Source organism: Pseudomonas sp. TE6283 (assembly GCF_054060555.1).
Map to the genome: position 1 here is coordinate 112867 of NZ_JBSSDH010000010.1, position 54343 is coordinate 167209.

55 protein-coding genes and 1 pseudogene (2 of these 56 running past the window's edge) are annotated in these 54343 nt (G+C 64.7%); 26 read left to right on the forward strand and 30 right to left on the reverse strand.

The genetic code is table 11. The features are described from left to right. On the reverse strand, positions 1–96 hold the 5' portion of the coding sequence (aspA, locus tag ACVWZ5_RS15395; protein ID WP_028689979.1) for an aspartate ammonia-lyase. The gene continues 1329 nt to the left of window position 1, outside the view; 96 of the gene's 1425 nt are visible here — the first part of the coding sequence; it begins with the start codon at positions 94–96; its stop codon lies beyond the left edge, outside the window. A gap of 181 nt (positions 97–277) precedes the next feature. Between aspA and ACVWZ5_RS15400 the strand changes: the two genes are divergently transcribed. The 5 genes from ACVWZ5_RS15400 (at position 278) to ACVWZ5_RS15420 (ending at position 3889) form a co-directional block, all read left to right on the forward strand. After that, positions 278–1207 carry a LysR substrate-binding domain-containing protein gene (locus tag ACVWZ5_RS15400; RefSeq protein WP_062575626.1) on the forward strand — a complete coding sequence of 310 codons (930 nt, stop codon included), beginning with the start codon at positions 278–280 and terminating at the stop codon, positions 1205–1207. A 171-nt stretch (positions 1208–1378) separates the two neighbouring features. Further along, the gene (purE, locus tag ACVWZ5_RS15405) at positions 1379–1870 is read left to right on the forward strand and encodes a 5-(carboxyamino)imidazole ribonucleotide mutase (RefSeq protein WP_050707559.1); all 492 of its coding nucleotides are present in this window, start codon (positions 1379–1381) and stop codon (positions 1868–1870) included. Positions 1871–1880: 10 nt separating this feature from the next. Then, positions 1881–2963, forward strand: coding sequence for a 5-(carboxyamino)imidazole ribonucleotide synthase (locus ACVWZ5_RS15410; RefSeq protein WP_062575625.1), 1083 nt, complete (start codon positions 1881–1883; stop codon positions 2961–2963). A 96-nt stretch (positions 2964–3059) separates the two neighbouring features. Next, entirely contained in the window at positions 3060–3305 is a 246-nt protein-coding gene (locus tag ACVWZ5_RS15415) for a GlsB/YeaQ/YmgE family stress response membrane protein (RefSeq protein WP_011536441.1), read from the forward strand. 50 nt (positions 3306–3355) lie between these two features. Then, a complete protein-coding gene (locus ACVWZ5_RS15420) occupies positions 3356–3889 on the forward strand; it encodes a DUF3299 domain-containing protein (protein WP_457340718.1) in 534 nt (177 codons plus the stop codon). 84 nt (positions 3890–3973) lie between these two features. On the opposite strand, the gene ACVWZ5_RS15425 is transcribed toward ACVWZ5_RS15420, so the two are convergent. After that, on the reverse strand, positions 3974–4873 hold the full coding sequence (locus ACVWZ5_RS15425; protein WP_457340719.1) for a D-hexose-6-phosphate mutarotase: 900 nt from the start codon (positions 4871–4873) through the stop codon (positions 3974–3976). Between the two features lie 73 nt (positions 4874–4946). After that, on the reverse strand, positions 4947–5345 hold the full coding sequence (locus ACVWZ5_RS15430) for an acyl-CoA thioesterase (protein ID WP_003253317.1): 399 nt from the start codon (positions 5343–5345) through the stop codon (positions 4947–4949). A 362-nt stretch (positions 5346–5707) separates the two neighbouring features. On the opposite strand from ACVWZ5_RS15430, the gene ACVWZ5_RS15435 reads away from it, so the two are divergent. The 8 genes from ACVWZ5_RS15435 to ACVWZ5_RS15470 all read left to right on the forward strand — a co-directional run bounded on the left by ACVWZ5_RS15435 (position 5708) and on the right by ACVWZ5_RS15470 (position 16162). After that, complete coding sequence (locus tag ACVWZ5_RS15435; RefSeq protein ID WP_062360101.1) at positions 5708–6997, forward strand: MFS transporter; 1290 nt, start codon at positions 5708–5710, stop codon at positions 6995–6997. Positions 6998–7165: 168 nt separating this feature from the next. Then, a complete protein-coding gene (locus tag ACVWZ5_RS15440) occupies positions 7166–8164 on the forward strand; it encodes a phosphate ABC transporter substrate-binding protein PstS (protein ID WP_062575623.1) in 999 nt (332 codons plus the stop codon). Between the two features lie 142 nt (positions 8165–8306). Continuing rightward, positions 8307–10595: an ABC transporter permease subunit gene (locus ACVWZ5_RS15445; protein WP_457340720.1), complete on the forward strand. Its 2289-nt coding sequence runs from the start codon at positions 8307–8309 to the stop codon at positions 10593–10595. 17 nt (positions 10596–10612) lie between these two features. Next, entirely contained in the window at positions 10613–12283 is a 1671-nt protein-coding gene (gene pstA / locus ACVWZ5_RS15450) for a phosphate ABC transporter permease PstA (RefSeq protein WP_062575621.1), read from the forward strand. 72 nt (positions 12284–12355) lie between these two features. Further along, entirely contained in the window at positions 12356–13189 is an 834-nt protein-coding gene (gene pstB / locus ACVWZ5_RS15455; protein WP_028689970.1) for a phosphate ABC transporter ATP-binding protein PstB, read from the forward strand. A gap of 97 nt (positions 13190–13286) precedes the next feature. After that, positions 13287–14057, forward strand: coding sequence for a phosphate signaling complex protein PhoU (gene phoU, locus ACVWZ5_RS15460; RefSeq protein ID WP_023630537.1), 771 nt, complete (start codon positions 13287–13289; stop codon positions 14055–14057). A gap of 163 nt (positions 14058–14220) precedes the next feature. Beyond that, on the forward strand, positions 14221–15126 hold the full coding sequence (locus ACVWZ5_RS15465) for a response regulator (protein ID WP_062575620.1): 906 nt from the start codon (positions 14221–14223) through the stop codon (positions 15124–15126). A gap of 136 nt (positions 15127–15262) precedes the next feature. Continuing rightward, the gene (locus tag ACVWZ5_RS15470; protein WP_084942344.1) at positions 15263–16162 is read left to right on the forward strand and encodes a peptidoglycan DD-metalloendopeptidase family protein; all 900 of its coding nucleotides are present in this window, start codon (positions 15263–15265) and stop codon (positions 16160–16162) included. A 32-nt stretch (positions 16163–16194) separates the two neighbouring features. On the opposite strand, the gene ACVWZ5_RS15475 is transcribed toward ACVWZ5_RS15470, so the two are convergent. From ACVWZ5_RS15475 to phoB, 3 genes are all read right to left on the reverse strand, one after another. Continuing rightward, complete coding sequence (locus ACVWZ5_RS15475; protein ID WP_062575619.1) at positions 16195–17535, reverse strand: hemolysin family protein; 1341 nt, start codon at positions 17533–17535, stop codon at positions 16195–16197. A 128-nt stretch (positions 17536–17663) separates the two neighbouring features. Beyond that, complete coding sequence (phoR, locus tag ACVWZ5_RS15480; protein ID WP_230962692.1) at positions 17664–18935, reverse strand: phosphate regulon sensor histidine kinase PhoR; 1272 nt, start codon at positions 18933–18935, stop codon at positions 17664–17666. A gap of 72 nt (positions 18936–19007) precedes the next feature. Beyond that, a complete protein-coding gene (gene phoB / locus ACVWZ5_RS15485; protein ID WP_003253341.1) occupies positions 19008–19697 on the reverse strand; it encodes a phosphate regulon transcriptional regulator PhoB in 690 nt (229 codons plus the stop codon). 174 nt (positions 19698–19871) lie between these two features. Between phoB and ACVWZ5_RS15490 the strand changes: the two genes are divergently transcribed. Beyond that, positions 19872–20243 (forward strand): COG4315 family predicted lipoprotein, encoded by a 372-nt coding sequence (locus ACVWZ5_RS15490; protein ID WP_062575617.1) that lies wholly within the window; start codon positions 19872–19874, stop codon positions 20241–20243. A gap of 95 nt (positions 20244–20338) precedes the next feature. Here ACVWZ5_RS15490 and ubiA read toward each other — a convergent pair whose 3' ends face one another. After that, positions 20339–21229 (reverse strand): 4-hydroxybenzoate octaprenyltransferase, encoded by an 891-nt coding sequence (ubiA, locus tag ACVWZ5_RS15495; RefSeq protein WP_062575616.1) that lies wholly within the window; start codon positions 21227–21229, stop codon positions 20339–20341. After that, the gene (locus ACVWZ5_RS15500) at positions 21229–21786 is read right to left on the reverse strand and encodes a chorismate--pyruvate lyase family protein (RefSeq protein ID WP_062575795.1); all 558 of its coding nucleotides are present in this window, start codon (positions 21784–21786) and stop codon (positions 21229–21231) included. The genes ubiA and ACVWZ5_RS15500 overlap by 1 nt, the downstream gene beginning before the upstream one ends. A gap of 187 nt (positions 21787–21973) precedes the next feature. On the opposite strand from ACVWZ5_RS15500, the gene ACVWZ5_RS15505 reads away from it, so the two are divergent. The 4 genes from ACVWZ5_RS15505 to ACVWZ5_RS15520 all read left to right on the forward strand — a co-directional run bounded on the left by ACVWZ5_RS15505 (position 21974) and on the right by ACVWZ5_RS15520 (position 24350). Then, the gene (locus tag ACVWZ5_RS15505; protein WP_028689962.1) at positions 21974–22141 is read left to right on the forward strand and encodes a rubredoxin; all 168 of its coding nucleotides are present in this window, start codon (positions 21974–21976) and stop codon (positions 22139–22141) included. A 33-nt stretch (positions 22142–22174) separates the two neighbouring features. Further along, positions 22175–23323, forward strand: coding sequence for an NAD(P)/FAD-dependent oxidoreductase (locus ACVWZ5_RS15510; RefSeq protein WP_186600548.1), 1149 nt, complete (start codon positions 22175–22177; stop codon positions 23321–23323). A gap of 188 nt (positions 23324–23511) precedes the next feature. Beyond that, a complete protein-coding gene (locus ACVWZ5_RS15515; RefSeq protein ID WP_084942343.1) occupies positions 23512–23841 on the forward strand; it encodes an HU family DNA-binding protein in 330 nt (109 codons plus the stop codon). A gap of 134 nt (positions 23842–23975) precedes the next feature. After that, on the forward strand, positions 23976–24350 hold the full coding sequence (locus ACVWZ5_RS15520) for a hypothetical protein (RefSeq protein ID WP_050707542.1): 375 nt from the start codon (positions 23976–23978) through the stop codon (positions 24348–24350). 163 nt (positions 24351–24513) lie between these two features. Here the strand turns inward: ACVWZ5_RS15520 and ACVWZ5_RS15525 are convergent, their stop codons facing one another. The 6 genes from ACVWZ5_RS15525 to exbB form a co-directional block, all read right to left on the reverse strand. Then, a complete protein-coding gene (locus ACVWZ5_RS15525; RefSeq protein WP_457340721.1) occupies positions 24514–25923 on the reverse strand; it encodes an HDOD domain-containing protein in 1410 nt (469 codons plus the stop codon). Between the two features lie 77 nt (positions 25924–26000). Then, positions 26001–28079: an ATP-dependent DNA helicase RecG gene (gene recG, locus ACVWZ5_RS15530; protein ID WP_084942341.1), complete on the reverse strand. Its 2079-nt coding sequence runs from the start codon at positions 28077–28079 to the stop codon at positions 26001–26003. A gap of 4 nt (positions 28080–28083) precedes the next feature. Then, positions 28084–29010 (reverse strand): hydrogen peroxide-inducible genes activator, encoded by a 927-nt coding sequence (locus ACVWZ5_RS15535; RefSeq protein WP_062575612.1) that lies wholly within the window; start codon positions 29008–29010, stop codon positions 28084–28086. A gap of 94 nt (positions 29011–29104) precedes the next feature. Continuing rightward, positions 29105–29839, reverse strand: coding sequence for an energy transducer TonB (locus tag ACVWZ5_RS15540; RefSeq protein ID WP_028689955.1), 735 nt, complete (start codon positions 29837–29839; stop codon positions 29105–29107). After that, the gene (gene exbD, locus ACVWZ5_RS15545; protein WP_023632733.1) at positions 29836–30264 is read right to left on the reverse strand and encodes a TonB system transport protein ExbD; all 429 of its coding nucleotides are present in this window, start codon (positions 30262–30264) and stop codon (positions 29836–29838) included. Before exbD ends, ACVWZ5_RS15540 begins: the two co-directional genes overlap by 4 nt. A 3-nt stretch (positions 30265–30267) precedes the next feature. Continuing rightward, positions 30268–31248 carry a tonB-system energizer ExbB gene (gene exbB, locus ACVWZ5_RS15550; RefSeq protein ID WP_062575610.1) on the reverse strand — a complete coding sequence of 327 codons (981 nt, stop codon included), beginning with the start codon at positions 31246–31248 and terminating at the stop codon, positions 30268–30270. Between the two features lie 192 nt (positions 31249–31440). On the opposite strand from exbB, the gene ACVWZ5_RS15555 reads away from it, so the two are divergent. After that, the gene (locus ACVWZ5_RS15555) at positions 31441–32298 is read left to right on the forward strand and encodes an SDR family oxidoreductase (RefSeq protein ID WP_062575609.1); all 858 of its coding nucleotides are present in this window, start codon (positions 31441–31443) and stop codon (positions 32296–32298) included. Positions 32299–32371: 73 nt separating this feature from the next. Here the strand turns inward: ACVWZ5_RS15555 and ACVWZ5_RS15560 are convergent, their stop codons facing one another. The 5 genes from ACVWZ5_RS15560 to ACVWZ5_RS15580 form a co-directional block, all read right to left on the reverse strand. After that, positions 32372–33097 (reverse strand): hypothetical protein, encoded by a 726-nt coding sequence (locus ACVWZ5_RS15560; RefSeq protein ID WP_084942339.1) that lies wholly within the window; start codon positions 33095–33097, stop codon positions 32372–32374. A 59-nt stretch (positions 33098–33156) separates the two neighbouring features. After that, positions 33157–33537, reverse strand: a complete 381-nt coding sequence (locus ACVWZ5_RS15565; protein ID WP_028689951.1) for a RidA family protein — start codon at positions 33535–33537, stop codon at positions 33157–33159. A 23-nt stretch (positions 33538–33560) separates the two neighbouring features. Beyond that, on the reverse strand, positions 33561–35669 hold the full coding sequence (gene spoT / locus ACVWZ5_RS15570; RefSeq protein ID WP_028689950.1) for a bifunctional GTP diphosphokinase/guanosine-3',5'-bis pyrophosphate 3'-pyrophosphohydrolase: 2109 nt from the start codon (positions 35667–35669) through the stop codon (positions 33561–33563). Between the two features lie 59 nt (positions 35670–35728). After that, positions 35729–35992, reverse strand: coding sequence for a DNA-directed RNA polymerase subunit omega (gene rpoZ / locus ACVWZ5_RS15575; RefSeq protein WP_008091595.1), 264 nt, complete (start codon positions 35990–35992; stop codon positions 35729–35731). A gap of 278 nt (positions 35993–36270) precedes the next feature. Next, positions 36271–37146: a LysR family transcriptional regulator gene (locus ACVWZ5_RS15580; protein WP_028689949.1), complete on the reverse strand. Its 876-nt coding sequence runs from the start codon at positions 37144–37146 to the stop codon at positions 36271–36273. A gap of 208 nt (positions 37147–37354) precedes the next feature. Between ACVWZ5_RS15580 and ACVWZ5_RS15585 the strand changes: the two genes are divergently transcribed. The 3 genes from ACVWZ5_RS15585 (at position 37355) to ACVWZ5_RS15595 (ending at position 41169) form a co-directional block, all read left to right on the forward strand. Continuing rightward, the gene (locus ACVWZ5_RS15585; RefSeq protein ID WP_062360114.1) at positions 37355–38737 is read left to right on the forward strand and encodes a glutamine synthetase family protein; all 1383 of its coding nucleotides are present in this window, start codon (positions 37355–37357) and stop codon (positions 38735–38737) included. A 4-nt stretch (positions 38738–38741) separates the two neighbouring features. Then, a complete protein-coding gene (locus tag ACVWZ5_RS15590; RefSeq protein ID WP_062575606.1) occupies positions 38742–39515 on the forward strand; it encodes a gamma-glutamyl-gamma-aminobutyrate hydrolase family protein in 774 nt (257 codons plus the stop codon). A 112-nt stretch (positions 39516–39627) separates the two neighbouring features. Then, positions 39628–41169: an APC family permease gene (locus ACVWZ5_RS15595; protein WP_062575605.1), complete on the forward strand. Its 1542-nt coding sequence runs from the start codon at positions 39628–39630 to the stop codon at positions 41167–41169. A 148-nt stretch (positions 41170–41317) separates the two neighbouring features. Here the strand turns inward: ACVWZ5_RS15595 and gmk are convergent, their stop codons facing one another. Continuing rightward, complete coding sequence (gene gmk / locus ACVWZ5_RS15600) at positions 41318–41938, reverse strand: guanylate kinase (RefSeq protein ID WP_280071015.1); 621 nt, start codon at positions 41936–41938, stop codon at positions 41318–41320. 13 nt (positions 41939–41951) lie between these two features. Beyond that, on the reverse strand, positions 41952–42815 hold the full coding sequence (locus ACVWZ5_RS15605) for a YicC/YloC family endoribonuclease (protein ID WP_028689944.1): 864 nt from the start codon (positions 42813–42815) through the stop codon (positions 41952–41954). A gap of 224 nt (positions 42816–43039) precedes the next feature. Here ACVWZ5_RS15605 and rph point away from each other — a divergent pair, with 224 nt between their 5' ends. Both rph and ACVWZ5_RS15615 read left to right on the forward strand, forming a co-directional pair. Then, positions 43040–43762 carry a ribonuclease PH gene (gene rph / locus ACVWZ5_RS15610; protein ID WP_009681991.1) on the forward strand — a complete coding sequence of 241 codons (723 nt, stop codon included), beginning with the start codon at positions 43040–43042 and terminating at the stop codon, positions 43760–43762. 24 nt (positions 43763–43786) lie between these two features. After that, complete coding sequence (locus ACVWZ5_RS15615) at positions 43787–44155, forward strand: DUF4870 domain-containing protein (RefSeq protein ID WP_062575602.1); 369 nt, start codon at positions 43787–43789, stop codon at positions 44153–44155. 48 nt (positions 44156–44203) lie between these two features. Here ACVWZ5_RS15615 and ACVWZ5_RS15620 read toward each other — a convergent pair whose 3' ends face one another. Continuing rightward, positions 44204–44983 (reverse strand): exodeoxyribonuclease III, encoded by a 780-nt coding sequence (locus ACVWZ5_RS15620; protein ID WP_028689942.1) that lies wholly within the window; start codon positions 44981–44983, stop codon positions 44204–44206. 80 nt (positions 44984–45063) lie between these two features. Between ACVWZ5_RS15620 and pyrE the strand changes: the two genes are divergently transcribed. Continuing rightward, positions 45064–45705, forward strand: coding sequence for an orotate phosphoribosyltransferase (gene pyrE, locus ACVWZ5_RS15625; RefSeq protein WP_011536401.1), 642 nt, complete (start codon positions 45064–45066; stop codon positions 45703–45705). A gap of 149 nt (positions 45706–45854) precedes the next feature. Here the strand turns inward: pyrE and ACVWZ5_RS15630 are convergent, their stop codons facing one another. From ACVWZ5_RS15630 to coaBC, 7 genes and pseudogenes are all read right to left on the reverse strand, one after another. Continuing rightward, positions 45855–46514 carry a DUF799 domain-containing protein gene (locus ACVWZ5_RS15630; protein WP_028689941.1) on the reverse strand — a complete coding sequence of 220 codons (660 nt, stop codon included), beginning with the start codon at positions 46512–46514 and terminating at the stop codon, positions 45855–45857. Continuing rightward, the gene (locus ACVWZ5_RS15635; RefSeq protein ID WP_028689940.1) at positions 46511–46879 is read right to left on the reverse strand and encodes a DUF4810 domain-containing protein; all 369 of its coding nucleotides are present in this window, start codon (positions 46877–46879) and stop codon (positions 46511–46513) included. The genes ACVWZ5_RS15630 and ACVWZ5_RS15635 overlap by 4 nt, the downstream gene beginning before the upstream one ends. A 30-nt stretch (positions 46880–46909) precedes the next feature. Continuing rightward, positions 46910–47590 carry a CsgG/HfaB family protein gene (locus ACVWZ5_RS15640; protein WP_028689939.1) on the reverse strand — a complete coding sequence of 227 codons (681 nt, stop codon included), beginning with the start codon at positions 47588–47590 and terminating at the stop codon, positions 46910–46912. 201 nt (positions 47591–47791) lie between these two features. Then, the gene (argB, locus tag ACVWZ5_RS15645; protein ID WP_028689938.1) at positions 47792–48697 is read right to left on the reverse strand and encodes an acetylglutamate kinase; all 906 of its coding nucleotides are present in this window, start codon (positions 48695–48697) and stop codon (positions 47792–47794) included. Between the two features lie 30 nt (positions 48698–48727). Further along, a pseudogene (locus ACVWZ5_RS15650) lies at positions 48728–50101 on the reverse strand (phosphomannomutase/phosphoglucomutase); the annotation flags it as partial. A gap of 134 nt (positions 50102–50235) precedes the next feature. Then, entirely contained in the window at positions 50236–50691 is a 456-nt protein-coding gene (gene dut, locus ACVWZ5_RS15655; RefSeq protein WP_062575600.1) for a dUTP diphosphatase, read from the reverse strand. Positions 50692–50696: 5 nt separating this feature from the next. Further along, positions 50697–51908, reverse strand: coding sequence for a bifunctional phosphopantothenoylcysteine decarboxylase/phosphopantothenate--cysteine ligase CoaBC (gene coaBC, locus ACVWZ5_RS15660; protein WP_062575599.1), 1212 nt, complete (start codon positions 51906–51908; stop codon positions 50697–50699). A 127-nt stretch (positions 51909–52035) separates the two neighbouring features. Here coaBC and radC point away from each other — a divergent pair, with 127 nt between their 5' ends. Then, a complete protein-coding gene (gene radC / locus ACVWZ5_RS15665; protein ID WP_062575598.1) occupies positions 52036–52716 on the forward strand; it encodes a RadC family protein in 681 nt (226 codons plus the stop codon). Between the two features lie 41 nt (positions 52717–52757). On the opposite strand, the gene ACVWZ5_RS15670 is transcribed toward radC, so the two are convergent. Further along, positions 52758–54343, reverse strand: the 3' portion of a protein-coding gene (locus ACVWZ5_RS15670) for an ABC transporter substrate-binding protein (RefSeq protein ID WP_457340722.1). Its footprint extends 4 nt past the window's final position; the window shows 1586 of its 1590 coding nt (coding positions 5–1590); its start codon lies beyond the right edge, outside the window; its stop codon occupies positions 52758–52760.

Sequence of the window (54343 nt, forward strand, 5' to 3'; positions counted from 1 at the left end):
AGCGCGCAGAGTCTGGATGCCGTAGTAGGCATCGGCAGGGACTTCAAGGGTACCAAGCAGATCTTTTTCGACGCGGAACGATGCAGCGGAGGACATGATGGATATCATCTCGATTTTGACCCGGCACCTGCCGGAATGGCGCCAATGCTAGGGCTGCCCGGATTTTGCGGCCAATGCTGTTGCACGCTAACCTATGCACAAACGGCATACGGTTTGATGTGACGCCGATTGACAATCGAGCGTGTTCCATTTTGGTGCACGCGTTGCGGAGTAGTCGATGAACCTCGAAAGCAAATGGCTGGAGGACTTCAGTGCCCTGGCCTCAACCCGCAGTTTTTCCCAGGCGGCCGAGCGCCGGTTCGTCACCCAGCCGGCCTTCAGCCGGCGCATACGCAGCTTGGAGGCGGCGCTGGGGCTGACCTTGGTGAATCGTTCCCGCACACCTATCGAACTGACCGAGGCCGGCCAGCTGTTTCTCGTCACCGCGCGTACCGTTGTCGACCAGTTGAGCGAAGTTCTCCGCCATTTGCACCACCTTGAGGGCGGGCAGGGCGAGGTGATTCAGGTGTCGGCTGCGCACTCCCTGGCGTCGGGCTTTTTCCCGCGCTGGGTGGCGCAGCTGCGCAACGATGGCTTGAACATCGCCACGCGCCTGGTGGCCACCAACGTTGGCGATGCCGTTCATGCATTGCGCGAGGGCGGTTGCGACCTGATGCTGGCTTTCTATGACCCGGACGCCGCCTTGCAGATGGACGCCGAGATCTTCCCGTCGTTGCACATGGGCACCACCGAAATGCTTCCGGTGTGCGCCGTGAGCCCGGACGGCAAGCCGCTGTTCGACCTGGAGGGTGAGGGCAGCGTGCCGCTGCTGGCCTATAGCGCCGGTGCCTTCCTCGGCCGTTCGGTCAACCTGCTGCTGCGCCAGCGCAACCTGCGCTATACCACTGTCTATGAAACAGCGATGGCCGACAGTCTAAAGAGCATGGCCCTCGAAGGCATGGGCATCGCCTGGGTGCCGAGGCTGTCGATGCGCGGCGAGTTGGAGCGTGGCGAACTGGTGATCTGTGGCGGCAGCCAGTGGCATGTGCCGCTGGAAATCCGCCTGTACCGCTGCGCGCTGGTGCGCAAGGCCAACGTGCGGTTGCTGTGGCGCAAGCTGGAGGGTGGATCGGTTGACTCGAAAGTCAGCCAAACCCCCGAAAAATAAGGGCGACAGTTGGTCGCCGGGGGTGCCGTGATCGCCTCGCGTTACGCTATACTGCGCGGCCCCTCGACCGGATAGATCCGGTCATGATCAGCAAACAAGCCACGCCGGTCGTCCCGCGTGGCTTGTTGTTTTTTGACGCGCCCGCGGGCGCACAAGCGAAGAGGCTCGACGATGAGTGCACTGGTTGGCGTGATCATGGGCTCCAAGTCCGATTGGTCCACCCTTAGCCACACCGCCGATATGCTGGAAAAACTCGGCATTCCCTACGAGGTGAAGGTGGTTTCCGCCCACCGTACCCCGGACCTGCTGTTCCAGTACGCCGAGGAGGCCGAGGGCCGCGGCATCGAGGTGATCATCGCCGGTGCTGGCGGCGCCGCCCACCTGCCGGGCATGTGCGCCGCCAAGACCCACCTGCCGGTATTGGGCGTGCCGGTGCAGTCGTCGATGCTGTCGGGTGTCGATTCGCTGCTGTCGATCGTGCAGATGCCTGCTGGTGTTCCCGTGGCCACCCTGGCCATCGGCAAGGCCGGCGCGATCAATGCCGCGCTGCTGTCGGCAAGCATCCTGGGCGCCAAGTACCCGCAGTTCCACGCGGCGCTCAAGCAGTTCCGCACGGAGCAGACCGACACCGTTCTGGACAATCCAGACCCGCGCCAGGCTTGAGGTTGACGCTATGAAGATCGGTGTAATCGGTGGCGGCCAGCTGGGCCGCATGCTGGCCCTGGCGGGCACCCCGCTGGGCATGAACTTCGCCTTCCTCGACCCGGCCCCGGACGCCTGCGCCGCCCCGCTGGGCGAGCACCTTCGCGCCGACTACGGCGACCAAGACCACCTGCGTCAGCTGGCCGACGAAGTCGACCTGGTGACCTTCGAATTCGAGAGCGTGCCGGCCGAAACCGTCGCCTTCCTCTCGCAGTTCGTACCGGTCTACCCGAGTGCCGAGGCCCTGCGCATCGCCCGAGATCGTCTGTTCGAAAAGAGCATGTTCCGCGACCTGGGGATTCCGACCCCGGCTTTCGCCGACATCCTCTCGCAAGCGGACCTGGATGCCGCCGTCGCCAGCATCGGTCTGCCGGCCGTGCTCAAGACCCGTACCCTGGGGTATGACGGCAAGGGCCAGAAGGTCCTGCGCAAGCCCGAGGACGTGGTGGGCACCTTCGCCGAGCTGGGCAGCGTGCCCTGCCTGCTGGAAGGTTTCGTACCGTTCACCGGCGAAGTGTCGCTGGTGGCCGTGCGTGCCCGCGATGGCGAAACCCGCTTCTACCCGTTGGTGCACAACACCCACGACAGCGGCATCCTGAAATTGTCGGTGGCCAGCGACGCGCATCCGCTGCAGGCCCTGGCCGAAGACTACGTCGGCCGCGTGCTGCAGAAGCTGGACTATGTCGGTGTCATGGCGTTCGAGTTCTTCGAGGTCGACGGCGGCCTGAAGGCCAACGAGATCGCCCCGCGCGTGCACAACTCCGGGCACTGGACCATCGAAGGCAGCGAGTGCAGCCAGTTCGAGAACCACCTGCGTGCCGTCGCCGGCCTGCCGTTGGGTTCGACCGCCAAGGTGGGTGAGAGCGCCATGCTCAACTTCATCGGCGAAGTACCGCCAGTGGACAAGGTCTTGGCCATCGACGATTGCCACCTGCACCACTACGGCAAGGCGTTCAAGGTCGGACGCAAAGTCGGCCATGCCACCCTGCGCTGCGCCGACATGGCCACCCTCAAGGCCAAGATTGCCGAAGTAGAGGCCTTGATCGCCGGCTGATCGAACTTCTGCCCGGCAATGCCGCTCTGAGATGGCAACATGCCAAAGCGCTGACTAGGCTTTGGCATGTTTCATGTTCATCACAGAGGGATTGCCATGGGCATCATTGGAACCATCTTCATTGGCTTGATCGTCGGCCTGCTGGCGCGTTTCCTGAAACCGGGTGACGACAGCATGGGCTGGATCATGACCATCCTCCTCGGCATCGCCGGCTCCCTGGCTGCCACCTATGGCGGGCAAGCCCTTGGCATCTACCAGGCCGGGCAGGCCGCGGGCTTCTTCGGGGCCCTGGTCGGCGCGATCATCCTCCTGGTGATCTACGGCTTCATCAAGAAGAGCTGAACACACGTTAGAATGCCGGCAATTCAATCCCCGAGTTGCCGAGCATTCCCATGCGTGCGTTATTCCTCGTCCCCCTGCTGCTGGCCAGCGCCCTGGCCCATGCCGAATTGCCCGAGACCGACTGGCTTGAGCTGATGCCCAAGTCGGACCAGAAAGCCCTCGAGCAGATGCCCGAGATCGACCACGACTCCCCGGAAGCCCAGGGGACCTTCACTGCCAAGGGTGGCCTGAAGCAGAGCAAGGGCTTGCCGGCGGTGATGTACTCGACCAAGACCGTGGCGGCGATGAACGGCAAGCAGATCCGCCTGGGCGGGTATCCGGTGCCGTTGGAAAGCGATGCCAAGGGCAACAGCACGTTGTTCTTCCTCGTGCCGTACCCTGGTGCTTGCATTCACGTGCCGCCACCGCCACCGAACCAGCTGGTGCAGGTGCGTTATCCGAAAGGGTTGAAGATCGACGACATCTATACGCCGTTGTGGGTGACCGGCACGCTGAAGGTGGAGACGGTCAGCAATGACCTGGCGGATGCGGCGTATGCGCTGGAGGCGGGGCAGGTGAGGGTGGTGGAGGATGCTGATCTGTGATTGGACCAATCGCGGGGCAAGCCCGCTCCCACGTGATAGTCGTGGGAGCGGCGATGCGGCGACCCGGCTTGCCCCGCGATGGCATTAACAGAGCGCTTCGCTACCGATCGCCACGCTCAGCGCATGACTCGCCCCCGGCTTGAGCACCACCACGTCATCCATCACATTCGCCGTCTCGATGCACAGCATGCGCTGCCAGCCATCGTCGGCCATGTCCGGCAGGTCGCGGGCGCGGTCGGTCCAGGGGTTCCAGATCACCGCGGTGCGTGAGCCGCCGGCCTGCAGGGTGATCCGTCGGTTCCAGTGCGGGTCGACGATGGCCAGGCGCTCGGGGGCATTCAGGTAGATGCGGTCGGTCTCGCTCGTAAAGCCCAGGTTGCCCTGCTGCTGGCGCTGCTCCCAGTTGGCCAGGGTTTCGATATAGGCCAACCCGTCCACGCCTTCCACCTGCACCTGGCGCACTTCGCTTACCGCGAAGTAGCTGTGCAGGGCCTGGCTCAGGGTGACGTCGGTATTGCCGAGGTTGTAGCTGGTCAGGGTCAGCTTCAGCTGGTCGCCCAGTTCCACCAGCAGCTTGAGCTGGACTTCGTGGGCCCAACCCGGCAGATCGCCCTGGGCTTCGGGTAGTTCGAATTCGATGTGCAGGTTTTCGCCGTGCTCCTCGGCCCCCAGCAACTGCCAGTCGCGCCCGCGCACCAGGCCATGGGCCGGTGGCTGCTCGCCCTTGAACATGGCTTTGACCGAATCCGGGTTGCGATCGAAGATGCCGAACCACGGCCAGCACACCGGCGCGCCGGCGCGCACCGACTTGCCCTTGCGGAAAATGGCCTGGTCGCTCAGCCATAGCAGCGGCGGTTCGCCGATTCGCTGGTAGCTGAGGACCTGCGCGCCCTGCTGGGCGATCAATAGTTCGGCCTGGTCGCTGGTGATGCGCCAGCAATTGAGTTCGCCGTGAAGCTCGGTCTCGACCTTGAAGTTAGCCATTGCGCTCGTCTCATTGATTGTCTGTCAGGCCGTTGGACCCGGTGACGTGCAATGAGTTTACCGCTCGCTCGGCTCAGCGACGAGGCACCGAGCGGGTGCGACCGCTGCCATCGATGGCGACGAACACGAACACGGCTTCGGTGACCTTGCGCCATTCGCTGGACAGCGGGTCGTCGCTCCACACCTCGACCATCATCTGGATCGAGCTGCGGCCGATCTCCAGGGTCTGGGTATAGAAGGACAGCTGCGCGCCCACTGCCACCGGCACCAGGAATGCCATGCGGTCGATGGCCACCGTGGCCACCCGGCCACCTGCGACGCGACTGGCCATGGCGGTGCCGGCCAGGTCCATCTGGGCGACCAGCCAGCCGCCGAAGATATCGCCGAAACCATTGGTCTCGCGCGGCAGCGCGGTGATCTGCAAGGCCAGGTCGCCCTGCGGGATAGGATCTTCTTGTTCGAGCTCAATCATGCCGTGGGGCCTCTGACCCGTGAAGCTTCGTTGGTGGCGCAATGAAGGACGCCGTAAAAACGATTCAGCATCACGCATACTACGCTGATTTCGCTTCGCGAGGCGGCCAAAGGGAATCTCTGCGAAACAGTCTGACAACAATGACCGACGTTTTCGCACAACTTCCCAAAATGGAAGCAACCTTTTCCTACGAGCGGGCAGTATATATACCTGCACAGCCAGCGACGACCGCACATTCATGAATATCTGTATGGATTTTGTACCGCTATGAGCGCGGCTCGGCAATTTGCTATCTTCGCTGCCTATCCAATCCAGAAACCGCATGCCAAGCGGTCCGCAGACCTACAAGAGAAAGAACAGCGATGACCTCCGTGCAGAGCAGTATCGAGCAGCCGTCCCGGCCGCTGTCCCGCAGTGACTACAAGACCCTCTCGCTGTCCGCCCTGGGCGGAGCCCTGGAGTTCTACGACTTCATCATCTTCGTGTTTTTCGCCACGGTGGTCGGCAAGTTGTTCTTCCCCGCCGACATGCCCGAATGGCTGCGCCTGATGCAGACCTTCGGCATCTTCGCCGCCGGGTACCTGGCGCGCCCCCTGGGCGGCATCGTCATGGCCCACTTCGGCGACCTGCTCGGGCGCAAGAAGATGTTCACCCTGAGCATCTTCCTGATGGCCGTGCCGACCCTGGTGATGGGCCTGCTGCCCACCTATGCGCAGATCGGCCTGTGGGCGCCGATCCTGCTGCTGTTGATGCGGGTGATCCAGGGCGCGGCCATCGGCGGCGAGGTGCCGGGCGCCTGGGTGTTCGTCTCCGAGCACGTGCCAGCGCGCAACACCGGCTATGCCTGCGGCACCCTGACAGCGGGCCTGACCTCGGGCATCCTGCTTGGCTCGCTGGTGGCGACGCTGATCAACACGCTTTATACCCCCGAGGAAGTGGCGGACTACGCCTGGCGTATTCCGTTCCTCCTGGGCGGGGTGTTCGGCTTCTTCGCGGTCTACCTGCGCCGCTGGCTGCATGAGACCCCTGTGTTTGCCGAGATGCAGGCGCGAAAGGCCCTGGCCGAGGAACTGCCGCTGCGCGCGGTACTGCGCGACCACCGCGGCGCGATCATCCTGTCGATGTTGCTCACCTGGCTGCTGTCGGCCGGCATCGTGGTGATCATCCTCATGACTCCGGCATTGCTGCAAAGCCTCTATCACGTGAGCCCAACGGATTCGCTCAAGGCCAACAGCCTGGCCATCGTGCTGCTCAGCCTGGGCTGCATCGGTGCTGGCAGCCTGGCCGACCGCTTCGGCGCCGGTCGCGTGTTCATCGTCGGCAGCCTGGCGCTGCTGGCGTCGTCCTGGGCCTTCTACCACAGCCTGCCGACCCGTCCGGACCTGCTGTTCCCGCTGTACGCCCTGACTGGCCTGTGCGTGGGCATCGTCGGTGCCGTGCCGTACGTGATGGTCAAGGCGTTTCCGCCGGTGGTGCGCTTCAGCGGCCTGTCGTTCTCCTACAACCTGGCCTACGCGATCTTCGGTGGGTTGACGCCTATGGTGGTCACCGCGCTGCTCAAGTTCAGCCCGATGGCGCCAGCCTACTACGTGGCATGTCTGTGTGCCGTTGGTCTGCTGGTGGGCACCTATTTGCTGGCTCGCAAACGCTGACACCCGCTCTAAATTCCCCCTCTGCAACATCCTGTAAAGGCCATCCCGGTTCCCGGTGATGGCCTTTCATCCAATTGTCATATTCGAGTCATAGAGTGTTCATGCGGCCTGCAGATACTTGGGCCCGTTCCATCTCACAACCCACGATATTCCTGCTAGGAGCAAGGCATGAAACTGAAGCGTTTGATGGCGGCCCTGACCTTTGCCGCCGCTGGCGTCGCTGCCGCCAATGCGGTCGCCGCTGTCGATCCTGCAATCCCGACCTACACCAAGACCACCGGTGTGTCGGGCAACCTCTCCAGCGTCGGTTCCGACACCCTCGCGAACCTGATGACCCTGTGGGCCGAGGCCTACAAGAAGGAATATCCGAACGTAAACATCCAGATCCAGGCCGCCGGCTCCTCCACCGCGCCACCCGCGCTGACCGAAGGCACCGCCAACCTGGGCCCGATGAGCCGCAAGATGAAGGACGTCGAGCTGCAGGCCTTCGAGCAGAAGTACGGCTACAAGCCGACCGCCATCCCGGTCGCCGTCGACGCCCTGGCCGTGTTCGTGCACAAGGACAACCCGATCAAGGGCCTGACCATGGCCCAGGTCGACGCCATCTTCTCCTCCACCCGCCTGTGCGGTGGCAAGAGCGAGATCAAGACCTGGGGTGACGTCGGCGTGACCGGCGACCTGGCCAACAAGCCAATCCAGCTGTTCGGTCGCAACTCGGTATCGGGCACCTACGGCTACTTCAAGGAAGAAGCCCTGTGCAAAGGCGACTTCAAGCCTAACGTCAACGAACAGCCTGGCTCGGCCTCGGTCGTGCAGTCGATCAGCTCCTCGCTGAACGGCATCGGCTACTCGGGCATCGGCTACAAGACCGCCAGCGTCAAGACCGTGCCTCTGGCCAAGAAAGACGGCGGCACCTTCGTCGAAGACAACGAAGCCAATGCCCTGAACGGTACCTACCCGCTGTCCCGCTTCCTGTACGTCTATGTCAACAAGGCGCCGAACAAGCCTCTGGCCCCGCTGGAAGCCGAGTTCGTCAAGCTGGTGCTGTCGCAGGCCGGCCAGCAGGTTGTCGTCAAGGACGGCTACATCCCGCTGCCAGCCAAGGTGGTCGACAAGACCCTGGCTGACCTGGGCCTGTCCCACGCGGGTAACGTTGCAAAGAAGTAAGTAACTGAGGACGAGGCCGGTGACCACAATGCCGGCCTCCTCCACGAATTCCTTAGTCCGAAGCCAGGGCTCCTGAGCGGCGGGCTTTTTTGCGTCACTGCACTGTCATGTTTTTGTCATACGGGACCGCTAGGGTGTGCGCATGAATGATCTGGCCAACTCCACAATGACCCAAAATTCTCCTCCCGTGCGCATTGATTTCAATACGCCCGAGTTGCAACGCAAGCGCCGCATGCGCGCCCTCAAGGACCGTCTGACCCGCTGGTACGTCCTGGTGGGCGGCCTCGCCGTGCTGGCAGCGATCACGCTGATCTTCTTCTACCTGGCCTACGTGGTGCTGCCGCTGTTCCAGGGCGCCGAGTTGACCAGCAAAAAGGCCTTGGAGCCGACCTGGCTGCAGCAGGACGCCGGCAAACCCCTGATGATCGCCCTCGAGGAGCAGAACCTCGTGGGCATGCGTGTTTCCGACAAGGGCCAGGCGCTGTTCTTCGACACCAAGACTGGCAACGAATTGAAGCGCGTCGACCTGCCGCTGCCCGCGGGCGCCCAGGTCAGCTCGATCAGCAGCGACCAGCCAGGCAGTCCGCTGGTGGTGCTGGGCCTGTCCAACGGCCAGGCGCTGGTGTTCCACCACACCTACAAGATCACCTATCCGGACAACAAGAAGACCATCGACCCGGGTATCGACTACCCCTATGGTCAGGACCTGTTCACCCTGGATGACCAGGGCCGCCCACTGGAACACGTCAGCGTCAACGTCAATGGCGACACGTTGCTGCTGGCCGGCTCCACCGGCGCGCACCTGCAGGTGATCGAACTGTCGCGCACCGAGAACATGATGACCGACGAGGTCACCATCGAGCAGAACCGCATCGAGCTGCCGCAGATGACCGAGGTGGTGAAGAACATCTTCATCGACCCGCGCCAGCAGTGGTTGTACGTGGTCAACGGCCGCGCCACCGCCGACGTGTTCAGCCTGCGCGACAAGAGCCTCAATGGCCGCTACAAGCTGCTGGAAGACGGCAACGCCGAAATCACCGCGACCGCCCAGTTGGTCGGCGGCATCTCGCTGATCTTCGGTGACTCCAAGGGCGGCCTGAGCCAGTGGTTCATGGCCCGCGACCCGGATGGCGAGTCGCGCTTCAAGCTGATCCGCAGCTTCCAGCTGGGCAAGGCCCCGGTGGTGCAGATCGACGCCGAAGAGCGTCGCAAGGGCTTCATCGCCCTGGATAGCGAAGGCAAGCTGGGCGTGTTTCACAGCACCGCACACCGCACCCTGCTGGTCGAGCCAGTCGCCGAAGGCGCCGGCGTGCTGGCCCTGTCGCCGCGCGCCAACCGCATCATCATCGAGGAAGGCGGCAAGCTGCTGCCGCTGAGCCTGCGCAACCCGCACCCGGAGATCTCCTTCAGCGCGCTGTGGGGCAAGGTCTGGTACGAGAACTACGACGAGCCTAAATACGTCTGGCAGTCGACCGCCTCGAACACCGACTTCGAGCCCAAGCTGAGCCTGTCGCCGCTGACCTTCGGTACGCTCAAGGCCGCGTTCTACGCGATGATCCTGGCCGCACCGCTGGCCATCGCCGCCGCCATCTACACCGCCTACTTCATGGCCCCGGGCATGCGCCGCAAGGTCAAGCCGGTGATCGAGCTGATGGAAGCGATGCCGACGGTGATCCTCGGCTTCTTCGCCGGCCTGTTCCTCGCGCCGTACCTGGAAGGCCACCTGCCGGGCGTGTTCAGCCTGTTCGTGATCATGCCGATCGGCATCCTGCTCGCCGGCTTCGGCTGGAGCCGCCTGCCGGAGTCGATCCGCCTGCGCATCCCGGATGGCTGGGAAGCGGCGATCCTGATCCCGGTGATCCTGGTGATCGGTTGGTTCGCCCTGTACATGAGCCCGTTCCTCGAGAGCTGGTTCTTCAAGGGCGACATGCGCCTGTGGATTAGCAACGACCTGGGCATCACCTACGACCAGCGCAACGCCCTGGTGGTCGGTATCGCCATGGGCTTCGCGGTCATCCCGAACATCTATTCCATCGCCGAAGACGCCGTGTTCAGCGTGCCGCGCAGCCTGACCCTGGGTTCGCTGGCGCTGGGCGCCACGCCGTGGCAGACCCTGACCCGCGTGGTCATTCTCACTGCCAGCCCGGGCATCTTCTCGGCGCTGATGATCGGCATGGGCCGTGCGGTGGGCGAGACCATGATCGTGCTGATGGCCACCGGCAACACGCCGGTGATGGAGATGAACCTGTTCGAGGGCATGCGCACCCTGGCCGCCAACGTGGCCGTGGAAATGCCCGAATCGGAAGTCGGCGGCAGCCACTATCGTGTGCTGTTCCTCGCCGCCCTCGTGCTGCTGCTGTTCACCTTCGTGATGAACACCCTGGCCGAGCTGATTCGCCAGCGCCTGCGCAAGAAATACTCGTCGCTTTGATAGAAAGGTAGAGATCCGTGAAAAAGGATTCCCTCAAAGGCTGGTTCAAGAGCGGCGCCCCCGGCGTCTGGATCAGTGGTGGCGCGGTCGCCATGGCGGTCATCATGACCGTCGGCCTGCTGGCCGTGATCGCCGTGCGCGGCCTGGGCCACTTCTGGCCGGCCGACCTGGTCCAGGCCACCTACAAGGTGCCGGGCCAGGCCGACCACGTGGTCATCGGTGAAGTGGTGCAGAAGGAAGAAGTACCGCGTGAACGCCTCAAGGGTGCCGGCCTGCCGGTGCCCGAGCAGGGCCCGGAGTTCATGACCCGAGAGCTGATCAAGGTCGGTAACCGCGACCTCAACGGCAGTGACTTCACCTGGGTGGTTGGCGAGTGGCTGGTGGACCAGCAAAAGCCTGCCGACCTGATCGCCCTGGAACGCCGTGAGTGGGGCAACTTCTACGGTTACCTGGTCAGCGTCAAGGAAGAGGGGCGTGTGGTCGCCCAGGGCCCCGAGGCCTGGAACGAGCTGCAGGCCCGCCTCAAGCGCGCCAGCGAGCTCAACGACCAGCTGGTGAAGCTTGAGAAGAAGGATATCGGCGCCATCAACCATGGCCTCGAGCGCCTGCGCCTGCACGGTCGCAAGCTGGAACTGGACGGCAAGCTGGACGCCGCCGCCCAGGCCGACATGGACGCCGAACGTGCCGAGCTGAACAACCGTTACAAGGCCATCGAGGAGCGCCTGACCGGCCTGCACCAGGCCTTTGCCCGCGACAGCCTGGTAGCGCGCGACGGCAATGGTCGCGAGGTGGAGATCAACCTGAGCAAGGTGGTCCACGCCATCCAGCCGAACGCCATGTCCGGCCTGACCAAGATGGGGGCCTACTTCGCCAAGGTGTGGGAGTTCCTCAGCGACGACCCGCGTGAGGCCAACACCGAGGGGGGTATCTTCCCGGCCATCTTCGGCACCGTGATGATGACCCTGATCATGGCCGTGATCGTCACCCCGTTCGGCGTGCTGGCCGCGGTCTACTTGCGCGAGTATGCCAAGCAGGGCCCGGTGACCCGGTTGATCCGCATCGCGGTGAACAACCTGGCCGGCGTTCCGGCGATCGTCTATGGCGTGTTCGGCCTGGGCTTCTTCGTCTACGTGCTGGGCGGCTCGATCGACCGGCTGTTCTTCCCCGAGTCGCTGCCGGCGCCGACCCTCGGCACCCCCGGCCTGCTGTGGGCCTCGCTGACCCTGGCGCTGCTGGCGGTACCGGTGGTGATCGTGGCCACCGAGGAAGGCCTGGCGCGAATTCCGCGCACCGTGCGCGAGGGCTCGCTGGCCCTGGGCGCGACCAAGGCCGAGACCCTGTGGAAGATCGTCCTGCCGATGGCCAGTCCGGCCATGATGACCGGCATGATCCTCGCCGTGGCCCGCGCCGCCGGCGAAGTGGCCCCGCTGATGCTGGTGGGTGTGGTGAAGCTGGCGCCGTCGCTGCCGGTGGACGGCAACTACCCGTACCTGCACCTGGACCAGAAGATCATGCACCTGGGCTTCCACATCTACGACGTCGGCTTCCAGAGCCCCAACGTCGAGGCCGCGCGGCCACTGGTGTACGCCACCGCGCTGTTGCTGGTGCTGGTGATCGCCACCCTCAACCTCTCGGCGGTGTGGATCCGTAACCACCTGCGCGAGAAGTACAAGGCCCTCGACCACTGATCCTGATTGCAAGCGTGCCGCCCGAACAGCGGGCGGCCCTTTGAAACGAATTGATAGCGTATGGAGTTGACCATGCAGCATGAATCCCACGCCCACGGCATCGACATGTCGGCCCTGGGCCGCGACAAGCAGAGCCTGCGCCTGGCCGAAGAGACCGTGGCCATCGAAGTTCCCGGGCTTTCCCTGTTCTACGGCGACAAGCAAGCGCTGTTCGACGTCAGCATGAACATCCCCAAGCAGCGCGTGACAGCCTTCATCGGGCCGTCCGGCTGCGGCAAGTCCACCCTGCTGCGGACGTTCAACCGCATGAACGACCTGGTCGACGGCTGCCGCGTGGAAGGCGCCATCAACCTGTACGGCAGCAACATCTACCGCAAGGGCGAGGACGTGGCCGAGCTGCGCCGTCGCGTGGGCATGGTGTTCCAGAAGCCCAACCCGTTCCCCAAGACCATTTACGAGAACGTGGTCTATGGCTTGCGCATCCAGGGCATCAACAAGAAGCGTGTGCTCGACGAAGCCGTCGAGTGGGCGCTGAAGGGCGCGGCGCTGTGGGATGAGGTCAAGGATCGCCTGCACGACTCGGCCCTGGGCCTGTCCGGTGGTCAGCAGCAGCGTCTGGTGATTGCCCGCACCATCGCCGTGGAGCCTGAAGTGCTGCTGCTCGACGAACCGTGCTCGGCGCTGGACCCGATCTCGACCCTGAAGGTCGAGGAGCTGATCTACGAACTGAAATCCAAGTACACCATCGTCATCGTGACCCACAACATGCAGCAGGCAGCCCGCGTTTCGGACTACACCGCGTTCATGTACATGGGCAAACTGGTCGAATTCGGTGACACCGACACCCTGTTCACCAACCCGGCGAAGAAGCAGACCGAAGACTACATCACCGGTCGCTATGGCTAGGGGGTGACCCGTGGGGGCAGGCTCCCACAATGGATTCTTCTTGCCAGGGAACGATACGAACGACTAGAAGCTTGCAGCTGCTTCGCGGAGCGAAACGATGATCAACAAAGAAAGCCTTACCCACCACATCTCCCAGCAGTTCAACGCCGAACTCGAGGAGGTGCGCAGCCACCTGCTGGCCATGGGCGGGCTGGTCGAGAAACAGGTGAACGACGCCGTCACCGCGCTGATCGAGGCCGACTCGGGCCTGGCCCAGCAGGTGCGCGAGGTCGATGAGCAGATCAACCAGATGGAGCGCAACATCGACGAGGAGTGCGTGCGCATCCTCGCCCGTCGCCAGCCGGCGGCCTCCGACCTGCGCCTGATCATCAGCATCTCCAAGTCGGTGATCGACCTGGAGCGCATCGGCGACGAGTCGACCAAGATCGCCCGCCGCGCCATCCAGCTGTGCGAGGAAGGCGAGTCGCCGCGCGGCTACGTCGAAGTGCGCCACATCGGCGACCAGGTGCGCAACATGGTTCGCGACGCGCTGGACGCCTTCGCCCGTTTCGATGCCGACCTGGCGCTGTCGGTGGCGCAGTACGACAAGACCATCGACCGTGAATACAAGACCGCGCTGCGCGAGCTGGTCACCTACATGATGGAGGACCCGCGCTCGATCTCCCGCGTGCTCAGCGTGATCTGGGCCCTGCGTTCGCTGGAGCGCATTGGCGATCACGCGCGCAATATCTCGGAGCTGGTGATCTACCTGGTGCGCGGCACCGACGTGCGCCACATGGGCCTCAAGCGCATGAAGGCCGAGGTGCAGGGCGAAGCGTTCGATGAGGGCGAAATCGCTAATGTTCCGGCTGAACCGGACGATAAATAGGATTGCTCCCGAGCATGAACGCCCGGCAACCGCCGGGCGTTTTCGTTTGCGGTCGAGCACCAGCAGGCACCCGCGAACCGTGTGAGAAGTCCCGGCGTGACCAGTGGTTTGGCAAATGGCCATCAGTCGGCGGTATGCTAGCCGGGATTCAAGAGGAATATCGATGAGTAAAGTGAATGTGCTGGTCGTGGACGATGCCCCGTTCATCCGCGATCTGGTGAGGAAGTGCCTGCGCAATGCCTTCCCCGGCATGGTGATCGAGGACGCGGTCAACGGCCGCAAGGCCATGGCCATGCTGAGCAAGGAACGTTTCGACCTGGTCCTGTGCGACTGGGAGATGCCGGAGATGTCCGGCCTCGAACTGCTGACCTGGTGCCGCCAGCAGGAAGAGATGAAGACCATGCAGTTCATCATGGTGACCAGCCGTGGTGACAAGGAAAACGTGATCCAGGCCATCCAGGCCGGTGTGTCCGACTTCGTCGGCAAGCCGTTCACCAACGAGCAGTTGCTGACCAAGGTGAAGAAGTCGCTGACCAAGATCGGCAAGCTCGACAGCCTGATGTCCAGCGCGCCGGCGCGAGTCAACTCGGCGTTCGCCAACGACTCGCTCAGCGCCCTGACCGGCGGTCGTCCGGAAGCGGCCAAGGTCGCGGCACCGGCGCCTGCCGCCGCGCTCGCCAAGCCGCTGATCAACGCACCGACGCCCAAGGCTGCCGCCCCCTCGGCGCAGAGCGGTCGTGGCCAGGGCCAACTGCGCCTGGCCAGCGGCCCCCAGCCGTGCGTAATCAAGGCCCTCAGCCTCAAGGAAGCCCTGCTGGTGGTGCGTCGCAGCGCCAACCTGCCACAGGTGCTCGAAGGCGCAGTGCTGGACCTGGAGCAAGGCGAGAACGCCGAAACGGCGCGGCTGAACGGCTACCTGCACGCCATTGCGGCGCTGGAGCCCAAACCCGAGAGCGACTGGCTGCAACTGACCTTCAAGTTCGTCGACCAGGATGCGCAGAAGCTCGACTACCTGTCGCGGCTGATTGCTCGCGGGACGGCGCAGAAGCACTTCACGCCTGGGGCCTGATCGCCGCTTGAGCCGCGCGTGGGAGCGGGCTTGCCCGCTCCCACGTCACACCGCCAGCATCCCGACCAACTGTCATATCCCTCTCAAATTCGGCTGCTAGGCTTCGACAGAACACAACTGTCAAAAAGCCACTACCATGCCGCCCGCCCGCCTGCTGCTGTTCTGTGCCTTGCTCATGGCCTCGGCGTCGAGCCTGGCCATGACCGTCTACAAGACCACCGACACCTTCGGCGTGGTCTCCTATTCCGATCGCCCGAGCCCCGGGGCCAAGGCCTTCGTGTTTCGTGAGCCCATGGTCGAGCGCCTGGATGGCCAGGTTCGCCTGAAAACCGAGCCCTTTGCCGGTGGCGTGCGCTTTGTCGCTCGCAATGAACTGTTCGTACCCATGGAGGTGGAACTGCGTGTGGAGCGCCTGGCCAATGCCCAGGGCGGTAATGCCCCGCGTATCGTCCGGCGCCTGGTGCCACCGCGCTCGACCCAGGTGCTCAGTGTGGTCCAGGCCCGCCAGGGGGGCAGCCTCAGGTACGACACCCAGTTTCGCTATGCCATGGGCGACCCGGGGCAGCGCCCGCAGGGCTATCGCTATCCCTTTCCCTGGAAGGGCGGACCGTTTCGCCTGAGCCAGGGCCCCAATGGCCGGTTCAGCCATTTCGGGCCCAAGGGCCGCTACGCCATGGACATCGCCATGCCCGAGGGCACACCGATTATCGCGGCGCGGGGTGGGGTGGTGGTGAAGATCGAGAACAACCAGAGCGGGCGGGGCAACAACCCGGCGGGCAATTTCGTCAGGATCCTGCACCCTGACGGCACCATGGGCGTGTACCTGCACCTGATGCGTGGTTCGGTGGTGGTGGGCGAGGGGCAGCGGGTGGCCCAGGGACAGGCGCTTGCAAAATCGGGCAACACCGGCAACAGCAGCGGGCCGCACCTGCATTTCGTGGTGCAGCGCAATGTGGGATTGGCGCTGGAGTCGATACCGTACCAGTTCGACCGACCGATTAACGGGTTGCCGGATTTCACTGCCGGCAACCCTTGAGGCTTTTGGGGCCGCAAAGCGGCCCCAAAGGATCAATCGAGCTTGAGCACCTTGGCCAGCACGATCTTCGGTCCTTTCATCTTCTTGATGATGATGCGCAGGCCTTCGACCTCCAGTACTTCCTCTTCCTCGGGCACGCGCTTGAGGGTCTCGTAGACCAGGCCAGCCAGGGTTTCCGCTTCGATATGGTCCAGGTCGACACCCAGCAGGCGCTCGACCTTGAACAGCGGCGTATCACCGCGTACCAGCAGCTTGCCGGGTTGGTAGGCGAGGATGCCGCGCTCGGTCTTGCGGTGTTCGTCCTGGATATCGCCGACCAGTACTTCCAGCACGTCTTCCATGGTCAGGTAGCCGATCACCTTGCCATCGGCTTCCTCCACCAGCACGAAGTGCGCGCCGCCCTTGCGGAACTGCTCCAGCAACTGGGACAGCGGCATGTGCCGCGACACGCGCTCCAGCGGGCGGGCGAGGTCTTCAAGGTCGATGGTCTCGGGCAGGTGGTCCAGCTCGGCCAGCTCCAGCAGCAGGTCCTTGATGTGCAGCAGGCCGGTGAATTCCTCGCGCTCGGCGTCATACAACGGGTAGCGGCTGAACTTGTGGCGGCGCAGCAGGGCGAGGATTTCCTTCAGCGGCGCATGGGCGTCGATGCTGACCATGTCCTCGCGGGAGTTGGCCCAGTCGACCACCTCCAGCTCGCCCATCTCCACGGCCGAGGCTAGCACGCGCATGCCCTGGTCGCTCGGATCCTGGCCGCGGCTGGAGTGCAGGATCAGCTTGAGCTCCTCGCGGCTGTAGTGGTGCTCGTGGTGCGGCCCGGGCTCGCCTTGGCCTGCGATGCGCAGGATGGTGTTGGCACTGGCGTTGAGCAGGTAGATGGCCGGGTACATCGCCCAGTAGAACAGGTACAGCGGCACGGCCGTCCACAGCGACAGCAGCTCGGGCTTGCGGATCGCCCAGGACTTGGGTGCCAGCTCGCCGACGACGATGTGCAGGTAGGAGATCACGAAGAAGGCGACGAAGAACGAGATCGCCTTGACCAGCTCCGGGCTGTCCACGCCCACGGCAGCCAGCAGCGGCTCGAGCAGGTGGGCGAAGGCCGGCTCGCCGACCCAGCCCAGGCCCAGGGAGGCGAGGGTGATGCCCAGCTGGCAGGCCGACAGGTAGGCGTCGAGCTGGTTGTGCACCTTGCGCAGGATGCTGCCACGCCAGCCGTGCAGCTCGGCGATGGCTTCGACCCGGGTGGAGCGCAGCTTGACCATGGCGAACTCGGCGGCAACGAAGAAGCCGTTGAGCAGCACCAGGAACAAGGCGAAGAGAATCATGCCGAAATCGGCGAACAACGAGGTGAGGCTGATACCAGGGGAAGGGTCCATGATGGAGTTTTTACGGGGTCCGTCTTTGCAATGGAGAGAAAAAAAGTGCCAGCGATGGCTGGCACGGGGGATCCAATGTAGCGGCTGGAGCCGTAAAAGCAAAGGGCTGCAAAGCAGCCCCGGTACTGTCAGGCTTTGTTTGCGACCAATTGCGCCGGCGCAAAGTGGCAGGTAAAGGTGCTGCCATGCCCCGGCACGCTGCTGATTTCCAGCCGCCCGCGATGGCGCATCAGCACATGCTTGACGATTGCCAGCCCCAACCCGGTGCCGCCGGTGTTCGACGCTCGGCTGGAGTCGACCCGGTAGAAGCGTTCGGTCAGGCGTGGCAGATGCTTGGCCTCGATCCCCACCCCCGAGTCCTGCACGCTCAGGTGCGCGCCCTGTTCGTCGGCCCACCAGCGGATGCGGATATTGCCTTCGTCCTGGGTGTACTTGACCGCGTTGAACACCAGGTTGGAGAACGCGCTGCGCAGCTCCGACTCACTGCCCTTTAGACGAATGCCGTGCGTCGCCTCCAGGCTGATGCGCTGGTTACGCGGGCCCGACAGGGCCTGGGCGTCGTTCTTGATGGCGCCGAGCAGGGTGTCGACCAGCACTGGCTGGTTGTCGGAGGGGTAGTCGGTGGCCTCGAGCTTGGCCAGCAGCAGCAGGTCGTTGAGCAGGGTCTGCATGCGCGAGCCTTGCGCGCTCATCTGCTGCAGGGCGCGGTTCCAGCGCGGGTTCACGTCCTCGACATTGTCCAGCAGCGTCTCCAGGTAACCGGTGATCACCGTCAGCGGCGTGCGCAGCTCGTGGGAAACGTTGGCGACGAAGTCCTTGCGCATCTGTTCCAGCTGGTGGATACGGGTCACGTCGCGCACCAGCATCAGGTGTTCGTTGTTGCCGTAGCGGGTCAGGTGCAGTTGTACGCGCAGCCGGTCGTTGATTGGCGACGGAATCTCCAGTGGCTCGGCGTAGTTGTCCGACTCGAAGTACTCCTTGAAGCGCGGGTGGCGGACCAGGTTGGTCACCGGCTGGCCGCCGTCCTGCGGCGTCTTGAAGCCCAGCAGGGTCTCGGCGGCGCGGTTCCACCACTCCAGGTTGCCTTCGCTGTCGAGCATGATCACCGCGTCGCGCAGGGCGGCGGTGGATTCCTGGACCCGGTCGATCACCGCCTGCAGGCGGCCGCGCACGCGCTGGTCGCGGCGCTGCAGGTGGTAGATGCTGTCGAACACCTCGCCCCACAGGCCATAGCCGTCGGGTGGCGCCTCGTCGGGCTGGTGGTTGCGCAGCCAGTCGTGCAGGCGCAGCAGCTGCTTCAGCGTCCAGCCCAGGTACAGGGCCAGGCCGATGGCCAGGCTCCAGCCGTAGTAGCCGCTGACCAGCCCGCCGATCAGGCAGACGGTGATCAGCAGGAGCATGTGGCGAATCAGGGTCGCGTGCCAGTTCTGGTTCAATTGACAGTCCTTGTACAGCGGGCGCCGGGGCTTCGATCAGCTCTTGGTCGAGAAGCGATAGCCGGTGCCGCGGACGGTTTGTACCAGATTTTCATAGGCTTCACCCAGCGCCTTGCGCAGGCGACGGATATGCACGTCGACGGTGCGCTCCTCGACGTAGACGTTGCCGCCCCAGACCTGGTCGAGCAGCTGGCCACGGGTGTAGGCGCGCTCCTGGTGGGTCATGAAGAACTGCAGCAGGCGGTACTCGGTAGGACCCATCTCGGCCGGCTTGCCGTCGATGGTCACGCGGTGACTGATCGGGTCGAGCAGCAGGCCACCGACTTCGATTGGCGCCTCGCTGTCGCTCGGGCCGGTGCGGCGCAGCACGGCCTTCAGGCGTGCCACCAGCTCGCGGGGTGAGAACGGCTTGGTGATGTAGTCATCGGCGCCGACCTCCAGGCCCTGGATCTTGTTGTCCTCCTCACCCTTGGCGGTGAGCATGATGATCGGGATGTCGCCGGTCAGCTCGTCGCGCTTGAGGCGGCGGGCCAGCTCGATGCCCGAGGTGCCCGGCAGCATCCAGTCGAGCAGGATCAGGTCCGGCTTGCGGTCGACGATGATGGCGTGGGCCTGTTGCGAGTTCTCGGCCTCGAGGCAGTCATAGCCGGCCATTTCCAATGCAACGGCGATCATCTCGCGGATAGGCGCTTCGTCGTCAACGATCAGAATGTTTCTGCCAACCATGCTCAATTACCTCTCCCAGGAACGGTGTCTTGGCCCGCATTAGATAACGGAATTATTGCAGCTGTGTGACAGGACATTGGCCGTTCTGGCGACATTGCGTGACTGGACTAGGCTTCAGGGGGCCGCGAAGGCGGTGTGGACATTCAATCCAACCCCGAAACAATGGTGATTCCAATGACACGACATACGCTGAGCTGGATGGCCCTTTGCGCTGCGCTGGCAGTGCCGGGGGTGGCGTCGGCTCATCATCAGGCTGATGAGAAGGATGGCAGGTTGGTTGATAAGAAGGGGATGACTCTTTACACGTTCGACAAGGATACGACAGGCAAGTCTGTTTGTAATGGTGATTGCGCGACCAACTGGCCGCCTTTGAAGGCTGAGACCGAAGCCAAGGCTGAAGGGGATTGGACAGTAGTGACGCGTGATGATGGAAGCAGCCAATGGGCCTACAAAGGCAAGCCGTTGTACACCTTCATCAAGGACAAGAAGGCCGGGGAGACCACCGGCGATGGCATGAAGGACGTCTGGCACGTCGCCAAGCCCTGAGATCGCTGCGACCCTTTCGCTGGAAAGCCGGCTCCCACAAGGGCACACGCAGTACTGTGGAAGCCGGCTTGCCGGCGAGATGGCTGCAAAGGTTTTCAGCGTAACGCGTAATCCAGTACCACCCCGCCAAAGATCAGCATCCCCGCCCAATGGTTGTGCAGAAACGCCTTGAAGCAAGACTCCCGATCCAGCTTGCGCGTCGACCAGAACTCCCAGGCAAAGCATACCGCCGCCGCCAACAGCCCCAGGTGGAACCAGCCACCCAGCTCGAAACGGTTGCCCGCCAGCAGCAGGCAGCCCAGCGACAGCAACTGCAAGGTCAGGATGATCACCCGGTCGGCCTCGCCGAACAGGATGGCGGTGGATTTCACGCCGATCTTCAGGTCGTCGTCGCGGTCGACCATGGCGTAGTAGGTGTCGTAGCCCACGGTCCACAGCAGGTTGGCGATGTACAGCAGCCAGGCGCTGGCCGGCAGCTCGCCGCCTGCGGCGGTGAAGGCCATCGGGATACCCCAGGAATACGCGGCGCCCAGCACCACCTGCGGATAGTAGGTATAGCGCTTCATGAACGGGTAGCAGAACGCCAGGGCGACCGCGCCGAACGACAGCCACACCGTGGTGGCGTTGGTGCACAGCACCAGCAGGAAGCTCACCCCCACCAGCAGGGCGAACAGCACCAGCGCTTCGCGGGGTTTCACCCGGCCGCTGGCCAGTGGCCGGTCGGCGGTGCGCTTGACGTGGCCGTCCACCTTGCGGTCGGCGAAATCGTTGATGCAGCAACCGGCGGCGCGCATCAGTACCACGCCGAGGCCGAAGATCAGCACGTTGGCCAGGGTCGGCGAGCCGTTGCCGGCGATCCATACCGCCGACAGCGTCGGCCACAGCAGCAGGTAGATGCCGATCGGGCGGTCCATGCGGCTCAGCTGGATGAAGTCCCAGGCTCGTGGGTGCACGCGGTTGAGCGATTTGAGCAGTTGCAGGTACATCAGCGGTTCTCCTCCTTGGCCGCATGCCACAGGGCGGGCAGGAACACCTCGGCCACCAGCAGGTCGAGGCCGTCGCGCTCGAAGCGCGAGCGGCGTCCCCACAACCCGGCGCTGGCGACCTCCACGGGCAGCCAGCCCTGTGGATAACTGCACACTTCGATCGGATGGCGGACGAACGCCTGGTCGCAGAACAGCAGTTCGCCCAGCGAGCGGCTGCCCAGGGTCTCCAGGTCCAACCCACCGCGTTCCAGCGCCGTGCGGCTGGCCACGCTACGGGCAAACACCCACGGCTGGCCATGGCCGCGCAGGTAGACCTCGCGGACCCAGCCCTGCGCGCCGAGGGCAAGGCCCAAGGCGGCGCATTCGTCGTCGCGCAGGGGCTGCCAGCCCTCGAACAGGGGGGTGACGCTGAAGTGGTCGTGGGAGAGACGGGTCAGGCGACGGGTCAGGGAGCCTTCGTCGAACAGCCAGCCCAGGGTCGGCTGGTCGAGGGAGGTCGCCAGCTGCGGATACGCCAGCCACGCGACAGCGGCTGCTTGCGGGGTTTCGTACGGCACGTCGGTATGCTTGATACAGGCCAGAGAGGCGGCGAGCTTAGCATGTTTGCCATCGTGGCTTGCATACTGCCAGCAGGGCCAGTACAAAAGCCGACCAGAGATTGCACGGTGGTCTCCTCGCGGGCTTGCCCCGCGCCTATGCCATCAATTGCAACGCACCCTGTAGCCTGACGAGGAACAGCAGTAAATGAAGAAGTGGCAATGTATTGTCTGTGGCCTGATCTACGACGAGGCCCAAGGCTGGCCGGACGACGGCATCGCCCCAGGCACGCGCTGGGAGGATGTACCGGAAGACTGGCTGTGCCCTGATTGCGGCGTGGGCAAGAGTGATTTCGAAATGATCGCCATCGGCTGATCACAACCCTGGCTTGAAGAAGGAATACACGACATGACGTCCCCCGTGGTGATCATCGGTACCGGCCTTGCCGGCTACAACCTGGCGCGAGAGTTTCGCAAGCTCGACGGCGACACGCCGCTGTTGCTGATCACCGCCGACGACGGTCGCTCCTACTCCAAGCCCATGCTGTCCACCGGCTTCGCCAAGCAGAAGGACGCCGACGGCCTGTGCATGGCCGAACCGGGTGCCATGGCCGAGCAGCTCAAGGCCGAGATTCGTACCCACACCCGCATCAGCGGCATCGACCCAGGCCACAAGCGCCTGTGGATTGGCGAGGAGGCGGTGGAATACCGCGACCTGGTGCTGGCCTGGGGCGCGCAGACCGTGCAGGTGCCGGTCGAAGGCGATGCGGGCGAGCTGATCTTCCCGATCAACGACTTGGAGGACTACGCACGCTTTCGCGCCGCCGCCGCGGGCAAGCAGCGGGTGCTGATCCTCGGGGCCGGCCTGATCGGTTGCGAATTCGCCAACGACCTCAGCCTCGGCGGCCTGCAGTGCCAGGTCGTCGCCCCCTGTGAGCAGGTGATGCCGACCCTGCTGCACCCGGCTGCCGCCGCAGCCGTGCAGGCGGGGCTGGAAGGGCTGGGCGTGCGCTTCCATCTCGGTCCGGTGCTGACCCGTCTGCAACGCGCAGGCGAGGCGCTCGATGCGCACCTGTCCGATGGCAGCGTGATTCCCTGTGACCTGGTGGTATCGGCCATCGGCCTGCGCCCGCGCACCGACCTGGCGGCAGCGGCGGGGTTGCAGGTCAACCGTGGGGTGGTGGTGGACCGCCAGCTGCGCACCTCCCACGCCAACATCTTCGCCCTGGGCGACTGCGCCGAGGTCGATGGCATCAACCTGCTGTACGTCATGCCGCTGATGACCTGCGCCCGTGCCCTGGCCCAGACCCTGGCCGGCAACCCGACCGCGGTGGCCTACGGCCCGATGCCGGTCACGGTGAAGACCCCGGCCTGTCCCCTGGTGGTATCCCCGGTGCCGCCCGGCCACGATGGCAGCTGGGTGGTCGAGGGCAGCGGCGCGGATCTGAAAGTGCTCTGCCACGGCGCCGATGGCCAGCTGCTGGGCTATGCCCTGACCGGCGGCGCGGTCATGGAGAAACTGGCGCTGAATCGCCAGTTGCCGCCCTTGATGGCGTAAATAGCGGACGTTCTGTCGGAATTATCCTGTTCTTGCCGCGACAATGGCCGCCCAGATACTGGCGCGGCCCCTGTCGGCGTGCCATCCTCACTGGCGTCTGCCGCAGCCTAGAGCCTGCGGTGCCTTGAACGCTGCTCCCTTCGGCAGCACGGCATAACAACAAGAAATCCCGTCAAAGAGGCTTCACTATGCGTAAACCAGAACTCGCCGCCGTCATCGCCGAAAAGGCCGATCTGACCAAGGAAAAGGCCAACACTGTCCTGAACGCGATTCTCGACAGCATAACTACCGAGCTTGGCAAGAAGGATAAGGATAAAAACGGTAAGGAAACGAGCCCAACCGTCACCCTGGTCGGTTTCGGAACTTTCGAAAAACGCCACCGTGGCGCCCGCACCGGCAAGAACCCGCAAACCGGCGAGCCGGTCAAGATCAAGGCTAGCAACACTGTCGCCTTCAAACCTGGCAAGGGCTTGCGCGACAGCGTCAACGAACCGGTCAAGGCTACCAAGAAAAAGTGACCGGACAGCTTCACCCTACGGGCGCCTGGAGGCGCCCGTTGCGTTTCTGGTAAGCAAATGCGGCGAACTTGCATAAACAGGGCGATAAACGGATAAACTGCGCGACTCAGTCACTTTTCATTCGAGGCGTGTTGATGAAGTTTCGCTTTCTTCTCTGGGCCATGGGGTTGCTGATGGCCAAGGCCAGCCGCAACAACCCGGCGTTCCAGCAGCAGCTGCAGGACAAGGACCTGGTCTTCCAGATGCAGACGCTCGACGGCAAGGTCGCCCGGCACTTCATCGTCAAGGACCTGCGCATCAGCAGCAAGGGCGGCCTGCACCCGCAGCCGGCCTTCGCCATCGCCTTCAAGGACGCTGCCTATGGCTTTGCCACACTGCAAGCCGGTAACAAGCAGCTGGCGTTCATGCAGGGGATCCAGGAGAAGAACATCCAGATCAAGGGCAATCCGGCGCTGGTGATCTGGTTCCAGGGCTTGATGAAGTACCTGAAGCCGAAGAAGAAGGCCTGAGCCCCAGGCGCAGGCGATACCCGCAGGGAGCTGTCCCCTTGTGGGAGCGGCCTTGCGTCGCGAAAGGGGGCACGCAGCAGCCCCCAGCAATTTCGATGGTGGCTCGGATCTGGGGACGCTGCGCGCCCCTTTCGCGACGCAAGGCCGCTCCTACAGGGTGATCTTAATGCGAATGCGGCGCGTGGAACTGCGACGCCAGCTCGCGCAGCAGGGCCTCGGCCTCCAGCACCTTGTTCACCACCTCTTCGGCCTTTTCCCGGGTCAGCCCCAGGCGCTCGAGCAGGGCATCCGGGATCTCGTCCTTGGGCCCCGAGCCGATCCCCCGGGCGCGCAGCAGCCGCGTCGCCAGGCACACCAGGTTGGGAAACGCCGCATAATCGCCGTCGTATGCCGGATCGTGCTGGAAACGCAGGGCCGTGGACAGCTCATCGGGCATGTCCCACAGCTTCATCAGCCAGGCCCCGATCTGTTCCCGGCTGATTCCCAGCAGGTGCTGTTCCACATAGCTGTGGCACAAGTGCGGGTTGACTTCCAGGTGACGGCAGATCAGCGAGAAATGCGGCGGGAAGACGTGGGCCAGCAGCAGGTAGCCGAAGTTGTGCAGCAGGCCGGCCAGGTAGGTCAGGCCCGCTTCCGGGCGCTCGGCACGTGGCATGGCGCGCGTCAGGCCCTCGATCACCGCGGCGGTGTAGATCGACTGTTGCCAGTATGGCGTGGCCTGCTGCGGGTGGTCCTTGGGCAGGCTCAGGGTCTTGCCCAACGCCAGGCCCAAGGCCAGGTTGATCACCAGGTCGAAGCCCAGCACGCGGACGATGGCGTCTTCCACCGAGCGAATCTTGCCGGGTGAGGCGTAGTACGGGGAGGCAGCCCAGCTGACCACTTGCGCAGCCAGGGCCGGGTCGGTTTCCACCACGCCGGTGATGTCGTCGATGCTGGCATTGGGATCGACGCGCAGCTTGATGATCTTTTGCGCGGTGTCGGCCAGCGGTGGAATCTCGATGGTCTGTTCCAGGCGTTGCTGGATGCGACGGGCGGTGAATGCCTGGACCGCGCGGATGACTTCCTTGGGAGGGCCGTCCAACTGGTCGAAACTGAGGCGAATATCGCTGATCTGCTGGCCGAACGTGCTGGCGCTGGCCTTGAGCAGCATCTTCTTGAAGGCGGTTCTGCCGATTTCCAGGAGCAGGCCGGTTTCGCCGGACTGGATCAGCAGCGTCTCGTTGTCGAGCAGGCTCTTTTCGTACTGGCACGGCGAGCTGGTCAGGGCGGGGATCGCCGGCAGCGCCTTGAGGTGATGCTTGTCGAGCATCTGCTTCAGGCGCTCCAGCGGCACGGCCTTGAGCTTGCGGCCGGTCAGTTCCTCGAGGCGCTTGAGGTCCAGCAACTGGCTTTGCGGGAACAGCAACATCAAGGCACCGATCTCGTCATCGAGCAGCACGGCCTGCACCCGCGAGGCGGCCGGCAGCCCCGGGTGCTCGGGCACCTCGCGGAAGCTGACGCCGAGCTTGTCGAGCAACAGCCGGATGACAGACGGTGCGTGTAGGGTTGCGGTATCCAGGGCAACTTCAGTCATGGCCTGTATCCAATCATTCTTTAAACGCGAAGTATAACCAGCCTGGCCGCCAAGCTGGATCCATTATGGGACGGGCGTCACACCTGGCCATATTGTTGACCGTGGCGCAGCCAGCGGTCGAGCAACGGGCTGACGTGGTCGGGCCAGCGTGCCAGCAGGGCCTGGGCGGCGTCGCGCACGGCCGGCAGCAGGTCGGCGTCGCGCATCAGGTCAGCGACCTTGAACTGCAGCAGGCCGGTCTGGCGGGTCCCGAGCATCTCGCCGGGACCACGCAACTCCAGGTCCTTCTCTGCTATGACGAATCCGTCGTTGGTTTCCCGCATGATGCCCAGGCGCTCACGGCCGATCTGCGACAGCGGTGGATGGTAGAGCAGCACGCAGTGGCTCACCGCGCTGCCCCGACCGACGCGGCCGCGCAACTGGTGCAGCTGGGCCAGGCCCAGGCGCTCGGGGTTCTCGATGATCATAAGGCTGGCATTGGGCACGTCGACGCCGACCTCGATCACCGTGGTGGCCACCAGCAGTTGCAGGTCGCCGGCCTTGAACTCGGCCATCACCGCGGCCTTTTCCGCAGGCTTCATGCGCCCGTGGATCAGGCCCACGCGCAGCTCGCCCAGGGCGCTGCCCAGCTCCTCGAAGGTGCTCTCGGCAGCCTGGCAGGTCAGTTCCTCGGATTCTTCGATCAGGGTGCACACCCAATAGGCCTGGCGGCCTTCGGCGCAGGCTGCGCGGACCCGCTCGACCACCTCGAAGCGACGGCTGTCGGCGACCAGCACGGTGTTCACCGGGGTGCGCCCGGGCGGCAGCTCGTCGAGGATCGAGGTGTCCAGGTCGGCATAGGCGCTCATCGCCAGGGTGCGCGGGATTGGTGTGGCGGTCATGATCAGCTGGTGCGGGCACAGCTGGCCCATGACGCCCTTCTTGCGCAGGGCCAGGCGCTGCTGCACGCCGAAACGGTGCTGTTCGTCGATGATCGCCAGGGCCAGGTGCTTGAACTGCACCTCGTCCTGGAACAGTGCGTGGGTGCCGACCACCATGGGCGCACCATTGGCGATCTGCTCCAGGGCGCTGGCGCGCGCCTTGCCCTTGAGCTTGCCGGCCAGCCATGCCACCTCGATGCCCATCGGTTCGAGCCAGCGCTTGAAGGTGATGTAGTGCTGTTCGGCGAGGATCTCGGTGGGCGCCATCAGGGCGACCTGGTAACCCGCTTCCAGAGCCTGCAGGGCGGCCAGCGCGGCGACCACGGTCTTGCCGGCGCCCACGTCGCCCTGCACCAGGCGCATCATTGGCTCGTGCTGGCTGAGATCGTAGGCAATTTCGTTGCCGACCCGCTGCTGGGCGCCGGTCGGGCTGAAGCCGAGGTTGGCCAGGTACTGTGCCGGCAGGCGCGTAGCCTTGGGCAGTACCGGCGCGCGCAGGGCACGCTGGCTTTCGCGCAGGCGCTGTTGCGACAGCTGGTGGGTCAGCAGCTCCTCGAAGGCCAGGCGGTGCTGGGCCCAGTGATGGCCCTCGGCGAGTTCGTCGAGATCGGCGTCGGCCGGCGGGTTGTGCAGGTAGCGGATGGCGTCACTCAGCGGCGCCAGCTGATAGTCGCGGGCCAACTCGTCGGGCAGCCAGTCGGGCAGGCTGCGCGGGCCGAGCAGGCCGAGGCTCTGCTGGCAGAGCAGGCGCAGGCGCTGCTGGGTCAGGCCTTCGGTGGTCGGGTAGATCGGTGTCAGCGTCTGTTCGACCGGCGGCGGGGCTTCGTCGCCGTTCAGCGCCCGGTATTCCGGGTGGTAGATCTCCAGCCCCGAGGCGCCGGGGCGGGCTTCACCATAGCAGCGCAGGTGGGTGCCACGCTTGAGGCCCTCCTTCTGCGCATTGCTGAAATGGTAGAAGCGCAGGCTCAGCGTGCCGCTGCCGTCGCCCAGGCGCACCACCAGGCTGCGGCGCTTGCCCATGGTCACGTCGGCCCCGCTGACCACGCCCTCGATCACCGCGTCCTGGCCCGGACGCAGTTGGCCGATGGGCACCACGCGGGTGCGGTCCTGGTAGCGCAGCGGCAGGTGGAACAGCAGGTCCTGCAGGTTCTCCAGGCCGACCTTGGCGAGTTTCTCCGCCATGGCATCGCCTACGCCCTTGAGCGTGGTGACCGGGACGTTCGACAGCTCGGTCATGGGCTCAGACCGTTTGTTCCACCGGCGGCTTGGCCACCGAGCAGAGGCGGATCGAGTCGGCGAGGATCTCGATGGCCTTCGGCCGCGGGAAGCTGGCGCGCCAAGCGATGGCCACGGTGCGGAACGGTGCGGGCGCGGTCAGCGGGCGGACTTCGATGACGCCCGGCGCGTAATGATGGCTGTGCACCGCCGACAGCGGCAGGATCGACACGCCCAGGCCCGATGCGACCATGTGGCGGATGGTTTCCAGCGAGCTGGACTCGACCGTGGTGTGCTTGGAGCCCTCGCCGCCCTTGTTCAGCGTCGGGCAGGCCTCGAGCACCTGGTCGCGGAAGCAGTGGCCCTCGCCCAGCAGCAGCAAGCTCTTGTCGTTGAGCATGGCGGTGTCGATGGTGTCCTTGGCGGTCCAGGGGTGGTCGGCCGGCATCAAGGCGCAGAACGGCTCGTCATACAGCGGCAAGGTCAGCACATCGGCCTCGTTGAACGGCAGGGCGATGATCACCGCGTCCAGTTCGCCGTTGCGCAGCTTTTCGCGCAGCACGTGGGTGAAGTTTTCTTCGATGTACAGCGGCATCTGCGGCGCCACGCGGTGCAGCTGCGGGATCAGGTGCGGGAACAGATAGGGGCCGACGGTGTAGATGGCGCCGACCTTGAGCGGCGCGGTCAGCTGGTTCTTGCCGGCCTGGGCCAGCTCGCGGATGCCCTGGGCCTGCTCCAGCACCTTCTGCGCCTGGGCAACGATGCTCTCGCCGACCGGCGTGAGGCGTACGGCGCTCTTGCTGCGCTCGAAGATCAGCACGCCGAGTTCGTCCTCGAGCTTCTTCACGCCCACCGACAGGGTCGGCTGGCTGACGTGGCAACGCTCGGCCGCGTGGCCGAAGTGCTGCTCTTGCGCGAGGGTGACGATGTAGCGAAGTTCGGTGAGGGTCATAACGTGCGTCCATGAAGTTGCGGCCCCAGCATAGCGGCTGCAATCGATAGACGCACGTTATCAGACTTGCCGTTTTGTGACAGAAACAAAAACGTCAGCGTCGGTCCAGCGAATAGACGAACGGCGCAACGACTTCGATCGTGCCATTGTTCAACAACTCCGCCGGAGGCTTTGGCACCGTGCCGGCACGGCGGATCATCTCCAGCGTGGCCCGGTCCAGCGCCGCACTGCCGGAACCGCCGGCCAGCGCGTACGAGACCACCTTGCCTTCGGCGTCGACGACGAAGCGCAGGCGGTTTATGCCCTGCAGTCCGCGACGGCGAGCGTCCTCGGGGTACTTCTTGTACTTGGCCAAGTGGCGCAGCAGATCGCTCTGCCAGCTCGGCAGGGCATTGCTGTTGGACGCGATGCTCGGCTGCGGCGCCGCCGACTTCTGCGGTGGCGTGTTGCTCGGCGGCGTGTCCGCGACGTCGTCCTTGGCCGGCGGCTCGTCCTTCGGCGGCTCAAGCTTCTTCTCGGGCTTGGGCGGCTGTGGCTTGGCCTTGGGCTTGGGCGGCTTGGGGATGGCGATCTTCGGCTTTGGCGCCTCTGCCAGCTTCGGCAGCGGCGGTTCCTCGACCGGCGTCGGCGGTTTCGGGGCGGCCTTGGGTGGCGGCGGCGGCGCGGGCTCGGGCAGCGGTGCCAGCTCGACCATCATCGCTGCCGGCGGCAACTCGAGGGCCTGGGGCACCGACCAGTTGAGCGTCAGCAGCACGGCGACCGCGTGCACGCCCAGCACGATCGCCAGGCTGCCACCGTAGCGCGCCATGTTTGAGCGCGTTTTCGTCATTTCTTGGCTGCCGTCTCGAGTCCGACCAGGCCGACCTTGAGGTAGCCGGCGGCACGCATGGTGTTCATCACTTCCATCAGGTCGCCGTAATCGACGCCCTTGTCAGCCTGGAAGAAGATAGTGGTTTCCTTGTCGCCCTTGGTCTTGGCGTCGAGCATGGCGCCAAGCTGGTCGCGCTGGGCCACCTCGTCGTCGCCGAGGTAGAGCTTCTTGTCGGCCTTGACGCTGACGAACACCGGCTTCTCGGGCCTCGGCGCGGGCTTCGCGGTCGAGGCGGGCAGGTCGACCTTGATGTCGACCGTGGCCAGGGGGGCCGCGACCATGAAGATGATCAGCAGCACCAGCATCACGTCGATGAACGGGGTGACGTTGATTTCGTGGTTTTCGGCGAGGTCGTCGCCACCTTCGTTGAGATGCAGGCCCATGGCTTACCCCACTTTCACCATGTGCGGGGCGGCGCGCTCGCTGCCCTGGTGGTCCAGATCGCGGCTGACCAGCAGCAGGACCTGGGCGGAGGCGTCGGACACCTGTGCCTTGTAGCCGGCGATGGAGCGGGCGAAGACGTTGTAGATGACCACGGCCGGAATCGCGGCGACCAGGCCCAGGGCGGTGGCCAGCAGGGCTTCGGCGATACCTGGGGCGACCACGGCGAGGTTGGTGGTCTGGGTCTTGGCGATGCCGATGAAGCTGTTCATGATGCCCCACACGGTGCCGAACAGACCGACGAACGGTGCGGTGGAGCCGATGGTAGCCAGCACGCCGGTGCCGCTGCTCATGGTTCGACCGCTGGCGGCCACCAGGCGCTCCAGGCGGAAGCTGACGCGTTCCTTGATGCCTTCCTTCTCGCGGGCATTGGCCGACAGGCGCATTTCTTCGAGGGCGTCATGCACCAGGATGTGGGCCAGGGTGCCTTCCTTGTTCGACACCTCGCTGGCCTCTTTCAGGCTCACCGAACGCTTCAGGGCGGCGATCTCGCCACGCAGGCGGCGCTTGGCGCCCATCAGCTCGAAGCCCTTGGCGATCCAGATGGTCCAGGTGATGATCGAGGCGATGGCCAGGCCGATCATCACGGCTTTCACCACCACGTCGGCGTTCTTGTACATGCCCCATGGGGACAGGTCGTGGGCCATGCCCAGCGAGGTGTCTTCGACCATCGCCTGCACGTTCTCGTCGGCCGGTGCCTGGCCTTCCACCGGCGCAGTCGCGTCGGCTGGTGCGGCAACCGGGGCCTGGCCGTCGGCGGCAGGCGTGGCCGGGGCGGCGGCAGTGGCAGCGGCGGGTGCCGGGGTGGCGGCGACAGGCTCTTCGGCCATGGCTGCCGGGGCCAGTACCAGGCTGAACATCAGCGCGGCAATGGCGCGCCAGGCGCGCGATGGGGTTGGCGAAGCGGAAGGTTGAGTACGTGTCATGCTGGCCGGACCTGATGAAGAGAAATGGGTTGAGTTCTTCAAGGCCTCGAAACAGGCCGAGAACAGACAGGGTCGCCATTATTGCAAGTAATTCTTGTTAACAAAAGTAATACTGTTGCTTTTTTTGACCTTGGTATAGCCGTTTATCGCGCGAACCCGATAGCCTGTGCCTTTCGCATTAGGAGGTTTGGTATGTCAGACGTTTCAGCTTTGATCGTGGGTTGCGGTGATGTAGGCAGCCGCCTTGCCCGCCAACTGCTTGCTCAAGGCTGGCAGGTCAGCGGCTTGCGCCGTTCGGTCGATCAGTTGCCCGAAGGGGTTCGGCCGATCGCCGCCGATCTGGCCGAGCCGCAGATACCGAGCGCCTGGCCTGAGCAGGGGCCTGATTACCTGGTGTATTGCGTGGCGGCCAGCCAGCACGATGCAGCCGGCTACCAGGCGGCCTATGTCGAAGGTCTGCGCCATGTGCTGGGATGGCTGGCGGCGAAAGGGCAGCGGCCGCGACGTTTGGTGTTCGTGTCCAGTAGCAGCGTGTATGCGCAGCAGGATGGTGAATGGATTGCCGAAGCGGCAGCCACGCAGCCCGAGGGCTATTCCGGCAAGGTGATGCTCGAGGCCGAGCGGCTGGCGCTGGGCAGCGGCATTCCCGCGACGATCGTGCGCCTGACCGGTATCTATGGACCGGGGCGCGAATGGTTGCTGAGCCAGGTGCGCCAAGGTTATCGCGTGGCCGAGGAGCCGCCGTTGTACGGCAACCGCATCCATGCCGAGGATGCCGCCTGCCTGATCGCGCACCTGTTGCAGGCCGATGCCCGCGGCGTTGCGCTGGACGATTGTTATATCGGTGTCGATGACGACCCGGCGCCGCTGGCCGAGGTGGTCGCCTGGCTACGTGAGTACCTGGGCGTTACCCAGTGGTCGGATGAGCAGCGGGTGCGGCGCACTGGCAGCAAGCGCTGCAGCAATGCGCGGGCGCGGGCGTTGGGATGGGTGCCGATGTATCCGAGTTACAAAGAGGGGTATGCCGCCATTCTGCAAGGGCGTGGTTGAGACTACCGGCCCTATCGCGGGGCAAGCCCGCTCCCACGCATATCGTGGGAGCGGGCTTGCCCCGCGATGTTGGCTAATCCTTTTCCAGCACCCACTGCCGCGCACCGGCGGCCAGTTGCGGCATTTCATCCGGCTGGGCGCGGTTCACCGCCTGGAAGATCTCCAAGGTGTCGCCGTCGCGCTTGAAGATCCATGGCGCGCCACGCTGGTTGCGCTCCAGCCACAGGCTGTCGTTGCCATCGCCCATGGTCGCGCAGTCGCCCGCCAGGCACAGGGCGAAGCGGTCAGGGCCAGGCAGGCCGGTAACGTTGCCGGTGTCGCTGAAACGCACCACTGCGCCCTTGCCCTGGCCTTCGACGATCTTCCAGTCGCCGCCCAGGTATTGCTGGTACAGCGCCTTCTCGAAGCTGCCACCCAGCGGCGTGTTCTGTGGGCCTTCGCTGCGCACGAAGGTTTGCTGGTGACCGGACGGGTCGATCGCCAGCAACTCGTCGCCGTCGAGCTTGAGCTGTTCGACCAGGCCACCTTCGAAGCTGACCTGCCAGTCTTTCTCGTTGGCGCTCAGGCGCCCGTCGGCAGCCTCGAAGCCATTGCTGAAGCTGGCCTGCTGGTTCTTGACGTCGATCTTCCACTCGAACACCGGGCCCTGGGCGTCGAGAGCCTGGCGCAGGCTGGTGCCTTTGCGGGCGGCGTCGATGGCGGCCTGGTTGATCCAGGTGCCGTTGAAGTCTTCGGGTTTGTGGCTGGCGCAGCCGCCCAGGAGCAGGGCTGCCAGCGCGATAGGCAATGCGTGGCGCATGGGGGAAACCTTGGGGCAGGAGAGGGTGGTGACGGGCTTGATGCCCGTCACCGGGAGCATCACTCGAGGACCAGGATGGCGTCCATCTCGACCTGGGCACCCTTCGGCAGCGCGGCGACGCCGATGGCGGCGCGGGCCGGGTAAGGCTGTTCGAAGTAACGGCCCATGATTTCGTTGACCTTGGCGAAGTGGCTCAGGTCGGTGAGGAAGATGTTCAGCTTGACGATGTCCTTGAACGAACCGCCAGCGGCTTCGGCCACCGACTTCAGGTTCTCGAACACCTGGACGGTCTGGGCTTCGAAGCCTTCGACCAGTTCCATGGTCTTCGGATCGAGCGGGATCTGGCCCGACATGTACACGGTGTTGCCAGCCTTGATCGCTTGCGAGTAGGTGCCGATGGCGGCAGGGGCCTTGTCGCTGGTGATGACGGTCTTGCTCATGATGACTCCTTGCGGTTGGCGGACTACGCACGCATCCGGGTGATGCGGACCACGCCGGTCAAGGTGCGCAGCTTCTTGATCACGCGGGCCAGGTGCACACGGTCGTGCACGCTGACCACCAGTTGGACCACGCTGATACGGCCGTCGCGTTCGTCCATGCTGATTTTCTCGATGTTGCCGTCGGCGGCGTTGACGCTGCTGGCCAGCAGCGCGATCAGGCCGCGCTGGTGTTCCAGCTCGACGCGCAGCTCGACGTTGAACTCGCCGGTGATGTCCTTGGCCCAGGAGAGCTGCAGGCACTTCTCCGGGTTGTGGCGGACTTCACTGATGTTGCGGCAGTCTTCCAGGTGCACGACCATGCCTTTGCCGGCCGACAGGTGGCCGACGATAGGGTCGCCCGGGATCGGGGTGCAGCACTTGGCGTAGCTGAGCACCAGGCCCTCGGTACCGCGGATCGCCAGCGGGCCTTCCGGTGCCGGCAGTTGCTCGCCTTCGGCGGACAGCAGGCGGCGGGCGACCACGTAGGCCATGCGGTTGCCCAGGCCGATGTCCTCGAGCAGGTCCTCGAGCAGTTCCAGGCGGTACTCGGCGAGGATCGACTGGATGCGCTCCTGGGGGATCTTCTCCAGGCTGCTGTCGAAGCCGGTCAGCACCTTGTTCAGCAGGCGCTCGCCGAGGCTGATGGACTCGGAGCGGCGCTGTTGCTTGAGGGCATGACGAATGTGCGTGCGGGCCTTGCCGGTGACCACGAAGTTGAGCCAGGCCGGGTTCGGCCGGGCGCCCGGAGCGCTGACGATCTCGACGGTGGAGCCGCTCTGCAGCGGCTCGGACAGCGGCGCCAGGCGGCGGTTGATGCGGCAGGCGATGCAGCTGTTGCCGACGTCGGTGTGCACCGCGTAGGCGAAGTCGACGGCGGTGGAGCCCTTGGGCAGCTCCATGATCCGGCCTTTGGGGGTGAAGACGTAGACCTCGTCCGGGAACAGGTCGATCTTCACGCTCTCGATGAACTCCAGCGAGTTGCCGGCGCGCTGCTGCAGCTCGAGGATGCCCTTGACCCACTGGCGGGCGCGGGCGTGGCTGCCCTTGGGCTGCTCTTCCTCGTTGGACTTGTACAGCCAGTGCGCGGCAATGCCGTTGTTGGCCATCTCTTCCATTTCGCGAGTGCGGATCTGGATCTCGATGGGCACGCCGTGCATGCCGAACAGCGTGGTGTGCAACGACTGGTAGCCGTTGGCCTTGGGGATCGCGATGTAGTCCTTGAACCGGCCCGGCAGTGGCTTGTACAGGTTGTGTACGGCGCCGAGCACGCGGTAGCAGGTGTCGACCTTGTCGACGATGATGCGGAAGGCGTACACGTCCATGATCTCGGTGAAGGCGCGACGCTTGCCGCGCATCTTCTTGTAGATGCCATAGAGGTGTTTCTGCCGGCCGCTGACCTCGCCCTGGATGCCATCGGCGGCCAGGCAGTTGGCCAGCGAGGTCTCGATCTTGGCGACGATTTCCTTGCGGTTGCCCCGCGCGCTCTTGACCGCCCGGTGGATCAGCGACGAACGCATCGGGTGCATGGCCTTGAAACCGAGGTCCTCGAACTCGACGCGCACGGTGTGCATCCCCAGGCGGTTGGCGATGGGGGCGTAGATCTCGAGGGTTTCCTTGGCGATGCGTCGGCGTTTTTCGCCGGACAGCACTTCCAGGGTGCGCATGTTGTGCAGGCGGTCGGCCAGCTTGACCAGGATCACGCGGATGTCGCGTGCCATGGCCATGGCCATCTTCTGGAAGTTCTCAGCCTGCGCCTCGGCCTTGGTCTCGAAGTTCATCTGGGTCAGCTTGCTGACCCCGTCGACCAGCTCGGCGACGGTCTCGCCGAATTGCTGGCTCAAGGCTTCCTTGGCGATGCCGGTATCTTCGATCACGTCGTGCAGCATGGCCGCCATCAGGCTCTGATGGTCCATGTGCATGTCGGCGAGAATGCTGGCTACCGCCAGCGGATGGGTCACGTAGGGCTCGCCGCTGCGGCGGCGCTGGCCATCGTGGGCCTGCTCGGCGTAGAAGTAGGCCCGGCGAACCAGGTTGACCTGTTCGGGGCCCAGGTAAGTCGACAGCCGTTCGGCGAGGGCTTCTATACCCGGCATGGTTTCACCTCTTGCTGAAGAAGAGGGCCTTGCGCCGCACGGTGTCGACTGGGCATCAATCAGACGGCCTCGTTGTTCTCGTCCTCGAACGCGGCGAATACCGGATCCTCGGTGACGATCTCTTCGGCGGCGATGAACTCTGGCGTGACGATGCCTTCGGCGATTTCACGCAGGGCGACGACGGTCGGCTTGTCGTTTTCCCACGCAACGCGTGGCTCTTTGCCGCCGGTAGCCAGCTGGCGGGCGCGCTTGGTCGAGAGCATGACCAGCTCAAAGCGGTTATCCACGTGTTCCAGGCAGTCTTCAACAGTTACGCGGGCCATGGTCTTCCTCAGTAGCAAATGCGGTAGGCGTGCGCCCAGAATGGGCAGGCGGACTCGATAGTTTAAAAAATCACCAGCCAATAGGGAAGGGCTGTTTTGTCGGGTGTGCCTGTGGCGCCTCTATCGCGGGGCAAGCCCGCTCCCACCAATGTGTTCCCGAAACGGGCAACGTGGGAGCGGGCTTGCCCCGCGATAGGGCGGATCCAGACGACTGGGGCCAACCGCCGATGCCCGACAATAGCCTGCCGTCCATCGCCGACACAACCGCCCCTGACGCGTTAACGCAACATTGCGTCGCGCAGGCGCGGGGTCAGCTCCTCGAACAGCGTCTGCACCGAGCGCAGGGCACGGCAATCGGGGCGGGTCAGCAGCCACAGCTGGGTGTCGCAGCCGGGCAGCGGGCCGCTCAGCGCCTCGACGCCGGGCAAGTCGTGGACCATGTAGTCAGGCAGTGCCGCCACGCCCAGGCCGGTGGTCACCAGTTGGGCGATGGTCGACATGCCGCTGCACTGGTAGCGCGGAATCAGTCCCGGGTGATGCTGGTTGCGCCAGACCACCGTGGCGTGGTCCTGCATGGAGTCGTCGGGGGCGATCCATGGCACGCTGGCGGCCGATTCCTGCAGGCGCTCGCGCAGCACCGGCAGGCCGCAGACCACGTAGGAGGTCGAGCCCAGGCAGCGGCCCACGAGGTGTTCCGGCGGCGTGTTGGTCAGGCGCAGGGCGATGTCGGCATCGCGGCGGCTGAGGTTGGCAAAGGTGTTGGAGGTGCCCATTTCCAGCGATAGCGCCGGGTAGTTGGGCATGAACTCGGCCAGCGCCGGCAGCAGCAGGCTGTGCAGCACCGCCTCGGTGCAGGTCAGGCGCACGGTGCCGCTGACCACCTGCTCGCCGCTGGTCAGGGCGATGCGCGCCGCGTCCAGCGCCTGTTCGGCGCGCTCGGCCTGCTCGGCCAGGGCCTGGGCGGTGTCGGTGGGCAGGTAGCCCTTGCGGCTCTTGACGAACAGCGCAGTGCCCAGTGCCGATTCCAGCCGGCGGATCGAACGGAAGACCGTGGAAACGTCGACCTTGAGCAGTTCGGCGGCCTTGGCCAGGGACCGGCCGCGCTCCAGCGCCAGGACCAGGGCGAGGTCCGCATGGTTGATCTGATATTGCATCGATGCACGCTCTGCTTGCCGAAATGCCAATGTCTGTTGCGTTGGGGCCATTTTATAGTGAAACGGCCCCCGGGAATCAATGCAGCCGGTCGGCAACCAGCCCCCCACGATGGGCCAGTGAAAAGAACAACAGCAGCACCATCGTCGCCTTTCGAGGCGTCATCCGCAGTTCCCCACATCGCCGCTGCGAATCAAAGGATGTACAGCCATGACGTCGGTCTCCCCGTGCGCCAGTTCTTCCCGCGAGATGAATGAGTTCCTGGATGCCCATCCGGATACCCAGTACGTCGACCTGCTGATCTCCGACATGAACGGGGTGGTGCGCGGCAAGCGCATCGAACGCGCCAGCCTGCACAAGGTGTACGAGAAAGGCATCAACCTGCCGGCCTCGCTCTTCGCCCTGGACATCAACGGCTCGACCGTCGAAAGCACCGGCCTTGGCCTGGACATCGGCGACGCCGACCGTATCTGTTTCCCGATTCCGGGCACGCTCTGCGACGAGCCTTGGCAGAAGCGTCCGACCGCGCAGTTGCTGATGACCATGCATGAGCTGGATGGCGCGCCGTTCTTCGCCGATCCGCGCGAGGTCCTGCGCCAGGTGGTGAGCCGGTTCGACGACCTGGGCCTGGATATCTGCGCCGCGTTCGAGCTGGAGTTCTACCTGATCGACCAGGACAACCTCAACGGCCGTCCGCAGCCGCCGCGCTCGCCGATTTCGGGCAAGCGCCCGCAGTCGACCCAGGTGTACCTGATCGACGACCTCGACGAATATGCCGACTGCCTGCAGGACATGCTCGAAGCCGCCAAGGAGCAGGGCCTGCCCGCCGACGCCATCGTCAAGGAAAGCGCCCCGGCGCAGTTCGAGGTCAACCTGCACCACGTCGCCGACCCGCTGAAGGCCTGCGACTATGCGATCCTGCTCAAGCGCCTGATCAAGAACGTCGCCTACGACCATGAGATGGACTCCACCTTCATGGCCAAGCCCTATCCGGGCCAGGCAGGCAACGGTCTGCACGTGCACATCTCGCTGCTGGACAAGAAGACCGGCAAGAACATCTTTACCAATGACGACCCGCTGCAGAGCGAGACCCTGCGCCACGCCATCGGCGGCGTGCTGGAGACCATGCCGGCATCGATGGCGTTCCTGTGCCCGAACATCAACTCCTACCGCCGCTTCGGCGCCCAGTTCTACGTGCCCAATGCGCCGAGCTGGGGCCTGGACAACCGCACCGTCGCGGTCCGCGTGCCGACCGACAGCAGTGAGAACGTGCGCATCGAGCACCGCGTGGCCGGTGCCGACGCCAACCCGTACCTGATGCTCGCGGCGATCCTCGCCGGCATCCACCATGGCCTGACCAACAAGGTCGAGCCGGACGCGCCGATCGAAGGCAACTCGTACGAACAGCTGGAACAGAGCCTGCCGAACAACCTGCGCGACGCCCTGCGCGCGCTGGATGACAGCGAAGTCCTTAACCAATACATCAGCCCGGACTACATCGACATCTTCGTGGCCTGCAAGGAGAGCGAGCTGGCCGAGTTCGAAGTGTCGATCTCCGACCTCGAGTACAACTGGTACCTGCACACGGTGTAAGCCCATGAGCGCATTTGCGGTCCCCTTGATCGGTGTCAGCGCCTGCCGCCAGCAGGTGGGAAAGAACTCGTCGCACACGGTGGGCGACAAGTATGTCGAGGCCGCGGGCTTTGCCGGGCTGCCGCTGATCCTGCCGGCGCGTGATGGCGGCAGCGACACCCGGGCGCTGCTGGCCCGGCTCGATGGCATTCTTTTTACCGGTTCGCCTTCAAATGTCGAGCCGCATCATTACAATGGCGCCCCCAGCGCGGAAGGTACCCGGCACGATCTTGCACGTGATCGCCTGACCTTGCCGCTGCTGCAGGCGGCCATTGCCGCCGGTGTGCCGGTGTTGTGCATCTGCCGTGGCTTCCAGGAACTGAACGTGGCCCTTGGCGGCAGCCTGCACCAGCGCGTGCAGGAACTGCCCGGCTACCTGGACCACCGCGAACCTGAGGACGCGCCCCTGGAGGTGCAATACGGCCCTCGTCATCCCGTCGCGGTCACCGCGGGCGGGTTGTTCGAGCGCCTGGGCCTGGCGGCGCAGTTCGAGGTCAACTCGCTGCACAGCCAGGGTATCGACCGCCTGGCCCCGGGCCTGCGCGTCGAGGCACGGGCCCCGGATGGCCTGGTCGAAGCGGTGTCGATGCCTGATGCGCCGGGCTTTGTAGTCGGCGTGCAGTGGCACCCTGAATGGCGTTTCGCCGAAAACCCGGTTTCGCTGCGCCTGTTCGAGGCGTTCCGCGAGGCTTGCATTGCCCATGCTGCTCGGGAGGGTGTGCGTCAGGAAACACGCTGACGTTAGCCGAAGGTCCAGGATGACCGTGCCCCACCACGAGCTTTCAATGAGTGAAAGCGGGCCCACTACGGCGGGCCTGTGAGAACAATTCCAATAGTTACGGCACAGACTCATGAATGAATACACAGAAGCCGGACGCCCACCCGACGTGGCGTCCGACTCGGGCAACACCCAGCGCAGCAAGGGCCTGGCCAAGGGCCGTCTCGGTCTGCTGGCCAGCGTCGTGCTGGGCATTTCCACCATCGCGCCGGTCTACACCCTGACCGGCGCGCTTGGCCCGACCGTGCGCGAAGTCGGCGCCCACCTGCCGGCGGTGTTCATCGTCGGCTTCCTGCCGATGCTGCTGGTGGCCCTGGGCTACCGCGAGCTGAACTCCGCCGAGCCCGACAGCGGCACCTCCTTCACCTGGTCGGCCCGGGCCTTCGGTCCGATGATCGGCTGGATCGGCGGCTGGGGGCTGGTGGTCGCCACCACCATCGTGCTGTCCAACCTCGCGGGCGTGGCGGTGGACTTCTTCTACCTGTTCCTGGCCCAGATCACCGGCAACCAGGAGCTGGCGGCGCTGGCGGACAACCTGCTGGTCAACGTCACCACCTGTTGCGTGTTCATCGCCCTGGCGGTGTGGATCTGCTGTCGCGGCATGGCCACCACCATGACCGTGCAGTACGGCCTGGTGGCCTTGCAGTTGCTGGTGTTGATCGGCTTCGCGTTCGCCGCCTTCGGCGAAACCACGGCGCCACCACCGCTGGCATTCGATCTTGCCTGGTTCAACCCGTTCGGCGTCGAGTCGTTCTCGGCATTCGCGGCCGGCCTATCGTTGTCGATCTTCATCTTCTGGGGTTGGGATGTGTGTCTGACCGTCAGCGAGGAGTCGATCGGTAGCGAAGAGGTGCCGGGCAAGGCCGCTACCTGGACGGTGTTGCTGATCCTTGGCCTGTATCTGCTCACCGCCATCGCCACCCTGCAGTTCGCCGGGATCAGCGAGGATGGATTGGGCCTGGGCAACCCACGCATCCAGGAGAACGTGTTCGCCCACCTGGCCGGCCCGGTCATGGGACCGCTGGCAATCCTGATGTCGATCGCGGTGCTGGCCAGCACCGCCGCCTCGCTGCAGTCGACCTTCGTCTCGCCGGCGCGCACCCTGCTCGCCATGGGTTACTACGGCGCCGTGCCGCAGCGCTTCGCCACGGTCTGCCCGCGCTCGCAGACACCGCGCTACGCGACCATCTGTGCCGGCATTGCCGCTGCGCTGTTCTACGTGACCATGCGTACCTTGAGCGAGAACGTGCTGGCAGACACCATCACCGCCCTGGGCATGATGATCTGCTTCTATTACTCGCTGACTGCGTTCGCTTGCGTGTGGTACTTCCGCCGCAGCCTGTTCGACAGCGTGCGCCACTTCCTCATGCGCGGCGTCTGCCCGCTGGTGGGTGGGGTGATCCTGTCGGTGATCTTCGTGCGCACGGCGATCGACAGCGCTTCGCCGGACTTCGGCAGCGGCTCGCATGTGGGCGGGCTGGGGCTGGTGTTCGTGATCGCGGCGATCATCTCGGCACTGGGGATCGTGCTGATGATGCTGTCGCGGCTGCGGGCGCCGGCGTATTTCCTGGGGGCGACCCTGCGTCAGCAGGCGACCATTCAGTTGCAGGACTGACGCATGGGGGCGCTCTGCGCCCCTATCGCGACACAAGGCCGCTCCCACAGGTACAGCGCAGCTTCAGACTCTGCACCGTACCTGTAGGAGCGGCCTTGCCGGGGCGCCGGACCGGTCGGATAGGGCCTCGCAGAGGCCCCGGCGGTCTTCAGCCGATCAGCTGCTTGAGCAACTCACCATGCCGCGCCTGCTGTTTTTTCAGCAACAGGCGATTCGAGGCGAACACCGCCTTCAATTCCTCCAGCGCCACGCCGAAGTCGTCATTGATGATGACGTACTCATACTCGTCGTAGTGCACCATCTCGCTGACCGCTTCCTTCATGCGTCCGGCAATGATCTCCTCGCTGTCCTGGCCACGACCATCCAGCCGTTGGCGCAAGGCCTCCTGGCTAGGCGGCAGGATGAAGATCGAACGCGCCTCGGGCATCAGCTTGCGTACCTGCTGGGCGCCTTGCCAGTCGATCTCCAGGATCAGGTCGTAGCCCTGGTCGAGGGTTTCCTGCAGCGCGCTGCGCGACGTGCCGTAGAAGTTGCCGAACACTTCGGCGTGCTCGAGGAAGTCGCCCTGGGCGATCAATGCCTTGAACTGCTCGTGGACGACGAAGTGGTAGTTCACCCCGTGCTCCTCGCCCGGACGCATGGCGCGGGTGGTGTGGGAGACCGAGACGCGCACGTTGGCGTCGTCCTTGACCAGGGCCGTGACAAGGCTGGTCTTGCCGGCGCCGGACGGGGCCGAAACGATGTAGAGGGTGCCGCTGCTGTGATTCATGGTAGGGGTGGCCTTACTCGATATTCTGTACTTGTTCACGCATCTGTTCGATCAGCACCTTCAGGTTGACCGCCGCTTGCGTGCTGCGCGGGTCGAAGGCCTTGGAGCCAAGGGTGTTGGCTTCGCGGTTGAGCTCCTGCATCAGGAAGTCCAGGCGCCGGCCGGCGGCGCCGCCGGACTTGAGCACCCGGCGCACCTCGGTGACGTGGGTGCTGAGGCGGTCAAGCTCTTCGGCGACATCGCTCTTCTGCGCCAGCAGGACCATTTCCTGCTCCAGGCGCTGCGGGTCGAGCTCGGCCTTCATGTCGCCGAAACGATCGAGGACCTTCTGCCGTTGCGCGGCCAGCATCTGCGGCACGAGGGTGCGCAAGGTAGCGACTTCGCCGGCCATGCTGTCCAGGCGCTCGTTGATCAGCCTGGCGAGCTCGGCGCCTTCACGCTGACGGCCCGCCTTGAGTTCGGCCAGCGCCTCGTCGAACAGGGCAACGGCTTCGGCATTGAGCGCCTGCGGATCGCTGGCGTCGGCCACCAGCACACCTGGCCAGGCCAGCACTTCCAGCGGGTTGAGCGGGGCCGGCTGCTTGATCAGGCCGGCGACGGTCTCGGCGGCGGCGACCAGCTGCGCGGCGCGCTCGCGGTCGACCTGCAACGGCTTGCCGGCGTTGTCCTCGCTCAGGCGCAGGGTGCACTCGACCTTGCCGCGGGACAGGCCCTGGCGCAGGCCCTCGCGTACCGCGCCTTCAAGGTCGCGCAGCGCTTCGGGCAGGCGCAGGTGGGGTTCGAGATAGCGGTGGTTGACCGAACGCAGCTCCCAGACCAGGGTGCCTTGGCTGCCAGCGCGCTCGACACGAGCAAAAGCGGTCATGCTATGCACCATGGGGAGTACCTCGCGTATTCAGGTGAACGGGGAGCCTGTCGGCTGCAAGGCGCAGGATTGTAGCGCAGTGCGGCCCGGGCGCCCAATCCACCCATGCTACCGACCCTCCTCGGGCTTGTCGGAAAAGGTGACAGGCTGCGCGGGTACGACGACAGGCGTGCCTTCGGCGGGCGGCGGGCTCTATAATGCTCGGCAGATTCAAAGTCCCGGTACAGGTATCCCAGATGAAACGTCCAAGTGGTCGCGCCGCCGATCAGCTCCGCTCGATCCGCATTACCCGCAACTACACCAAGCACGCCGAGGGATCGGTACTGGTCGAGTTCGGTGACACCAAGGTCATCTGCACGGTCAGCGTCGAGAATGGTGTTCCCCGCTTCCTCAAAGGTCAGGGCCAAGGCTGGCTCACCGCCGAATACGGCATGCTGCCGCGTTCGACCGGCGAACGTAACCAGCGTGAGGCCAGCCGCGGCAAGCAAGGTGGCCGCACCCTCGAAATCCAGCGCCTGATCGGCCGCTCCCTGCGCGCCGCGCTGGACATGAGCAAGCTCGGCGACATCACCCTGTACGTCGACTGCGACGTGATCCAGGCTGACGGCGGTACCCGTACCGCCTCGATCACCGGCGCCATGGTCGCCCTGTGCGACGCCCTGGCGGTGATCAAGAAGCGTGGCGGCCTCAAGGGCGGCAACCCGCTCAAGCACATGATCGCCGCGGTGTCGGTGGGCATGTACCAGGGCGAGGCCGTGCTCGACCTCGACTATCTCGAGGACTCCGCCGCCGAGACCGACCTGAACGTGGTCATGACCAGCGCCGGTGGCTTCATCGAAGTGCAGGGCACCGCCGAAGGCGCGCCGTTCCAGCCAGAAGACTTCAACGCCATGCTGGCGCTGGCGCAGAAGGGCATGACCGAGATCTTCGAACTGCAGCAGGCCGCGCTGGCCGACTGACGACACGCCAGGAAGGTGCGCAACATGAGCGATGTGGACTTGCCGATCACCCCGCCCAGCGCCGATGTCCGGCAGTGGGCGATGCTCTGCCACCTGTCCGCGCTGCTGGGTCTGGTGATGCCCCTTGGGCATCTGCTTGGCCCGCTGGTGCTGTGGCACCTCAAGCGTGAGCAGGATCCGTTCATCGATGCCCAGGGCAAGGAGGCGCTGAACTTTCAGATCAGCGTGACCCTCGCCGGGTTCGTCTGCTTGCTGTTGATGTTCGTGTTCATCGGTATCGTGCTGTTCGCCGCGCTGATGGTGGCGGTGCTGATCCTGATCATCCTGGCGGCAGTCAGGGCCAACGAAGGGAAGCCGTATCGCTATCCCTGGATCTGGCGACCGATCAGATAGGTACAAAAAAGCCGACCCCATGGGTCGGCTTTTTTGTGTGCGCCATCCTCAGATGGTCAGCGTCCAGTCGTAGTCCACGATCAGCGGCGCATGCTGGGAGAAGCGCGGCTGGCGTGGCAGGCGGGCGTTGCGCACGAAGCGGCGCAGGCCTGGGGTGAGGATCTGGTAGTCGAACCGGTAACCCAGGTTGAGCATCTCGGCCTGCTCGTTGTCCGGCCACCAGCTGTACTGGTCGCCTTCACGGCTGACTTCGCGCAGGGCGTCGACATAGCCCATGTCGCCGACGATGGCGTCCATCCAGGCGCGTTCCGGCGGCAGGAAACCGACCGACTGCTGGCTGTCGCGCCAGTTCTTGATGTCGAGCTTCTGCTGCGCCACGTAGAACGAGCCGCAGTAGATGTATTCGCGACGCTTGCGACGCTGCTTGTCCAGGTACTTGGCGAAGTCGTCCATCAACTTGAACTTCTGGTTCAGGTCTTCGTCGCCGTGCATGCCCGAAGGCAGCAGCAGGCTGGCAATACTGACTTTGTCGAAATCTGCTTGCAGATAACGCCCGTAGCGATCGGCTGTCTCGAAGCCCAGGCCGGTGATGACTGCCTTGGGCTGCATGCGCGAGTACAGTGCCACGCCACCTTGGGTGGGCACCTCCGCGTCGCAGGCGTAAAGGAAATAGCCATCGAGCTGGAAAGCTGGGTCGTCGAGTTCAAAGGCCGAGGCGCGGGTATCCTGAAGGCAGATGACGTCGGCATTCTGGGCTTGCAACCAGCTGAGCAATCCACGCTCGGCCGCAGCCTGAATGCCATTTACGTTCACACTGATGATCCGCATAAATGGCCCCAAAAATCTCGTGCGTGTATGATACCCGAGCTCAACACATTTAGCTAAATCCGTGGTGTCCGGGACCTTTCATGCAGCCGTATCAGCGCGACTTCATCCGTTTTGCCATCGATCGCGGCGTTCTGCGCTTCGGTGAGTTCACCCTGAAATCGGGGCGTACCAGCCCGTACTTCTTCAATGCCGGCCTGTTCAATACAGGTTCCGCGCTGGCCCAGCTGGGGCGTTGCTACGCGGCGGCCATCGTCGACAGCAAGATCCCCTTCGACGTGCTGTTCGGCCCGGCCTACAAGGGCATTCCCCTGGCGGCGGCCACTGCCGTGGCCCTGGCCGAACAACATCAGCTCGACGTGCCGTGGTGCTTCAACCGCAAAGAGGCCAAGGATCACGGCGAGGGCGGCAGCCTGGTCGGCGCCCCGCTGGCCGGTGACGTGCTGATCATCGACGATGTGATCACCGCCGGCACCGCGATCCGCGAGGTCATGCAGATCATCAACGCCCAGCAGGCCAAGGCCGCCGGCGTGCTGATCGCGCTGAACCGTGAAGAGCGCGGCAATGGCGAGCTGTCGGCGATCCAGGAAGTCGAACGCGACTTCGGCATCCCGGTCGTGAGCATCGTCTCGCTGACCCAGGTGCTGGAGTTCCTGGCTGACGACCCGCAGCTCAAGCAGCACCTGCCGGCGGTCGAGGCCTACCGCGCCCAGTACGGCATCTGACCGGCTCGCGGCTCATGAAAATGGCGACCTTAGGGTCGCCTTTTTCATGCCTGTTATTCAGCGGCGGTTCGGGTAACTGGCCTGCACGGCATCAAGGAGATTTCCGAGCGGCGAAAGAAAGGCGGCCCTTGGGCCGCCTGTACCTCGTGTCAGTCTGTGCCGTACTTCGGCGAACGTGGCCCGTAGAGGATGCCGCCATTCGGATAGGGCGTCAGCAGGCGCGCGCTGGTCATCCCGGCGATCGGGTAGCCGGCGTCATCCTGCACGCTGCTGATGATCTGGTTGATGGCCGCCGCCACCAGCATGCCGATCAGGCCTCCCTGGTTCTGCTTGCCTTCCTCGCTGGAGGCCGTGGCGCTGCCGGTCCACAAGGTGGCACCGGTCTTCAGGTCGACCAGTTTGGCGCTTGCGGTGACGATGGTCGCGCTGCTCAGCACCATGTAGCGGGTGCCGTAGTCGCTGACGGTCACGTACAGGCCGGCGTCGGCGCCGAAGATCTCGTTCAGCTTGGCCGTGGGCAGCTGGTGGATATCGGCCGGCGTGGTCAGGCCGTTCTGGCGGAAGGTTTCATCCACCAGTGCCACCGGCATCACGTAGTAGCCGGCCTCGGCCAGCGGATAGGTGACCTGGGACAGCATGCTGTAGGTGGCCTTGACGTCGGGCGACTCGTTCAGCGGCGGCAGGATCAGGATCGACTTCGGTCGGCTCTGCTTGTAGGCCGAATAGTCGATGCTCTTGCGTTCGGCGCAGCCGGCGAACAGGGCCAGCACGCAGGCGCCGACGATCAGTTGGGTCAGGCGCTTGATCATTGCTTGGCTCCCTTGCTGGCGTTGCTCATCAGGAAGTCCATGTAGGCCGCCGACTCGGGGAACAGCGCTTTTTCGGTACGGAACTGCTGGATCATCTGGTCATCCTTGCCCAGGCTGGAGTACAGCAGGCCCAGCTGCGCGTGGTAGCCCGGCGGCACGGCGCCGTTCTTGGCCTTGATCTTCTCCAGGTCGCGCTCCAGGGCAGTGACCTGCTCTTCCTTGGCGTCACCCTTGAGGTAGCCGTACACCTGGGGCTGGTAGCTTTCCCACTGGTACAGGGTCTTGGGCGAATTGCAGCCGGCCAGCAGGACGCTGCCCAGCAGCAGCCCGGCGACAGTGCGCCAGGCCGGGTAGGTGATGCTCATCGAACGGTCTTCCTTGTCGTGTTGTGCTTGTTATTGCGCTTGTGGTTTCCACTGGCCGCTTTCGACTGCGCCCACCAGCTTGTTGACGGCTTCGCGCATGGCCAGGTCGAGCACTTTGCCGTTGAGGGTCGAGTCGTAGCTGGCGGTGCCGCCGAAGCCGATGACTTCCCGGTTGGACAGGGCGTATTCACCGGCACCCTGACTCGAATAGACCACTTCGGAGGTGCTGATGTTGACGATATTCAGGGCGACCTTGGCATAGGCGATCTGGGTCTTGCCGCGGCCGAGGATGCCGAACAGCTGGTGATCGCCGACTTCCTTGCGGCCGAACTCGGTGACGTCACCGGTCACCACGAAGTCGGCGCCCTTCAGGCGCTGGGCCTGGCCCTTGATGGCCGCTTCCTGCTGGATCTCGCCCATGTTGTCGCGGTCCAGCACGTTGAAACGGTTGGTCTGCTGCAGGTGGGTGATCAGGATGGTCTTGGCCTGGCCGCCGAGGCGGTCGACGCCGTCGGAGAAGATGCCGCGCATATAGCTGGAGCGGTTGTCGAACTTGCCCACGGCGATCGGCGTGCGCACGCCACTGTAGGGGCGGTTGACGCTTTCGACCTGTTGCACGGCAACAGCGGTGGAGGTTTCGGTGGCACAGCCGGCGATGGACCCGACAGCCAGGGCGGCTGCCAGCACGAGTCCTTGTGATGCGTATTTCACGCGTGATCTCCAGGTAAATAGAAACTATTCGCAACGAACATACTGTCACGTTGTTTCGGCAGTCTACCGGGAATCTTTATGGTCAAACACAAAGATTGATGGCTATAAGCCATCTATTTGCGTGGGCGGGGGTGAAGCATCGCGGGGCAGGCCTGCTCCCTCCTGGGAGCGGGCCTGCCCCGCGATAGGATTACAGCGGGATCAGCGTGGCTTGCGGTTGGTGATCAGGGTGCCCACGCCGCTGTCGGTGAAGATCTCCAGCAGCACCGCATTCGGCACGCGGCCGTCGATGATGTGCGAGCTGTTGACGCCGCCCTGGACTGCGTCCAGCGCGCATTTGATCTTCGGCAGCATGCCGCCGTAGATGGTGCCGTCGGCAATCAGCTCGTTGACCTGCTCGGTGGTCAGCCCGGTGAGGACCTCGCCCTGCTTGTCCATCAGGCCGGCGATGTTGGTCAGCAGCATCAGCTTCTCGGCCTTCAGTGCCTCGGCCACCTTGCCCGCCACCAGGTCGGCGTTGATGTTATAGGACTCGCCGTTGGCGCCCACGCCGATTGGTGCGATCACCGGAATGAAGTCGCCCTTGACCAGCATGTTCAGCAGGTCGGTGTTGACGCTCACGACCTCGCCGACATGGCCGATGTCGATGATTTCCGGGGTGGTCATTTCCGGCGTCTGGCGGGTGACGGTCAGCTTCTTGGCGCGGATCAGCTCCGCGTCCTTGCCGGTCAGGCCGATGGCGCTGCCACCGTGGCGGTTGATCAGGTTGACGATGTCCTTGTTCACCTGGCCGCCCAGGACCATCTCCACCACATCCATGGTCGCCGCGTCGGTGACGCGCATGCCATCGATGAAGTGGCTGTCGATCGACAGGCGCTTGAGCAGGTCGCCGATCTGCGGCCCGCCGCCGTGCACCACCACCGGGTTGATGCCCACGGCCTTCATCAGCACGATGTCACGGGCGAAGCCGGTCTTGAGCTCCTCGCTTTCCATCGCGTTGCCGCCGTACTTGATCACCAGGGTCTTGCCGACGAAGCGGCGGATGTAAGGCAGTGCTTCGGACAAAACCTCGGCTACATGGGAAGCGGCATCGCGATCGAGGGTCATGCAGGGCTCCAGGTAAGGAACGTAAAGTCGTCAGAACGGCAGTTGCAGGCCGGGTTGGACCCGCAGCAACTGCGTGCGGAATACAGCCTTGATTCGGTCGAGCTCTGCCGCGCTGTCGGCCTCGAAGCGCAGCACCAGCACCGGCGTGGTGTTGGAGGCGCGGACCAGGCCCCAGCCGTGGGGATAGTCGACCCGCACACCGTCGATGGTGGTCAGGTTGGCTTCGCCCCAGTCGGCGTCGCGTTGCAGTGCATCAATGATGCTGAATTTACCCTCGTCGGTCACATCAATGTTGATTTCCGGCGTGGAAATATCATTGGGGAACGCGGCGAACAGGCTTTCGGCGTCCTGCCCGGCCTTGCTGAGGATCTCCAGCAGGCGCGCGGCGCTGTAGATGCCGTCGTCGAAACCGTACCAGCGTTCCTTGATGAAGATGTGTCCGCTCATCTCGCCGGCCAGCAGCGAGCCGGTCTGTTTCATTTTCTTCTTGATCAGCGAGTGGCCGGTCTTCCACATCAGCGCACGGCCACCGTGCTGCTCGATCAGCGGGGTCAGGCGGCGGGTGCATTTGACGTCGAAGATGATCTCGGCGCCCGGGTTGCGCGACAGCACGTCCTGGGCGAACAGCATCAGCAGGCGGTCGGGGTAGACGATGCTGCCGGTGTTGGTCACCACGCCGACGCGGTCGCCGTCACCGTCGAAGGCCAGGCCGATGTCGGCACCGGTTTCCTTGACCTTGGCGATCAGGTCTTCCAGGTTCTCGGGCTTGCCCGGGTCAGGGTGGTGGTTGGGGAAGTTGCCGTCGACCTCGCAGAACAGCGGGATGACCTCGCAGCCCAGGGCCTCGATCAGTAGCGGGGCGACCACGCCGGCGGCGCCGTTGCCGCAGTCGACCACCACTTTCAGGCGCTTGGCCAGCTTCACGTCGGCGGTGATCTGCTGGAAGTAGCGGTCGAGGATCTCGACCTTTTCCACACGGCCTTCGCCGCGGGTCAGGTCGTTGGTCTTCAGGCGCGTCAGCAAGGCCTGGATCTGTTCGTTGGCCAGGGTGTCGCCGGCGATGACGATCTTGAAACCGTTGTAGTCCGACGGGTTGTGACTGCCGGTGAGCATCACCCCCGACTTGCCGGCCAGCACGTTGGCGGCGAAGTACAGCGCCGGGGTCGGCACCAGGCCGACATCGCTGACCTGGCAACCGGCGTCAGCCAGGCCCTTGATCAGTTGCTCGACCAGCATCGGGCCGGACAGGCGGCCATCACGGCCGACCGAAATCTGTGGTTCGCCCTGGGCGAGGGTCTGGGCGCCAATGGCGCGACCGATCCAGTAGGCGGTCTCGGCATGCAAGGTCTTGCCGACCACGCCCCGGATGTCATAGGCGCGGAAGATGCTGTCGGGCAGTGCGGGGACCAGCTGGGCCATGTCGTTCATCTCTGGGGACTCCATAAGTCAAAGGCTTCTGGGCAAGCGCAAACTGAACGCTTGGACGGCGGTTTCGCCAGAGAGTTCGCCATCCATGGCCCGAGCGGTCTGCTGTCGGCTCAGCGGGTGCCGGAGTGGCCGAAGCCGCCGGTACCGCGCTGGGTCTCGTCGAACTGCTCGACGATGTCGAAGTGCGCCTGCACCACCGGCACCAGGATCAGCTGGGCGATGCGTTCGCCGACGGTGATGGTGAACGGCGTGTTGCCGCGGTTCCAGCAGGAGACCATCAGCTCGCCCTGGTAGTCCGAGTCGATCAGGCCGACCAGGTTGCCCAGCACGATGCCGTGCTTATGGCCCAGGCCCGAGCGTGGCAGGATCATGGCCGCCAGGCCCGGGTCGCCGATGTACACCGACAGGCCGGTGGGGATCAGCAGGGTCTGGCCCGGCTCGAGGACGGTGTCCTCCTTGAGCAGGGCGCGCAGGTCCAGGCCGGCGGAGCCAGGGGTGGCGTACTGCGGCAGGGGAAATTCGGTGCCCAGGCGTGGGTCGAGGATCTTGGCTTGAAGAGCGTGCATGTAACTTATTGAACCTGGTTGAGCCGTTCGGCGATGAAGGCAACCAGCTGGCGGGCGATCTTGCCCTTGCTGGTCTGCGCGAAGAGGGTCTGGTGCTGCTGGCGGTCGATCACGGTCAGGGCGTTCTCCTCGCTGTTGAAGCCGATGCTGGGGTTGGCCACATCATTGGCGACGATCAGGTCGAGGTTCTTGTCCTTGAGCTTGCGCGTGGCGTAGTCGAGCAGGTGCTCGGTCTCGGCGGCGAAGCCCACGCTGAACGGGCGATCAGGCCGTCCGGCAATGGTCGCAAGGATATCGGGATTGCGCACCATCTGCAGCAGCATGCCGTCGCCTGTGGTGGGATCCTTCTTGAGCTTCTGTGGGGCGACGACTTCCGGACGGTAGTCCGCGACCGCAGCCGAGGCGATGAACAGGTCGCAGGGCATGGCCGCCTCGCAGGCCGCGAGCATGTCCCGCGCGCTGACCACGTCGATGCGGGTGACCCGGTCGGGCGTCGGCAGGTGCACGGGGCCGGTGACGAGGGTCACCCGGGCCCCGGCTTCGGCGGCGGCCTCGGCCAGGGCGAAGCCCATCTTTCCTGAACTATGGTTGGTGATGTAGCGCACCGGGTCGATGTTCTCTTGCGTCGGCCCGGCGGTGATCAGCACGTGCTTGCCGGTCAGGGCCTGGCGCTTGAAGCTCTCGGCGGCGCACCAGGCCAGGTCCGTGGCCTCGAGCATGCGGCCCAGGCCGACATCGCCACAGGCCTGGCTGCCAGAGGCCGGGCCGAACACCTGGATGCCGCGACTTTTGAGCAGCTCGAGGTTGGCCTGGGTGGCCGGGTCGCGCCACATGGCCTGGTTCATCGCCGGGGCGACGGCCACGGTGGCGTCGGTGGCCAGCACCAGGGTGGTCAGCAGGTCGTCGGCCATGCCCTGGGCCAGGCGCGCCATCAGGTCGGCGGTGGCCGGGGCGATCAGCACCAGGTCGGCCCACTTGGCCAGCTCGATATGGCCCATGGCCGCTTCGGCGGCGGGGTCGAGCAGGTCCATGTGCACCGGGTGGCCGGACAGTGCTTGCAGCGTGAGCGGGGTGATGAACTCGGCGCCACCACGGGTCATGACCACGCGCACCTGCGCGCCGTGTTCCAGGAGTCGGCGAATCAGCTCGGCGCTCTTGTAGGCGGCGATGCCGCCACCCACGCCGAGAACGATGCGCTTGCGATACAACCGCTGCATAGGCCTTGCCTTATTCCAGTGAAAGCGGGTGGCGACGATAGCTGCCTGCGGCAGATCGTCGCATTTTCGAAGCGAACTAGATTAACACAGCGCCCAAATGGGCCGTAGTGGCAGGCGAGGAGGGGAAATGAACATCAGGGAGTGGCCGGCTGAGGAGCGGCCGAGGGAAAAGCTGTTGCAGCGCGGGGCGTCGATCCTTTCGGACGCGGAATTGCTGGCCGTGCTGCTGGGGTCGGGGGTTGCCGGGCGCAATGTGCTCGATCTCGCTCGTGGCCTGCTGGCGAAGTTTGGCGGGCTTCGGCAGTTCCTCGAGGCGGACCGGACCAAGGTGCTGCGCGAGCCAGGCCTGGGGCCGGTACGGTATGCGCAGTTGCAGGCATTGCTGGAGATCGGCAGGCGCTATCTGGACGAACACATCGAGCGTGCCTCGGTCCTGGAGAGCCCGGCCTCGGTGAGGCGTTATCTGAAGTCCATGCTGCGGCACGAGACCAGCGAGGTGTTCGGCTGCCTGTTCCTGGATACCAAACACCGACCGTTGGCGTTCGAGATTCTCTTCCGCGGCACCATCGACCGCGCGAGCATCTATCCCCGCGAGGTCGTGCGCCGGTCATTGCTGCACAACGCGGCGGCACTGATCCTTTGCCATAACCATCCGTCGGGCAATTGCGAGCCGAGCCAGGATGACGTGCATCTGACGCTGATGCTCAAACGCTCGCTGGCGCTGATCGATGTGCGGGTGATGGACCATGTCATCGTCGGCGATGGCGAGCCGTTGTCGATGCTCGAGCATGGGTGGTTGGCAGGTTAGTCATCGCGGGGCAAGTCGCATCGGCGCACCGCGATGCGGCCTCAACGGCTGACGGAGACCTTGCTGAAATCCTGCCGCCCGAACGGGCTCACCTGATAACCCTCGACCCCTTTTTGCAGCAGCGCCGCCGCCGTCGGATGCGCCAGCGGCAGCCACAGCGCTTGCTGCTGGATCAACGTCTGCGCCTGTTGGTACAGGCGGCTGCGCACGCTCTGGTCGTTGGTGGTGCGCCCGGCATTGATCAACTGGTCCAGGCGGCTGTCGCAGAAGCGCGCGAAGTTGGTCCCGGACTTGACCGCCGCGCAGGCAAACTGCGGGCTGAGGAAGTTGTCCGGGTCGCCGTTGTCGCCGGCCCAGCCCATGAACAACAGGTCGTGCTCGCCGGCCTTGGCACGTCGGATCAGCTCGCCCCATTCGATGGTGCGGATCTCGGCCTTGATGCCGACCTTGGCCAGGTCCGCCTGGAGCATCTGCGCGCCGAGGCTGGGGTTGGGGTTGAGCAGGCTGCCCGCCGGGCGGGTCCAGATCGTGGTTTCGAAGCCCTTGGCCAGGCCGGCCTTGGCCAGCAGCGCCTTGGCCTTCTTCTGGTCCAGGGCATAGCCGGGCAGGTCCTTGGCGTAGCTCCAGGTGTTCGGCGGATAGGGGCCGTTGGCGGCGGTGGCGGTGTCTTCGAACACCGCCTTCAGGTAGGCGGCCTTGTCGAAGGCCAGGTTGATCGCCTGGCGTACCTCGGGTTTGTCCAGCGGCGGGTGCTGGCTGTTGATGGCGACGAAAGCGGTCATGAACGCCGGTGTGGTCGCCACCTTCAGGTTGCCGTCCTTGCCGGCTTCGGCGATGTCCAGCGGCTTGGGCGACAGGGCCACCTGGCACTCGCCGCGCTTGAGCTTCTGCAGGCGCACGTTGGCGTCCGGGGTGATGGCGTAGATCAGCGGGTCGACGGACGGCTTGCCGGCGAAGTAGTCGGGGTTGGCCCGGTAGCGCACCACCGCGTCCTTCTGGAAACGCTGGAAGACGAACGGGCCGGTACCCACCGGCTGGCTGTTGAGCTTGTCCGGGGTGCCGGCCTTGAGCAGCTTGTCGGCGTACTCGGCGGAGTAGATCGAGGCGAAGCCCATGCTCAGGGTGGCCAGGAAGGTGGCGTCGGCGTGGGTCAGGGTGAAGCGCACGGTGTGCGGGTCGGGTGCGTCGATCGCCTTGATCAGGCTGCCCAGCTGCAGCGACTGGGCGTGCGGGTAGCCGCCCGGGGCGGTCTTGTGCCAGGCGTGGGCCGGGTAGAGCATGCGCTGGAAGCTGAACAGCACGTCGTCGGCGTCCAGCTCGCGGCTCGGCTTGAAGTACGCCGTGGTGTGGAACCGCACGCCCTGGCGCAGCTTGAAGTCGTAGATCAGGCCATCTGCCGACACCGTCCAGCTTTCGGCCAGGCTAGGCACCACCTTGCCGAGGCCAGCATCGAACTCGACCAGGCGGTTCATCAGCACATCGGCCGAAGCATTGGTGGTGGTCAGCGAGTTGTACTGCACCACGTCGAAGCCCTCCGGGCTGGCTTCGGTGCACACCGACAGCGGTGCGGCCTGGGCCAGGCCGGCGGCGCACAGGGTGGTGAACAGGAGGGATAGGGCGGCGGCAC

Coding starts and splice junctions, on each gene's coding strand:
- purE (WP_050707559.1), top strand. CDS start 1,379: ATGAGTGCACTGGTTGGCGTGATCATGGGCTCCAAGTCCGATTGGTCC.
- exbD (WP_023632733.1), bottom strand. CDS start 30,264: ATGGGCCTGCATCTCAACGAAGGTGGCGACGACCTCGCCGAAAACCAC.
- ACVWZ5_RS15590 (WP_062575606.1), top strand. CDS start 38,742: ATGAGCGCATTTGCGGTCCCCTTGATCGGTGTCAGCGCCTGCCGCCAG.
- ACVWZ5_RS15420 (WP_457340718.1), top strand. CDS start 3,356: ATGCGTGCGTTATTCCTCGTCCCCCTGCTGCTGGCCAGCGCCCTGGCC.
- ACVWZ5_RS15605 (WP_028689944.1), bottom strand. CDS start 42,815: ATGGTGCATAGCATGACCGCTTTTGCTCGTGTCGAGCGCGCTGGCAGC.
- ACVWZ5_RS15515 (WP_084942343.1), top strand. CDS start 23,512: ATGCGTAAACCAGAACTCGCCGCCGTCATCGCCGAAAAGGCCGATCTG.
- ACVWZ5_RS15435 (WP_062360101.1), top strand. CDS start 5,708: ATGACCTCCGTGCAGAGCAGTATCGAGCAGCCGTCCCGGCCGCTGTCC.
- ACVWZ5_RS15400 (WP_062575626.1), top strand. CDS start 278: ATGAACCTCGAAAGCAAATGGCTGGAGGACTTCAGTGCCCTGGCCTCA.
- rph (WP_009681991.1), top strand. CDS start 43,040: ATGAAACGTCCAAGTGGTCGCGCCGCCGATCAGCTCCGCTCGATCCGC.
- ACVWZ5_RS15585 (WP_062360114.1), top strand. CDS start 37,355: ATGACGTCGGTCTCCCCGTGCGCCAGTTCTTCCCGCGAGATGAATGAG.
- ACVWZ5_RS15475 (WP_062575619.1), bottom strand. CDS start 17,535: ATGGACCCTTCCCCTGGTATCAGCCTCACCTCGTTGTTCGCCGATTTC.
- ACVWZ5_RS15540 (WP_028689955.1), bottom strand. CDS start 29,839: ATGACGAAAACGCGCTCAAACATGGCGCGCTACGGTGGCAGCCTGGCG.
- ACVWZ5_RS15595 (WP_062575605.1), top strand. CDS start 39,628: ATGAATGAATACACAGAAGCCGGACGCCCACCCGACGTGGCGTCCGAC.
- phoR (WP_230962692.1), bottom strand. CDS start 18,935: ATGCTCCTGCTGATCACCGTCTGCCTGATCGGCGGGCTGGTCAGCGGC.
- exbB (WP_062575610.1), bottom strand. CDS start 31,248: ATGACACGTACTCAACCTTCCGCTTCGCCAACCCCATCGCGCGCCTGG.
- pyrE (WP_011536401.1), top strand. CDS start 45,064: ATGCAGCCGTATCAGCGCGACTTCATCCGTTTTGCCATCGATCGCGGC.
- ACVWZ5_RS15635 (WP_028689940.1), bottom strand. CDS start 46,879: ATGAGCATCACCTACCCGGCCTGGCGCACTGTCGCCGGGCTGCTGCTG.
- ACVWZ5_RS15615 (WP_062575602.1), top strand. CDS start 43,787: ATGAGCGATGTGGACTTGCCGATCACCCCGCCCAGCGCCGATGTCCGG.
- ACVWZ5_RS15505 (WP_028689962.1), top strand. CDS start 21,974: ATGAAGAAGTGGCAATGTATTGTCTGTGGCCTGATCTACGACGAGGCC.
- spoT (WP_028689950.1), bottom strand. CDS start 35,669: ATGCCGGGTATAGAAGCCCTCGCCGAACGGCTGTCGACTTACCTGGGC.
- recG (WP_084942341.1), bottom strand. CDS start 28,079: ATGACCGAGCTGTCGAACGTCCCGGTCACCACGCTCAAGGGCGTAGGC.
- ACVWZ5_RS15630 (WP_028689941.1), bottom strand. CDS start 46,514: ATGATCAAGCGCCTGACCCAACTGATCGTCGGCGCCTGCGTGCTGGCC.
- ACVWZ5_RS15465 (WP_062575620.1), top strand. CDS start 14,221: ATGAGTAAAGTGAATGTGCTGGTCGTGGACGATGCCCCGTTCATCCGC.
- ACVWZ5_RS15620 (WP_028689942.1), bottom strand. CDS start 44,983: ATGCGGATCATCAGTGTGAACGTAAATGGCATTCAGGCTGCGGCCGAG.
- phoU (WP_023630537.1), top strand. CDS start 13,287: ATGATCAACAAAGAAAGCCTTACCCACCACATCTCCCAGCAGTTCAAC.
- argB (WP_028689938.1), bottom strand. CDS start 48,697: ATGACCCTCGATCGCGATGCCGCTTCCCATGTAGCCGAGGTTTTGTCC.
- ACVWZ5_RS15565 (WP_028689951.1), bottom strand. CDS start 33,537: ATGAGCAAGACCGTCATCACCAGCGACAAGGCCCCTGCCGCCATCGGC.
- ACVWZ5_RS15470 (WP_084942344.1), top strand. CDS start 15,263: ATGCCGCCCGCCCGCCTGCTGCTGTTCTGTGCCTTGCTCATGGCCTCG.
- ACVWZ5_RS15560 (WP_084942339.1), bottom strand. CDS start 33,097: ATGCGCCACGCATTGCCTATCGCGCTGGCAGCCCTGCTCCTGGGCGGC.
- ubiA (WP_062575616.1), bottom strand. CDS start 21,229: ATGTACCTGCAACTGCTCAAATCGCTCAACCGCGTGCACCCACGAGCC.
- pstB (WP_028689970.1), top strand. CDS start 12,356: ATGCAGCATGAATCCCACGCCCACGGCATCGACATGTCGGCCCTGGGC.
- ACVWZ5_RS15410 (WP_062575625.1), top strand. CDS start 1,881: ATGAAGATCGGTGTAATCGGTGGCGGCCAGCTGGGCCGCATGCTGGCC.
- dut (WP_062575600.1), bottom strand. CDS start 50,691: ATGCACGCTCTTCAAGCCAAGATCCTCGACCCACGCCTGGGCACCGAA.
- ACVWZ5_RS15520 (WP_050707542.1), top strand. CDS start 23,976: ATGAAGTTTCGCTTTCTTCTCTGGGCCATGGGGTTGCTGATGGCCAAG.
- ACVWZ5_RS15535 (WP_062575612.1), bottom strand. CDS start 29,010: ATGACCCTCACCGAACTTCGCTACATCGTCACCCTCGCGCAAGAGCAG.
- phoB (WP_003253341.1), bottom strand. CDS start 19,697: ATGGTTGGCAGAAACATTCTGATCGTTGACGACGAAGCGCCTATCCGC.
- ACVWZ5_RS15525 (WP_457340721.1), bottom strand. CDS start 25,923: ATGACTGAAGTTGCCCTGGATACCGCAACCCTACACGCACCGTCTGTC.
- ACVWZ5_RS15425 (WP_457340719.1), bottom strand. CDS start 4,873: ATGGCTAACTTCAAGGTCGAGACCGAGCTTCACGGCGAACTCAATTGC.
- ACVWZ5_RS15490 (WP_062575617.1), top strand. CDS start 19,872: ATGACACGACATACGCTGAGCTGGATGGCCCTTTGCGCTGCGCTGGCA.
- radC (WP_062575598.1), top strand. CDS start 52,036: ATGAACATCAGGGAGTGGCCGGCTGAGGAGCGGCCGAGGGAAAAGCTG.
- ACVWZ5_RS15445 (WP_457340720.1), top strand. CDS start 8,307: ATGAATGATCTGGCCAACTCCACAATGACCCAAAATTCTCCTCCCGTG.
- ACVWZ5_RS15415 (WP_011536441.1), top strand. CDS start 3,060: ATGGGCATCATTGGAACCATCTTCATTGGCTTGATCGTCGGCCTGCTG.
- ACVWZ5_RS15555 (WP_062575609.1), top strand. CDS start 31,441: ATGTCAGACGTTTCAGCTTTGATCGTGGGTTGCGGTGATGTAGGCAGC.
- ACVWZ5_RS15510 (WP_186600548.1), top strand. CDS start 22,175: ATGACGTCCCCCGTGGTGATCATCGGTACCGGCCTTGCCGGCTACAAC.
- ACVWZ5_RS15430 (WP_003253317.1), bottom strand. CDS start 5,345: ATGATTGAGCTCGAACAAGAAGATCCTATCCCGCAGGGCGACCTGGCC.
- rpoZ (WP_008091595.1), bottom strand. CDS start 35,992: ATGGCCCGCGTAACTGTTGAAGACTGCCTGGAACACGTGGATAACCGC.
- coaBC (WP_062575599.1), bottom strand. CDS start 51,908: ATGCAGCGGTTGTATCGCAAGCGCATCGTTCTCGGCGTGGGTGGCGGC.
- ACVWZ5_RS15580 (WP_028689949.1), bottom strand. CDS start 37,146: ATGCAATATCAGATCAACCATGCGGACCTCGCCCTGGTCCTGGCGCTG.
- ACVWZ5_RS15440 (WP_062575623.1), top strand. CDS start 7,166: ATGAAACTGAAGCGTTTGATGGCGGCCCTGACCTTTGCCGCCGCTGGC.
- gmk (WP_280071015.1), bottom strand. CDS start 41,938: ATGAATCACAGCAGCGGCACCCTCTACATCGTTTCGGCCCCGTCCGGC.